Below are 55140 nucleotides of genomic sequence, written 5' to 3'. Positions count from 1 at the left end.
GCCGTGGCGTCGCGTACCGTCTCGGGGTCCTGGCCGTCGACGACGGCCGCCGGGATGCCGAAGGCGGCGGCGCGGCCGGGGATGCTGCCGGCGACCGCGCCCGCGACGGGCATGGTGGTCGCGTAGCCGTTGTTCTCGCAGACGAACAACACCGGCACCCGCCACAGCGCGGCCAGGTTGAACGCCTCCAGCAGCATCCCCTCGTTGACCGCGCCGTCGCCGAAGAAGCTCACCCCGACGACGTCGTCGCCGCGTCGCCGCCGCGCCCACACCGCCCCGGTGACGATCGCCCCGGACGCGCCGACGATGGCGTTGGCGCCGAGCACGCCGACGCCGAAGTCGGCGGCGTGCATGGAGCCGCCCCGGCCGGCGTTGAGGCCGGTGACCCGGCCGCACAGCTCGGCGAGCATCCGGGCCGGGTCGGCGCCCTTGGCGAGCACGTGCCCGTGCCCCCGGTGGGTGCCGGCGACCAGGTCGGCGGCCCGCAGCGCGGCGCAGACCCCGGCGGCGATCCCCTCCTGCCCGAGGTAAGGGTGGATGCCGCCGACGACGTGCCCGGAGCGGACCAGCTCGATCGCCCGCTCCTCGAAGCGGCGGATCAGCCGGACCGTCCGGTAGAGCCGGACCGGGTCGGCGTCGGTCACCGCTCGCGCCCCGCCTTGACGGCGGCGAGGATGTCGTCCCAGAGCTGGGCCCGGGCGGCGAGCGCGGTGTTGACGGTGTCCGCGCACTCCTGCCACTTGACGTCGTCGTCGCCGCAGAGGTCGGCGAGCATCTGCATCGCCATCGGGGTGTGCTGCTCGCCGTCGACCTCGATGTGCCGCTCCAGGTAGTCGACGAACGTGTGCAGCCGCCGGCTGCGCTCGTTGACGGCCACGACCTGGGTGAACATGTCGGGGATCAGGTCCTCGCGGCCGAACGCGAAGGCGGCAGCCTGGCAGTGCACCGGGGTCGTCTCGATGATCCGCCAGGTGGTGCCGGCGAACGCGGCGGACGGCGCGGGCACGCCCGCCGCCACCAGCGACTCGGCCACCGGCCGGCCCGCCCGCAGCAGGTCGACCAGCTTCTCCACGGCCGTGGTGTCGGCGCCGGCCTCCCGCATGCCCCGCACGTACAGCTCGAAGTGGCTGATGTGGCCCTCGCCCAGCTCGTCACTCTCCTCCACCATCACGATGTCGTTGATCAGGCGCCGGCTGCCCGTCGGCCCGGTCGGGATCCACGGCACGGTGACGCAGGTGAGCTGCCGCTGCAACGACGTCAGCAGCGACATGAAGTCCCAGACGGCGAAGACGTGGTGCTCCATGAAGGTGACCAGCGCCTCGTGGGTGTCGAGGGCCGCGTAGAGCGGGTGCCGGACGACCGCCTCGCGGCGCTCGCTCACCGCCTTCTCCAGCCGTTCGATGCCCGGGTGCGTCCTACCCCAGTCGTACCGTGACATGTCAGCCTCCCTGTGCGGCGCGGTGGCGCCAGATGACCGGGCAGTATTCGGGGTCCGCGTAGTCCGGCCGCCCGTCGTGGGTGCGGCGGACCAGCACGTCGTGGTTGTACGCGGCGAGGGTGCCGTCGGAGAGCGGGTACTCCCGCCAGGCGTTGTCGCCGTCCTGCAGGTGCAGCGAGATCGCCCGGCGCGGGCGTCCGCTGACGTTGGCGCCGCTGCCGTGGTAGGTGCGGCAGTGGTGGAAGCTCATGTGTCCCCTCGGGATCACCATGGGCACCTTGCGGATGGTGGCCCCGTTGTGGGCCGCGTTCTCGGCGAGCATCTCCTCGAGCTGGTCGCGGTCGCGGTCGGCGAAGTGGCGCACCACGGTGTCGTCGGCGCCGGTCTCCTGCCAGCGGTGCGAGCCGTCGACCATGGTGATGGTGCCCATCTCCTCGCCGCAGTCGTGGAACGGGATGAAGGCGGTGAGCATGTCCTCGGACGACGAGGACGCCCAGTAGTGCTTGTCGAAGTGCCAGGGGACGATGTTGGACGGTTCGCCGGAGACCGGCGGCTTGTAGATCAGCGTGGACTGGAAGACACGGATCTCCGTGGCCCGCGCGAGCCGGGCGGCGACCGCGCCGATCAGCGGCTTGCGCAGGAGCGCCCCGAGCCCGTCGTGTTCGTGGTGGACGTAGTCGTTGTGCCGCTGCACCGGGCCCTTCGACGGCTCCCAGTAGGCGAGCCGGGGCGGGCGTACCGGCAGGTGGCGGTCGCGTTCGCCGGCGTAGTAGCGGTCGGCGGCCGCCGCCAGGGCGTCCACCTCGTCGTCGGTGAGCAGCTTCTTCGACAGGTACCAGCCGTGCTCGGCGTAGAACGCCACGTCCTCGTCGGACGGCAGCAGCGCCTCCTGCTCGGCGGTCAGGGTCGGCTCGAACTCGGTCGCGGTCACGCCCGCACCTCCTGCGGTGTCGGGGCCGCGACGGTGCTCCCCGCGGCGGCCAGTTCCCGTTCCTTGGCCTCGTAGAGCGCCTTGATGTTGCCGCTGCCGAAGGTCCGCGCCCCGCGCCGCTCGATCAGTTCCAGGAAGAGCGTGCGGCGCACGTGCATGGACTCGGTGAAGATCTGCAGCAGCTGCCCGCCGTGGTCGCGGTCGACGAGCACGCCGAGGTCGCGCAGCCGCTCCAGCGGCGCGTCCACCGGGCCGACCCGCGCCTGGAGGGCGTCGTAGTAGCTGGCGGGAGTGCCGGCGAAGCGCACGCCCCGCTCGACGAGGGTGGCGACGGCGGTGACGATGTCGTCGGTGCGCAGTCCGAGGTGCTGCACGCCCGCGCCGGCGTGCTGGTCGAGGAAGGCGTCGAGCTGCCCGGGCCGGCGGGCGCGGTCGGGTTCCAGCAGCACCAGGGTGACCCGCCCCGAGGGGCTCTGCACCACCGTGGAGTTCATCGCCTGCCCGGCCACCTCCACGTGCTCGGCGAAGATCTCCGCGAACCCGAACACCTCCCGGTAGTGCCGGACGGTCTCGTCGAGCTGCCCGGGCGGCACGCAGACCGCCAGGTGGTCGATCTCGGCGAGCAGTCTGCCGCCGTCGTCGTCGGGGGGCGTCATCTCGACGGCCCCGGGCAGGAACTCGCCCGGGGCGCCGCGCCGGGAGACGAGGCGGTGCAGCACGTCGCCGAAGCCGCCCACCTCGGCGGTCACCACCTCGGCGTCCGCGCCGGTGTAGACGGTCGGTGGCGTCACCCCGGTCGCGCCCCGGCGCACCAGCTCGGCGTACGCGCCGGCGGCGTCGTCGACCTCCAACGCCACCACGGCCACGCCGTCGCCGTGCCGCTGCACGTACCGGGCGGCCGGATGCCCGGCGGTGAGCCCGGTGGTGAGCACCATCCGGACGTCGCCGTGGCACAGCAGCAGCGACCGCTGGCCTGCCAGCCCGGTCTCGGGGCCGCCCTGGCCGCGTAGCTGGAAGCCGACCGCCCGGTCGAAGTAGAAGGCCGCCTGCCGGGCGTCGCCCACGAAGAGTTCGATGTGGTCTATCCCACGGATGTCCATGTCCTCAGCCCTTTCACGGTTCCCCGTGGTTGCCGTCCGGGCGCGGTACGCCCGGGATGGAGCGTGCTCAGTCCCTCGGCCGGGCGGCCCGGGCGAGCAGCAGACTCACGTTCTGGCCGCCGAAGCCGAAGGAGTTGGTCAGCGCGTACCCGGCGTCCGTCTTGCGCGGCTCGGCGCGGATGTGGTCGGCCGGGCAGGCCGGGTCCGGGTCGTCGAGGTTGTGCGTCGGTGGGAGCAGGCCCCGGCCGAGCGCCAGTGCGGTGGCCGCCGTCTCCAGCACGCCGGAGGCGCCGAGCAGGTGGCCGGTGAGCGCCTTGGTGGAGCTGACCGGCACGCCGCCCACGCCGAACACGTCGGCGAGCGCCGTGGTCTCGGCGATGTCGCCGAGCTTCGTGCCGGTGCCGTGCGCGTTGACGTAGCCGACCCGCGCCGGGGGCACGCCCCCGCTGGTCAGCGCGCGCCGCATGCACTCGGCCGCGCCGGCCCCGTCGGGTCGCGGGGCGGTCGGGTGGTACGCGTCGGTGGTCGCCCCGTACCCGGCGACCTCGGCGTAGCCGGTGACGCCCCGGGCAGCGGCGTGCTCGGCGCGTTCCAGCACCAGCAGAGCCGCGCCCTCGGCGAGGACGAAACCGTTGCGGCGCGCGTCGAACGGACGGCTCGCCGCCGTCGGGTCGGCCCAGCCCCGGGCCAGCGCCCGGGCGTTGCCGAAGGTGTCGGCGAACGTCGGGAACAGCGGCGCCTCGCTGGCCCCGCAGAGCACCACGTCGGCCTCCCCGGCCCGGATCAGCCGCAGCGCGTCGGCCACCGACTGGGCGCCGGAGGCGCAGGCGGTGCCGACCGACGAGGTGTAGCCGCGGATGCCGTACCGGATGGCGATCCGGGCCGACGGCATGTTCGGCAGGATGCCGGTGAGCAGGTACGGGCTGACCGCCGCCCGGCCGCGCTCGGCGCGGGCGAGCACCTGCGCCTCCAGCGTGGCCATCCCGCCGACGCCGCCGACGATCACCCCGACCCGGCCCGGGTCCACGTCCCGGCCCACCTCGATGCCGGCGTCGGCGAGCGCGTCGGCGGCGGCGAGCAGGGCGAGCACCACGACCCGGTCCAGCACCCGGCTCTCCGGCCCGGTGGCGACCGTACGCGGGTCGACGTCCGGGAGCAGGCCGGCGACCTCCAGCGAGCCGGCCGCCGGGTGCCCGGCCGGCGGTCGGGTCAGCCCGGACCGGCCGGAGCAGAGCGCGTCGAAGGTGGCCCCGACGCCCCGCCCGGCGGGGGTGAACAGTCCCATCCCGGTGATGACGGCGGTCACGACGGCGCCTCGGTGAGGTACCGCTCCCGCAGGGCCACCTTGCGCACCTTGCCGGTGACGGTGACCGGGATGTCGGCGGGGCGTACCGGCACGACCCGGCGCAGCGTCGCGCCGACGTCCGGGCCGAGCGCGGCCCGGACCCGTTCGGTGCGGTCCTCGGCGGGGTCGGCGCCGGCGACGAGCTCCAGCAGCACGTCCGTGACCACCCCACCGGGCCCCGAGGTGATCACCACCGTGCAGTCGGTGACGTCCGGGCAGGCGGCGAGGACGCGTTCCTCCGACAGCGCGGTGTAGAACCGCCGGCCGTCGCCCGCGTCGACGGAGTCGACGGCCCGGTCCAGGTGGTAGTAGCGGCCCTCGGCGTCGGCGTACACCAGGTCGCCGGTCAGGTACCAGCCACGCTGCCGGAACCGGTACGTGGTGACCGAGTCGTTCCAGTAGCCCCGGAACAGTGACGGCGAGTCGATGCCGAGCCAACCCACCTCGCCGGCGGGCACCGGCTCACCGTCGGCGTCGAGCACGGCGACGCGGGCGAACTGGTAGGGGCGGCCGACGCAGCGGCCGTAGCGGTCGGTGTCGACGCGGTGGGTGATGTGGAACATCGAGTGCCCCATCTCGCTGGAGCCGAGCCCGTCGATGAAGACCGAGCCGGGCACGCGGGTCACCCCCTCGCGGGTCACCACGTCGCGGGAGCCGACGGCGACCAGCCGGCGTACGTGCGGCTCGTGCGAGCAGTCGCCGGTGTTGAACCACAGCGACACCGAGTCCAGGTCGTACGCGGCCAGGTCGAAGCGGGCCAGCTCCGCCCAGGTCACGGAGAAGCCGAACACCCCGTCGGGACGCCAGCTCTGGATCGCCTCCAGCACCCGCTGGCCGCCCTGGTCGGAGAGCAGGAGCATCTCGGCGCGGTTGCCGAGCGCCTGGTTGACCATGAGCACGGTGGCGGTGTGCGGGGCCGGCAGCGCATTGAGGATGCGGCGGGTGCCCTGCGCCTGCGGCATGGCGAGCAGGTGCCGGGTGGCGGCGAACAGGCTGGCGTGCGAGTGCAGCACCGCCTTGGGCACCCCGGTGGTGCCCGACGTGTGGGTGATGACCACCGGGTCGTCGGCGTGGTGCCGGTAGTGCTCAGGGGCGGCGGCCGGGTCGCCGCCGCCCGCCTCGGCGGGCGTGCCCAGCACCGGCACGCCGAGGTCGTGGCCGGCCAGCAGGGCGAGGTGCGCGTCGTCGGCGAGCACCCCGGCGCCGCGCAGCCGGCGCACGTACTCGGCGGCGATCTCGGGACGCAGCCGGCCGTTCATCAGCGCGGGGATGGCGCCGAGGCGGGCCAGCGCGAGGAAGCTGAGCACCATGTCGGCGGCGGCGGTGGCCCACACGGCGACCGGGTCGCGGGGCTTGACGCCCCGCTCGTGCAGCCAGGCGGCGCGGGCGGCGACCCGCTCGTCGAGCTGGCCCAGCGTCAGCGCCCGCCCGGCCGGGTGGCCGTCCACGGTGGTGTCGAAGGTGAGGCCCGGACCGTCCGGGTCGGCGCCGTGCGCCAGCACCCGGGCCAGCACGTTGCCGGCGCCGATCCGCTCGTCGGCGGCCAGCACCCCGCGCAGTCCCCTGTTCCTCATGGTGCGTCTCCCTCCCCCAGCAGCACCGCGACGGCTCGGGCTCCGGGCTGTCCGCCCGGACCCCGCGCACCGCCGTCGTCGGGTGCCTGTTCGATCAGGACCAGCAACGCCCGGTGGGCGTCGCCGTCGTGCACCAGCAGTTCGGCCTCCGCGATCCCCTCGGCGCGCGGGTCGCCGGTCGGCGCCAGGCAGAGCACCGGCCCGCCCAGCCCCCAGCGGGCGGCCACGTGCCCGGCCACGCTGTTGGGCACCGACTGGAAGAAGAACAGCGGCCCGGGCCGGCCGCCGCTGGCGACGGTGGCGCGCACGTGCGCCGCGCTGGCACGGTCCCCGGCCGCGCTGACCAGCACGATCGCGGTCCGCTCACCGTCCGGGGCAGGCCCCTTGCCGTACGCCCGGGTCAGGCAGCGCTCGGCGACGGCCGCGACGAGGGGCGGGAAGCTGGAGTGCACGTACCCGGGCACCGGCGGCGGCGCCCCGTCGCCCGGCTCGGGCCAGGCCGCCTCGGCCAGCACGGTGAGGCCGCCGGTGACGTGCGCGGCGTTCCCGCTCATGCCGCACCGACCAGCAGCGCGGTGTTGGCGCCGCCGAACGCGGCGTTGAGGCTCAGCGCGTACCGGGTGGCGGCGGGCCGGGGCGCGTCGCGCACGACGTCCAGTGGACAGGCCGGGTCGGGGCCGAGCCAGCCGGCGTTGACGGGCAGCTTCCCGTGCCGCACGGCGAGCACGGTCACCACCAGTTCCAGCAGGCCGGAGGCCTCCAGCGCGTGCCCGTGCAGCGCCTTGGTGGAGCTGACCGGGACCTGTGTCGCCGCCGCGCCGAGCGCCGTGCGCAGCGCCGCCGCCTCGGCGGCGTCGCTGTGCCCGGTGCCCGTGGCGTTGGCGTTGACGTACCCCAGCGCCTCCGCGGCCAGCCCGGCCCGGCGCAGCGTCGCCGTGATCGCGCGGGCCAGGCCGCGCCCGCCCGGCTCGGGCTGGCAGGGGTGGAACGCGTCGCCGGCCCGGCCCCAGCCGAGCAGGTCGGCGAGCGCCTCCCGGGCGACGGCCCGCGACTCCAGTACCACCGCGGCGACGCCGTCGCCGAGCAGCAGTCCGGTGCGGCCGGCGCTGAACGGGCGCACCGCGCCGTCGGTGGCCAGGGCGCGGCCGGCGTCGAAGAGCGCGTACTGGTCGGGCTCGACCAGGTAGCCGGCGGCCACCACCGCCCGGGCGACGTCGCCCCGGCGGATCAGGGCCGCGGCGTCGGCGACCGCGCTGCTGGCCGAGACGCACGCGGTGGTGTACGCCCGGGCCGGGCCGGTGAGCCCCGTCCGGGCGGCCAGCGCGGTGGTGAGCGCCGGCACGTGCGCGCCGCCGTGCACGGCCAGCAGCAGGGCGGTGCCGGCCCGCCGGGCAACGTCCAGCCCGGCGTCGCGGCAGGCGGCGTCGACGGTGTCGGCGAGTTCGTCGGCCAGGTCGCCGACGTCGGGCAGGGTGGCGGCGGCGTCGACCCGGCGGGGCGTCGTGTCGAAGCGGTCCACGGGCCGGAATGCCGGCTCACCGGCGAGCACACCGGCGAGCTGCGCGTCGTTCCCCCTGCCGAACGCGCTGCTCGCGTGGACGCCGGTGAGCCGGACGGCCACCGGCTCAACCATCGGCGACGGCGGTCAGGGCGGTACGGAAGACCGCCAGGGCGTCGTCGACGCTGCGGATCCCGGCGAGCTGTTCGTCGGTGAGGTCGAGCCGCCGGTCGTGGCGCTGCTCGACGAGGTGCACCAGCCAGGCCAGTTCCATGGACCCGATCCGGTCGCCGACGTCGCCGGGCGGTTTCCCGGCCAGTTCGGCGAGCATGGTCACCAGGTCGGCCCGTCGCAGGTCGGGCTGACCGGCCATCAGGAGTTGTCGCTCGTCGCCCCGGCGACCCGGTCGGCGACCATCGTGGTGAACTCGCCGACCGTCATCAGGGCGAGCTTCTCGGACTCGTCGTCGGCGAACTTCAGGCCGTAGCGGTCCTCGACGCGTACGGAGAGGTCGGCGAGGGCCAGCGACTCCAGGTCCACCCCGGACGGGCCGAGCGTGGTGTCGTCGTCGATGCCCTCGACGTCGTAGTTCATGTCCTCGAGCTGCTCGACGACGAAGGCGCGGATCTCGGGTCGCATGGTTAACCTCTTTCCGTGAGCCAGTCACCGGTGCCCGGTCGGGACACCGCGTACGTGTGGATCGGTCGGGGTGCCGGCGGTCGGCCGGACCCGGCCGGGCGGCTGTTGCGGCGGGCGGGTGCCGCGCTGCTCGGCCGCGCGGAGGCGGAGATCGTGGTGGAGCACGGCCGCGACGGGCGCGCGCTGGTCGCGGCGTGCGTCCCGGGTGGATCGGTGCGGCTGCCGGTCAGCGTCAGCCGCTCGGGCCCGGTGGTGGCGGTCGCCGCCCGGGCCGCTGGCCCGGTGGGCGTCGACGTGGAGCGGTGTCGGGCGTTGCCCGCGGTGGCGCTGGCCCGCCGCTGGTACGCCCCCGACGAGGCGGACTGGCTGGCCGGGCGCCCCGGCGACGGGCAGGTGGCGGACTTCCTGCGGTTGTGGACGGCGAAGGAGGCCGTGGGCAAGGCGCTCGGGGTGGGGCTGCGCGGCGGTGGCCTGCGCCGGCGGATGCCGGTGCCCGCCGGGCCCGGCGGGTCGTTGCGGCCGGTGCCCGGTGCCGCGCGGCTGCGCGTGGGGCATCCGGGCGTGGCCGGGGGCCTGGTCCTGGCGGTCGCCGTCGCCGCCGCCGACACGGTGCCGGTCGAGGTGGTCGTGGTCGAGGCGGACGGGCACGGCGGGGCGGCGCGGCGCAGTGGTCACGTCGCCGCCGTCCGCAGCACGTCGGCCGATCGGACCAGCTTGCCGGTGGTGGTGCGCGGCAACTGATCCACCAGGCGCAGGGTGCGGGGGCGCTTGTAGCCGGCCAGCCGTTCGGCGAGCAGCTTGTCGAGCGTCTCCTCCGACAGCGGCCCGTCCGGCTGCACGTAGGCGGTGATCGCGCCGTCGAAGACGACCACGGCGGCGGCGACGCCGGGCAGCGCGGCGACGGTCGCCTCCACCTCGGTCAGGTCCACCTTCAGGCCGCCGACGGAGACCTGCGAGTCGAGCCGGCCGCGGACGGTGACGAGGCCGGTGTCGGGGTCGATGGTGCCGGCGTCGCGGGTGTGCAGCCAGCCGTCGGCCCAGCGGGTGGGATCGCTCAGCCCGACGTACGGCGACGCGGGGCAGCTCACCCGCAGTTCGCCGTCGACCTCGCGGACCTCGACGCCGGGCGCCGGGGCGATGGCCGGGCGGTGCCGGCCGTGCAGGTCGGTGCCGATGACGCCGACCTCGGTCATCCCGTACATGTTGCCCAGCGGCACGCCGTGGCGGTCGGTGAAGGCGCGAGCGACGGCGGCCGGCACCAGCTCCCCGCCGGTGGTCATGCGCTTGAACTGCGGCAGCGGCCCGTGAGGGCGGGTGGAGGCGAGCAGTCCGATGTGGAACGGCACGCCGAGCACGGTGGCCGGCGAGTCGGCGGCGGCGATCGCGGCCAGCACGGCGTCGCCGGCGAGGCGCTCCGGCGGCACCAGTTCGACGCCGGCGTGCAGGCCGTAGAGGAGGCCGCCGACCAGGCCGAGCACGTGCACCATCGAGGGCAGCAGGATGATCCGCTCGCCGGGCAGCGCCACGCCGTCGATGCGGGTGTAGCGGTGCACCTCGGCGACCAGGTCCCCGGCGGTACGTCCGATCACCTTGGACGGTCCGGTCGAGCCGGAGCTGAGCTGGATCACCGCGTGCCCGCTGACCGCCGGGCGGTCGGCGTACGCGGTGACGCCCTCGGTGACGTCGACGAAGATCCGCAGCCCGCCGCCGCCGGTGCGGACGGGGGCCACCACCACCTGCGGGGTGAGCCGCTCCAGCGCCCGGTCGACCTCGTGGTCGGTGAGCCGGTGGTCGAGCAGGATCGCCTGCGCGCCGCTGCGCCAGGTGGCCAGCAGGTTCACCACGTACGCCAGGGAGGGGGGCAGCCGCAGCGCGGCGGCTCCGCCGGGACGCAGTCCGGCGGCGGCGAGGCGGGCCTGCGCGTCGGTCACCATCCGGCGCAGGGTGCCCCGGTCGACCGGGTCGGGCAGTCGGAGACAAATGTCGGCCGGACGGCCTCGGAGCAGGATTTCGTCAACCCAAAGTGGGTCTGTCGCCGCAGGATTTCCCGTCGTCACTACCGTTCACCGCCCAGCCTTAAACAGGGCGGAATCGCCCATAAGGTGTGCTTGTCGGGGTGCTGCGGGGAACCTTACGACGCCGTCCGGACGCATAGCTAGATGCGAATGGCTAGATCAGAAAGGGCGGCTGGCCGGATTGCTCACGACCGGTTCGGCGGGCAGGATCGGGCGCGTACGTCGACTGAGGGTATCCGCCGGATGACCCATCGTGCGTACGGCGTGAAACGTCCACCGGACGGCTGATGGTCAGCCCGACCGGCGCGCGGGCCGGAGGGGCCCGGACCCCGGACCCACGGACGGTTTGCGAACGGCCGATAACATCGATGTCCTCTGATTAGCCGCCGGCCTGCGGCGCCGGTGCCCGCCACGATGGAGAGGACGCCGATGCGCGATTCTGACGAGGTCGTGACCACGACGGGGCCCGGCGACGCGGCCCTGTCCCGACGACGCGTGCTGCACGCCGGGGCAGCGGCGGCGGCCGGTGGTTCGTTGCTGGTCGGCGCCGCCGGGGCGGCTCAGGCGGCGCCCGGCGGCAGGCGGGCGCCGGTCCGCGCCCGGGCCCTGGTCCCCGGCGACCGGGTTCGGGTGGTCTCGCCGGGCAGCACCCCCGACCCCGCACTGATGGACCGGGGCATCGGGATCCTGCGGAGCTGGGGCCTTCAGGTGGAGCTGGGCCAGCACGTCTTCGCCCGGTACGGCTACCTGGCCGGCACCGACGCGCAGCGGCTGGCCGACGTGAACGCCGCGTTCGCCGACCCGGGGGTACGGGCCGTCTTCGCCGCCCGCGGCGGCTACGGCACCCAGCGGATCGTGGACCGGATCGACGTGTCCGCCCTGCGCCGTGACCCCAAGGTGGTGGTCGGATTCAGCGACATCACCAGCATCCACGGTCGACTGTGGCGCGAGACCGGCCTGGTGAGCTTCTACGGCCCGATGGTCAACTGGACGGACAGCCGGACCGGTCCGGAGTCGGCCGAGGCGCTGCGCCGGGCGGTCATGACGACCGCGCCGATCACCGTCACCCGGGATCCGACCGAGACCGCCGCCCCGGTCCTGGTCCCGGGCCGGGCGACCGGCCGGCTGCTCGGCGGGTGCCTGACCCTGATCTCCACCTCGCTGGGCGCCGCGGACGCCCCGGATTTCGACGGCGCCATCCTGTTCTTCGAGGACGTCGACGAGGCCCCGTACAACTACGACCAGATGTTGACCGAGCTGCGCCGGGTGGGCGTGCTGGGCCGGGTCGCCGGGGTGGCGATCGGCCAGATCACCAACAGCGTCGGTCAGCCCGGCGAGTGGGACGCCGTGGCCGCGCTCAAGGACCGCCTCTACGACCTCGGCGTCCCGGTGCTCGGCGGGCTCCGCCTCGGGCACGGCAACGGCCAGCTCACCGTCCCGCTCGGGGCGCAGGCCACGATCGACGCCGAGGCCGGGACGCTGACCGTGGAGGCCGGCGTGCGGTAGCCGGACCGGTCTCAGACCGGTGTCGCGGCGGGGGTCTGGGCGTGGATGAGGAAGCGCAGCGACCGGGCGTCGGTGAAGCACTCCCGCATCGGCCGCACCAGGTCCCGGTGCTCCGGGCTGCGTTCCCACGCCTCGAAGTCGGCCAGGCTCGCCCACTCGCTGGTGATCAGCCACTGCTCCGGGTCGGCCGACGAGCGGCAGACCTGGTCGACGAGGTGCCCCGGGACGCCCCCGGCCACCAGGTGCCGGACCGCCTCGTACGCGGCCAGGAACGCCTCCGTGCGCTCGGCCGGCACCCGCACGAGGAACACCACCCGCGCCCGCCTCCCGCCCGCGTCGGCTCCCCGCTGCGCCCCGACGGGCTTCGTACCGGTGACCTGCTCGCTCACGGCGTCGCTCCCCTCTGCGGCGCGGCCCCACGCAGGACCAGCGCACTGTTGAAACCGTCGAAGCCGCGGGCGCAGACCAGCGCCAGCCGGCTGCGTGGTCGCCGGTGCTCCCGCAGGAACCCCAGCTCGCAGCCCTCGGCCACCTCGTCCGGCCCGGCGGAGGCCGGCAGCGTGTCGTGGCCGAACGCGAGCAGGGCGGTGGCCACGTCCAGCGCCGAACCGCCCTGGTGCGCGCGGCCGGTCAACGGCTTCTGGGTGGTCACCGGGGGCGGCCGGTCGCCGAAGACGGCGCGCAGCGCCGTGGCCTCGCTGCGGTCGTAGCGGGGCACGCCGAGCGCGTCGGGCAGCACCACGTCGACCGCCTCCGGCCCCACGCCGGCCCGGTCCAGGGCCAGCCGCATGGCGCGGGCGTACTGCACGGGGTCGCCGGCCGTGTCCGCGCCGGTGTGCACCGCGTCGTGGGTGGCGCCCCAGCCGGTCACCTCGCCGTAGACGCGGGCCCCCCGCGTCAGCGCGTGGCCCAGCTCCTCCACCACGAACACCGCGCCGCCCTCGGCCGGCAGGTAACCGCTGGCGGCGGCGTCGAACGGCCGGTAGGCCCGCTCCGGGTCGGACACGTCGCTGAGCAGACCGGACCGCAGCTGGCACGCCAGGGCGTACGGGCTCAGCGGGCACTCGGTCGCCCCGGCGATCACCACCGGCGTGCCCCGGCGCACCGCCCGCGCGGCGTGCGCCAGGCTGTCCAGTCCACCGGCGGCCTCGGCGACCAGCACCCCGCACGGCCCCTTGAACTGGTGGTGGATGGAGAGCTGGCCGACGCTGGCCGCGTAGAACCAGGCGATCGACTGGTACGCCCCGACCGTGCGCGACGGCCCGCCCCAGAGCCGTTGCAGCTCCCGCTGGCCGAACAGGTTGCCGCCCGACGAACTGGCCAGCGTCACGGCGTACCCGTACGGGTCGGGGGCCTGCTCGGGCAGGCCGGCGTCGGCCAGCGCCAGCCGGGTGGCGGCGAAGCCGAGGTGCGTCCACCGGTCGGTCTGCACCAGCCGGCGGTTGTCGGCGTACGCGGCGGCGTCGAAGCCGGGCACCTCCCCGCCGTACCGGGTGGGATAGCCGGCGGGGTCGAACAGGGTGATCGGCCCGGTGCGGCGGGTGCCGGCCAGCACCGTACGCCAGTGCGCGTCCGCGCCGATCCCGCTGGGCGCGACGACGCCGATGCCCGTCACCACGGCCCGCGCGGTCACGGCAGCGCCCCGGCGGGCTGCCGGCGGAACACCATCGCCGACTGGAAACCGCCGAACCCGCTGCCCACCGACAGCGCCACGTCGACCGGCAGCTCCCGCGCCTCGTTCGGGACGTAGTCCAGGTCGCACTCCGGGTCGCGGGTGCTCCAGTTGGCCGTCGGCGGCACCACCCCGAACTCGACGGCCAGCGCACACGCCGCCATCTCGATCGAGCCGATCGCGCCGAGCGAGTGCCCGACCATCGACTTGATCGAACTGATCGGCACCCCGTACGCGGCCTGGCCCAGCGCCCGCTTGAACGCGGCGGTCTCGTGCCGGTCGTTCTGCCGGGTGCCCGAGCCGTGGGCGCTGATGTAGGAGACCTGCCCGGGCGCGATGCGGCCCTGCTTCAGCGCGGCCGTGATGGCCAACCCCATCTCCAGCCCGTCGGGCCGCAACCCCGTCATGTGGTAGCCGTTGCTGCGGCTCGCGTAGCCGGCCACCTCGCAGTAGACGTGTGCCCCGCGCCGGCGGGCGTGCCCGGCCTCCTCCAGCACCAGCACGGCCGCCCCCTCGGCGAGCACGAAGCCGTGCCGGTCGGCGTCGAACGGGCGGGAGGCGTGCGCCGGGTCGTCGTTGTCCGGGCTGGTCGCCTTGATCGCGTCGAAGGAGGCGACGGTGACCGGGGAGATCGGCGAGTCGGCGGCCCCCGCCAGCACGATGTCGGCCTCGCCGTCGGCGATGAGCTGGTGGGCGTACCCGATGGCGTCGATGCCGGAGGTGCAGCCGGTGGAGACCACCTGCGCGGGGCCGTGCAGCCCGTACCGGCACGCCACGTCGGCGGCGAGGCTGCTGGGCACGAGCGCCTGGTAGAGGTAAGGGCCACCGCGTGCGGCGTCGACCAGCCACCGACGGCCGGTGTCGCTGACCGTCACGTACTCCTGCTCCAGTGCCGTGGTGCCGCCGACGGCGGTACCCAGCACCACGCCGGCGCGCTCCCGCTCGGCGTCGGTGAGCTCCAGTCCCGCGTCGGCGACGGCCTCGGCGGCGCAGGCGAGGGCGAACTGCACGTACCGGTCGGAGCGGCGCGCCTCGGCGACGGTGAGGCCCGCGGCGACGGGGTCGAAGTCGCACTCGGCGGCGATCTGGGACCGGTACGGCGACGGGTCGAAGAAGCTGATCCGCCGCGTCGCCGTCCTCCCCTCGGTGATCGTCTTCCAGAACCGGTCCCGGCTGGCGCCGCCGGGGGCGACCACCCCGACGCCGGTCACCACCGTGCGGCGCCCACTCACGACGTCACCTCGGTTCGCGACTGCGGGGCTCGCAACCCCGGCTCACTCCGCACGCTCACGAGCCGCCTCGCTGTTCGACCAGCTCGGTGTCGACGTGCCCGAGCTCGGGCCGGGGCGCCAGCGGTCCGAGGTGGAAGACCACCTCGGCCGGCTCCTCGCCGGTGTTGCGCAGCCGGTGCCGGACGTTGCGCGGCACGAACAGCGCCTCGCCGGCGCCCAGCGGCACCGGCTCGTCGTCCAGGTCGACGGTGATCGTGCCCCGGGCCACGTAGAGGAACTCCTCGCTGTACGGGTGGTAGTGCTCGGCGATCCGCTCCCCCTGCCGCAGGGTCGCCACCCCCATGAAGCCCGAGGTGCTGCCGACGGTCTTCGGGCCGAGCAGCACCCGCAGTTCGCCGCCGCGGCGGCTGTCCGGCATCACGTCGGCGGCGGCGACCAGCCGCAGTGCCTGCTCACTCATCGTCGGCCCCCGCCCGGCCGGCGCCCGCCAGCCGCTCGATCTTGTCCCTGATGACGGCGAGCTGCACCGCGCTGTTGGCGTTGATCCGGTCGGTCATGGCCGCGGTGTCCACCGGCGCGGTCGGCTTCATCGCGAAGTCCTGCACCCAGGTCATCCGGGTGCCGCCGGGCTCCTGCGTGTAACGCCAGTGGATGCGCATGTACTCGAACGGACCGGTCTCCACCCGGCGGGCGTGGACCTGCCGGGTGGCCGGGTCGGCGGTGCGTTCGCTGACCCAGCTCCACACCGTGCCGTTCTCGTCGGGGTGCATGGTGAGCCGGAACCGCACGGTGTCGCCGTCGCGGTGCAGGATCTCCGCGCGGGCGTACTCGGTGAACAGGTCCGGCCAGTTGGCGACGTCGTTGGTGACGTCCCAGACCAGCGGCAGCGGCGCGGCGATGAGGACGCTGTTCTCGGTGTGCCCCGGTTGATCGGCGCTGCGGGCGACGACCTCGGCGACACCCGCGATGCTCAGCTGCCCGGCCTGCTCGGGAATCTGTACCTGCCACCGGTCGGCGACCACGGCGGAGAGCTCCAGCAGCGCCAGCGAGTCCATGCCGAGTTCCTCGAGGGACGCGGCCGGGGCGCGGGCGGCGGCGTCGGCGTCCAGCCCGCAGTTCGCCACCAGGATCTCGGTGATCTCGGCGGTGAGTGGACGGCCATGGGTGACGGTCATCGGTGCCTCCTGTGGTGTGCCTCGGGCGGGCCGGCGAGCAACTGCTCGACCAGGCCGGTGGAGTAGCGGCCCTTGCGGAACCCGGCGTCGTCGAGCACCCGCCGGACGAACGGGATGGTGGTGCGGACCCCGGGGCCGGCGACGTCGAACTCGTCGAGGGCGCGTTCCAGCCGGTTGAGCGCGAGTTCCCGGTCCGGCGCCCAGACCGCCACCTTCGCCAGCAGGGAGTCGTAGTGCGGGCCGAACAGGTAACCGGCGTGGCCGTGCGTGTCGACCCGGGTGAACGGGCCGCCGGGTGGGACGAAGCGCTCCAGCCGGCCGGGCGTCGGCGCGAAGCCCCGGTCCGGGTCCTCCACGTTGACCCGGCACTCGATGGCGACCCCGTGCGGACGGATGTCCTCCTGCCGCCAGCGCAGCGGCACCCCGGCGGCGATGTGCAGCTGCTCGTGCACCAGGTCGATCCCGGTGATCATCTCGGTGACGGGGTGCTCGACCTGGATCCGGCAGTTGATCTCCAGGAAGTGGAAGCGCTCGTCGGGGTCGACGAGGAACTCCACCGTGCCGGCGCCGGTGAAGCCGGCGTGCAGGGCGCCGCGCAGGGCGCACTCCGCGATGGCCTCCAGGCTGCCGGCCGACAGCGCCGGGGCGGGGGCCTCCTCCACCAGCTTCTGGTGGCGGCGCTGCACGGAACAGTCCCGGGTGCCCAGGTGCACGCCGTTGCCGTGGGAGTCGCACAGCAACTGCACCTCGACGTGCCGGGCACCGGTCAGGTAGCGCTCCACGTAGACCCGGTCGTCGCCGAAGGCGGCCTGCGCGGCGGCGCGGGTGCGCGCGTACGCCCGGGGCAGCTCCGCCGGGGTGGCGACCACCGTCATGCCCCGGCCCCCACCGCCCGCGGCGGCCTTCACGATCACCGGGTAGCCCACCTCGGCGGCCACCTCCGCCGCCTCGGCGGCGGTGGGCACGGGCGCGACGCTGCCCGGTGGCAGGGGCAGCCCGGCCCGGCGCATCAGCGCCCGCGCGGAGGACTTGTCGGCCAGCACCGACATCACCTCCGGCGGCGGGCCGACGAAGACCAGGCCGTTGTCGGCGCAGATCTCGGCGAAGTCGGCGTCCTCGGAGAGGAACCCGTAGCCGGGATGCACCGCCTGCGCGCCCACCTGCCGGGCGGCCTCCACGATCGCGGCGGCGTTGAGGTAGCTGCGTCGGCTGGCCGGCGGCCCGATCCGCACGGCCTGGTCGGCCAGCCGCACGGCGGCGGAGTCGGCGTCCGCGGTGGAGTAGACCACGGCGGTACGCACGCCCAGCTCGCGGCAGGCGCGCAGCACCCGCAGGGCGATCTCCCCCCGGTTGGCGATCAGGACCTTCTCGAACATGGCAGCCCGCCCCTCACGCCGGGTCCAGCGCGACCAGCGGCTGGTCGTACTCGACCGGCTGGCCGTCGGCGGCGAGGACCTCGGCGACCCGGCCGCCCCGCCCGGCGGTCACCTCGTTCATCAGCTTCATCGCCTCGACGATGCCGACGACCTGCCCGGGACTGACCAGGTCGCCGACGGCGACGAAGGGCGCGGCACCCGGCTCCGGCGCGCGGTAGAACGTGCCGACGACGGGCGACCGCACGGCGTACCGCTCCGGCGGCGGCACGGCGGCCGGCGGGAGCGTCGGGCGCACCTCGTCGGCGGCGGGCACCGGCCCGGCGGGCGCGGCGTGCCACTCCACCTCCAGCACCGTCTCCCCGCCGCGCAGCCGCACCCGACGCAGCGGCCCGGGAAGCTCGGCGACGAGGTGTCGGGCGTGCCGCCGCAGCCCGGCCAGCACGGCGTCGGTCCCGTGCCCCGCCTCCACGCCGGAAGCCCCCTCCGCGCCGGGCACCCGCTCCACGCCGGAGGCCGCCTCTCCGCCGGAGGCCGCCGCTGCGCCGGACGCCCGCTGCACGCCGAACGCCCGCGCCGCGCCGAACGCGGGAGGTGCGTCGGGCACCGCAGTCGTGTCGGGCGCCGACGGCGGAGCGTCGACCGGGATCCCGCCGGCGCTCACCGGGCACCCGCCCGGGCGCCGAGGCGGGCGGCGCCGAAGCGCCGGAACCGCTGCCGCCGGCGACGGACCAGCGTGGTGGACGGCACGTCGAGCAGCGGCAGCAGATGCGCCAGCACCGCCGCGCGCAGCGCCCGGGCGGCGTCCGCCGGATCGTGGTGGGCGGCCGGGGTCGGCTCGGGCACGACGTCGTCAACGATCCCGAGCCGGCACAGGTCGGGGGCGGTCAGCCGCAACGCGCGGGCCGCCTGCGGGGCCGCGCCCCGGTCCGGCCAGAGGATGGCCGCGCAACCCTCCGGGCTGATCACCGAGTAGACGGCGTGCTGGAGCATGAGCACCCGGTCGGCCACCGCGAGCGCCAACGCCCCGCCGCTGCCGCCCTCGCCGGTGATCACGGCGACCACGGGCGTGGGCAGCACGGTCAGGGCGAGGATGTTCTCCGCGATGGCCGCCGCCTGGCCCTGTTCCTCGGCCCGCACACCGGGATCCGCCCCGGGGGTGTCGACGAGGGTGACCACCGGCAGGCCGAGACGGGCGGCCAGCCGCATCAGCCGCAGCGCCTTGCGGTGTCCCGCCGGGCTGGCCATACCGAAGTTGCGCCCCACCAGCTCGGCGGTGGTGTGTCCCTTCTGGTGCCCGATCACCATGACGGCCCGGCCGTCGAGCCGCGCCAGCCCGCCCACCACCGCCGGGCAGTCCGCGCCGAGCCGGTCGCCGTGCAGCTCGACGAAGCCGTCGAACGCCGTCTCCAGGTAGTCCAGTGTGGTCGGACGGCCGGGATGCCGGGCCAGCCGTACCGTCTCCCAGGCGTCACCCGGCGCGCCCTGCGCCGTCGTGACGGCGGGCCGCGCCGACGGCGGCACCTGCCGGGGTACGGCGGGACGCGACGCGGGCCGCCGCCCGGCCCGGGCGGCGGCGAGCAGCGCCGCCAGCCGGCCCCGCAGGGCGTGCCGGGGCACCACCATGTCGACCTGGCCGTGCCGCAGCAGGAAGTCGGCGGTCTGGAAACCCTCCGGCAGATCCCGGCCGGTGATCTGCCGGATCACCCGGGGCCCGGCGAAGCCCATCCGCGCGCCACTCTCGGCGAGCACCACGTCGGTGTTGGTGGCGAACGAGGCCGCCACGCCGCCGTACGTCGGATCGGTGAGCACACTCACGGTGAGCAGGCCGGCCTCCCGCAGCGCGGCGATCGCCTGGCTGACCGTGGCCATCTGCATCAGCGACAGGGCGCCCTCCTGCATCCGCGCCCCGCCGGAGGCGGTGACCAGGACCAGCGGCACCCCGTCGGCCAGGGCCCGCTCGGCGGCCAGGGTGATCAGCTCCCCCACCACGCAGCCCAGGCTGCCGCCGAGGAACCGGAAGTCCATCACGGCCAGTACGCACGGATGCCGCCCCACGGTGGCGGTGCCGCAGACAACCGCCTCGGCCAACCCGGTGCCGGCCCGCGCCGCGGTGAGCCGGTGCGGGTACGGCAGCAGGTCGACGAAGCCGATCGGGTCGACCTCGGACGGCCGGTCCGGCAGGGCGGTGAACGAACCCGGGTCGACGAGTTGGAACAGCCGGTCGGGCGCGTCGACCCGGGCGTGCGCCCCACACTCGGGGCAGACGTCGAGGTTGCGCCGCAGCCGCTTGCGGTACAGCAGGGTGGCGCAGTCGCCGCAGCGGGACCAGAGCTGCCCCTCGCGAGGCGCGGTGGCGGTCACGACGATCGCCCGGCGGTCGCGGCGTCGAAGCGGTAGAAGCAGCGGGCCATCGCGTCGCGCGGCTCCCGCCAGGTCGGCAGGTACGGCGACACGTACGGCCGCAGCCGGGCGCTCACCCGGGCGAACTCGGGGTGCCCCCGGGCCGCCTCGACCGCTCCCTCGCCCGGCGCCTCCGTCTCCAGCAGGTGCACGTACAGGTCACCCAGCCGGTAGAGCGACCGGTGCCGGACGCCGACCAGGCGCGGCAGCTCGGTCGCGTCGGACTCGGCGAAGATCTCGGCGACGTTCGCCTCGGCGTTCGGCACCACCTTCGCGACGATCAGCGAACGGTCCATGCGTGGGCCTCCCTCCACGGCATCCGGCATCGGTGACGACGGCACCGGCCGAGCCGGACGACTGGCGACACGATGCGGGCACGGACGTCACGGCGGCGTCACCGTCGACCGCCGGACAACGACGAACAGCCGTGACGCTGCGTTGACGCTTACTGTGCGTCCGCTGTGACTCCGATGAACGCGCAGAGTGGACTATCAGCAGTTCGGAAGGGTTTTCGTGGAAGCGACAGGCAAGCGCGCTCCCGCACAAGACATTGACCCAGAGTGACCATGATTGATAATCTCGTGACGGTCAGCCCGGCGGCCGCGGCGTGCCACGCCGTGCCGCGGCGCGAGCGATCCGACAGTGGGGTCATGGGCAGCCGCGCCGGGGACAGCAGACGAGTCGGGACGAGCGTTCCGCAGGGGGTGCCGCCGTGGCCGCTGATCCGTCGACGCCGACCACCGGGTGTCGTCCCGACGTCGACGTCTCACTTCACCTGCTCGGCGGGTTCCGGCTGCTGCACGGCGACGCGCCGGTCGTGGTGCCGCGCGGCCTGCAACGGGTCATCGCGCTGATCGGGCTGCGCCCCGGCGCCACCCGCAGCCACCTGGCCGGGCTGCTCTGGCCCGACGCGACCGAGGAGCGGGCGCTGTCGTCCCTGCGAACCGCGCTGTGGCGACTGCGCCAGGACCCCTGCTGCCCGGTCACCACCTCCGGCGACACGGTCTCCCTCGACCCGGTCGTGCGGGTCGACGTCGACGCGCTCGTCGGCACGGCGGCGAGGGTGCGCGACGGCGACGACCCCTGCGCCGCCGCCGCGCTCGCCGCCGGCCGGCACGACCTGCTCCCCGGCTGGTACGACGACTGGGTACTGGCCGACCGCGAGCGGCTGCGCCAGCTGCGCCTGCACATGCTGGAGGAACTGGCCGGTCAGCACCTGTCGGCGGGCCGGCACGGCCCGGCCCTGGAGGCCGCACTGGAGGCGATGGCCGCCGAGCCGCTGCGGGAGACGCCGCACCGACTGGTGGTCCGCATCCACCTCGCCGAGGGCAACGCCTTCGAGGCCGTCCACGCCTTCTACGTCTACCGCGACCTGCTGCTGCGGGAACTGCGGCTGGAGCCCTCGGCGGCGATGACCGCCCTGCTCGACGACACCCTCGCGCCGATCCGGGAGGCCACCCGCGACGCCCCGCCCGGGCCGCGTCGGGCGCCGTCCACCCGGCTCGCGCCCCGGGCGCGCTGACCCGCGTCACCGTCCCGGGGGCGCGCGTGACGGACAGGTGACAGTCACCGGGGCACGGTGGGCCGCACAACAGTCCGTGGCCTGCGAGATGGTCGCGAAGCACCACCGGCGAGAGGGGTCCCATGAGCCGTCTACTGATCGTCAGCAGGATCATCCCGGGCGCGGAGGGTCGGGTGGCGCAGATCTTCGCCGAGTCCGACGCGACCGAGCTACCCGCCCTCACCGGCGTCCGCCACCGCTCCCTGTACTGCCTGCACGACCTGTACGTACACCTGATGGAGACCGCCGACGTCGACCCGGACGCGTTGGCCGAGGCCCGCAACCACCCGCTCTACCGCCAGGTCAACGAGCGGCTCTCCGCGCACACCACGCCGTACCTGCCGACCTGGTGCTCGCCGCGCGACGCCATCGCGGGCTGCTTCTACCGCTGGGACGCCGCCGACGCGACGTCCTCGCAGCCGGCCGGCTGAGCGGGGCGGTCGCCATGTCGTCCAGACCACCCCACGTCCTGATCATCGGGGCCGGCACCGGTGGGCTCTGCCTGGCACACGGCCTGCGCCGGGCCGGGATCAGCGTCGCCGTCTACGAGCGGTACCGCACCCGCGGCGAGGGGCTGCTCGGCTACCGGGTCGGCATCGGGCCGACCGGAAGCCGCGCGCTCCGCGAGTGCCTGCCGCCCGCCCTCTTCGACGTCTACCTCGCCACCTGTGCCCGCTCCCCCCGCTACTTCAACGTCATCACCCAGGGGATGCGACGCACGGCCTCGTTCACGCTCCGGCCGGACACCGACCCGGTGAACACCGAGCGGTCCGTGGCCCGGATGACCCTGCGCCAGGTCCTGCTCACCGGCATGGAGGACGTCGTCCACTTCGACAAGACCTTCACCCGGTACGAACAGCGCGACGACGGCACCGTGACCGCGCACTTCGACGACGGCAGCACCGCCACCGGCGACCTGCTCGTCGCCGCGGACGGCACACACTCGGCGGTACGCCGCCAGTACCTGCCGCACGCGGTCACCCGCGACGCCGGCACCATCAACATCGCCACCCGGATCCCCCTGACCCCGCACACCCGGGGGCTGCTGCCGGAGCGGATAGAGAAGGGCATCTCGCTGATCTTCGGCACCGGCGGGATGATGGGCGTGCTGCACGTGATGGAGTTCAAGTGGGACCGCGACGGGGCGCTCAAGCCCGGCGTCGACCCCGCGGACGCCGAACTGCTGCGCGGCTGGCCGGGCCTGCGCCACGACAACACCCGCGACAACATCAACCTGGTCATCTGGAGCACGGCCCGTCGTTTCCCGCCCGACGTCATGCAGCGCCGCGGCGAGGACCTGGTCCTGCTCGCCCTGCGACTCACCCGCAACTGGCACCCGAACCTGCGCGAACTGCTCGCCCGCAGCGACCCGGGCAGCGCCCTGCCCATCAAGGTGGCCACCAGCGAACCGGTGCCGCCGTGGAAGAGCAGCACCGTCACCCTGCTCGGCGACGCCATCCACACGATGACGCCGGGACGCGGGGTGGGCGCCAACACGGCCCTGCGCGACGCCGCCCTGCTCTGCCGGCAACTGCGGCTGGCCGCGACCGGCGACAAGACGCTGCTGCAGGCGGTGGCCGACTACGAGGCCGCGATGGTGCCGTACGGGTTCGCCCGGGTCGCCGACTCGCTCAACCGCAGCGGCACCAGCGGGGACGACCGGATGTACAAGCCGGTCGTCGGCCGGCTCGCGCTGCTCGGCGCGCGCGGCTACTTCGGCGTCACCAGCCGGGTGCCCCGGTTGGCGCGCCGGTTCGTCGACGACTTCTACAGCTACCGGGGCGAGGAGGACTGACTGTCCGACCGGGACCCCGGCGCCGCCCGTGGGCGCCGGGGTCCCCCCTGTCCGCCCCGCCGGCGCTCAGACCCATCCACCGTCGGGCCCACCGACGGTGGCTACACCCTGCGTCGCCTGCCGGACACCACCGGTGGCGATCCGTCCCACCGGCCGCTCCGGCGTACGGTCCTGCCTGTCGGCCCCATCGGGCGTGTGCGAAGCTGCGGCGAGTTTTTCTCGCGGGTTTCCGGACGTGAACGATAGGGAGGTTTGCCGTGACGTGGTCTTTCGGGCACTGGCTGATACTGATCGTGGCTCTGGCGGTGGGTGTGGCCGGCGGCTGGTTCTGGCGCGGCCGGCAGAATGCCGCGACTGCCGCTGCCGGCTCGACGGTGGAGGGTGACCCGGTCGCCGGCATGACCGCCGTGGTGGTCGACCCGCCTCCCGCCGCCACTCTGGACGAGGCACGCCCCGAGGTGACCGTCGACCCCGCTCCGGAGGCGGTCGCCGACCGCGTCCCCGCCGCGCCCGGGGCCGACACCCCGAACGACGCCGACCAGGGCGCCGGCACCCCGCCGGCCACGGTCGTCACTGCCGACGCAGCCCGGGTCGACGACGTCGACCCCGCCGACATGGCGCTGACCGGCGACGCGGTACCGGCACCCGGCAACGACCCCGAGCCCGTACCCGCTCCGGTCGACGCCACCGCCGCGCCGAACACGGAGGTCGTGCTGCCGGTGGCCGCCGAGGTGACCGGCCCGGTCGAGCACCGGCCGACGCAGGAACCCGCCACGCCCGCCGAGCCGGTGGCCGGCCCGGAGCCGGCCGCGACGGCGCCCGTCACGACCGAGCCGGAACCCGTCGCGGCGGAGCCGGTGGCGGCGTCGACCGAGCCGGGGCCTGTCGCCGCACCCGCCGCGCCGGACCCCGTCGCCGCGTCGAACGCGCCGGAGCCCGTCGCGGTCGAGCCCGTCGCGGTCGAGCCTGTCGCCGCCGAGCCGGTGCCCGCCGAGCCGGAGCCCGTCGCCGCCGAGCCAGTCGCCGTGCCCGCCGAGCCGGAGCCCGTCGCCGCCGAGCCGGTCGCCGTGCCCGCCGAGCCGGAGCCCGTCGCGGCCCAGGCGGTGGCCGTGCCCGCCCCGCGGGACGAGGTGGCTGCTCCGGCCGCGCCGGCCGCCAGCCAGGACGCCGACGACTTCCGGCGCATCCAGGGCGTGGGCCCGAAGATGGCTGCGGCGCTGCAGGCCGCCGGCATCCGGACCTTCGGACAGTTGGCGGAGCTGGACGAGGCCGCCCTGCGGGAGACCATCCGGGCCGCCGGGCTGCGCGCCGCCCCGAGCCTGGCCACCTGGCCGCAGCAGGCGAAGGTGCTCGCCGCTGCCCCGCCGGAGGCGGCAGCCGCGCTGCCTGCGGGTGGCACGGACGCCTGACCGACCCCGCCGTCGCCCGGCTGCCGCGCCTGACGGCGGCGCCGGGCGACGGCACCGGCACCACCCGGCGGTACCGGCGCCGCCCAGCGAGCGGTACCGACGCCGCCCAGCGGTACCGGCACCACGGCGGCGCGAGGCCCCCGCCGGACAGCCGGAGTTCGCCGCTCGATCGGCGACACCGTTAGCCGTTCATCGCGACTGGGTACAACGCCCAGCACCTCGATCCACCACACTCATGCGGAGGCAGCGATGCGCGGCACGTCGATATTCGGAGTCCTGGTCGTCATCTGGCTGATCATCGGCGCGGTCGCCGCCGGGCAGCGCGGCTACTACAGCGGCGACGACACGAACTGTGCCGAGGCCGGCACGATCCTGGTGACCATCGTGGCCGGGCCGCTGAACTACATCGGGGCCAACCCGAAGGTCGACTGCGAGCTGCCCCAGCCGTCCAAGTAGGGCCTCATCCTCCGGCCCGCGCCCCACAGGGCGCGGGCCGAAACGTGTCCGGAACCCACGTGCCGGTGACGTTGCGTAGTCTCCCGCATATGCCGGCGGCATTCCCGATACGGAAGGGAGGAACGGTGGCCACGCCAAGGGCGAAGGACCAGCGCCACGTTCCCACCCCCGACAGGTGGGTGCCGCGTCGGCGGACCGGAGAGGGGGCGACCAGTGTCTCGTACGGACAAGGACGGTCCACATCACCCGCGAACCGGCCTGCGGTGGCTGGTCGGCGGTAGCGGCCCGCCGCGCTGGTTCATCAACGCCACGTGGACCAGCGGGGAACGTCAGGCTGCCCGAGCCGCGTGCCGTAACGCCGCGAAGGAACATCGCGGAAACGGGGCCATCGACACCATCCCGCCCACCCAGCAGCACCGACACGGCGCCCAGTGGCTCTGGTGGTGAACTGTGACGCTTGCGGTGCTCAGCGCACCAGATCGGATCGCCGCCGACAGCTACCCCGGGTTGCGCCGATCCGAGCCGGCGTCCGGACCTACGGCGATCCGCGCGTCACGTGACGTCAGCGTGGACGGCACCCCGAGCTGTCGAGATTCGTGTGCGGCTGGTCGTCAGTCCTCGTCATCGTCTTGCGAGTCGGTGGGAAACAGCAGCATGTCCGTGATGAAGCAGGTGATGGCATGGGAGGTGTCGTAGCCGATCCACGTGGGGTAGGCGCCGTCGCCCCAGCCGCTGGACCAGGCGACCATGTCCCCCGAATCGGTGGTGCGGTAGCGCGGCTCGACCAGGCCGTCGAGCGTACGCCAGAGGTCTGTCACCCGGTCGGCGGAGTCTGCGTCGACGTAGCAGGCCATGCCGGTGTCGACGCCGAAGCCGAAGAACTCCTGGTAGTCCAGGTCGAGTGGGTCCTGCCCGTTGCGTAGCGCCAGTTCCCATCGCACTGCGGGACGGTCACTGATGTCGAGGCGCGCGGCGGTGACCCGGGTATGCCCCGGATCGTCGACGAAGGTCGCGAGTCCGACGGAGACCGGGTACGTGCCGGGCGGCACGGTGACGTCGAAGGGCTCGGCGTCGAGATTCAGGGAGGAAGGGTCAGCGGCGATCAGGCGCCCGGACGGCAGGTGCAGTCGCCCGGCGTGGTGGGCGGACAGGCGAAGCTGCCTGCCGTGGTACTCGACCTGCGTACCGGGAGTGAACAGGAGTTCGATGCCGTGCGGTCGCAGCGCCCGGGGCGGACGCCATGGTGGCCGGGTCGCGGTTCGCGCCGGAAGCGGATGGCGCACCGCGTCAACGATCTCCACGGGCGCGTCCCCGGCGAGACTCAGCAGTTCCCGCCATCGGCGGAAGCCCGGGACCGGCAGCCGGGGCGGCGGCTGGATGGAGCGGGACTCGTGCCGGGCACCCAGATCGCCGCACGGTTCGACGACATCGGTACGTGTGCCGGAGAGCCGATAGGTGGTGCGGGTCCGCGCCGCGACATGCGGATACTCGTACTCGCCCACGTCCGGTGGGCCGTCCCAGGTGGCGGCCCGCCGCAGGAACAGGTCGCCGTCCCCGGTGCCGCGCAGCTCGTGGCAGGACACCTGCCGACCGGCCGCGTCGAAGCGCGACACCCGGCAGTACTCGTCGGCCCACGAGACGTCCAGCACCGCGTGCCGTCGGTCGTCGATCAGCAGCACGGCCGTGTACGGCTCACCGGCCGCGTCACGGGCCTGCGCCGCCTTCGCGGTCAGCGGATTGACGACCCCGTCATCCCATCCGTCGCAGTACACGACCTCAAGCCTCGCGATCACGCCGTGACGATACTGATCAGCGCCCCCGAAGACAGCCGGTGGGCGCATGCCTTGCGGCACCGTCACCTACGGATGTCCCCATGCCCGAGCCGGCCGGGAGGTCGGCTCCGGTTCACGGCCGGGCAACCGGAGTGGGACTGGGGCGCCGAACGCCTGTACGCGGTGGCCGATGTGGCGGGAGACGTTGAGTGTGCTGCCCGAAGGCGCGATATCGGCGCTACCGGCGTTTCCACCAACGCCGCGGACTGGACGCTTCGGTGGTGGTTGGCGTCATCAGGGACTGGGCTGTCTGCTTGCTGACGACCAAGCTGATCTCGCAGACGGCGCTGTTGACGAGCACGCCCGCACACTCGGGGTCGGCTGCGGCCATCTGGACGAGAACCTCACCGGACACGCCCGCGTTGAACCGGGGGCCAAAGTTTCGTAGTGCCGCTTCGGGATCGGCGTATGCCAGCAGACGGGACAATCCGTCGCCGTGAGTGGTCCTGCCCGCGCCAAGGTCGCCGCCAGCGAGATGCCCGTGCGCGTCGTGGGCGGGCACTCCGGTGGCCACGATGCCGACCGTGGAGGCCCGGAACAGCCGGAGAAAGCGCTCGTAGCTCTCTGGTGTCCTGGTTTCCGCGTGCTCCGACATGACATCGGACAGCGGCGTTTCACTCATGCCGCGGACGATAGCCTGCGCGCCACGCGTGCACCACGGCTGGTTGTTGAGGGCACGTCGTGGCCGGGAGCGCTCGTCCGGACGCGCCGCCGGCCGACGGAGGCGGGAGCGGTCAACACAGCGGTGATCGGTACAGCACTTCGACATACCTGATCTCGTCGTGGACCACGTCGAGGACGAGGTAGCCCGGCCATGGCGCGTCGAGGCAGACATTGCGGTGGCCATCGCCGTAGGCCTCAACCGGCTTCGGCGCGGTGTGGAAGCTCTGGCAGAAGTCGTCCCCGCAACCGCACGTCTGCACGACTCGCAGCTGTCTGACCTGCTCCGCCAGCCGTTTCTCACCTTCCGCCGCGAGCGCTGCGGCAAGTTCGGCGGTAAAGACCGGCCACCTGGCAGAGAGCAACGGTGCGTGCGCCAGGTGGTTCTCCACGAGGAGGCAAGCTACCCGCACGATGCCCCGAGTACAGCCTTATTTCCCGCAGCCCAAGCGGTCAAGGTGCTGCGCGGCTGGGTCGCCGGGCGTTGCCGGCTCGTTGCGACGTCGGGTGGCACTGTGGATTGTGCTGATCATTGTTCTGTAGGGCATGGTCGTGGACGAGGCTCGCCGCAAACGGCACGTGCACGAGGAGCCCAGCATGTCGGCCCGACGTCGGGACCTTCCTGAACATCGAGGTCCTGCCCTCCCCCGGTCCGGCGAGCGACCGGCGCGCCGGCAACCCGGCGAGTCGGGGCGGTCGAACGGGCAGAGGCTGCGGTCAGGGCGCAGCGATAGCCTGCTGTCATGGTGAGCGCCGAACTGAGTGAGTTGATCGTCGAGGACGCCGACGCGCTGCGTGCGTGGTTGTCGGCCAATCACGCCACGTCGCCCGGTGTCTGGCTCGCCCTGACCAGGAAGGGCGGCACGGTCACGACGCTGACCTGGCAGCAGGCGGTTGACGAGGCGCTGTGTTTCGGCTGGATCGACGGGCAGGCCCGTAAACGGGATCACGAGACCTCCTGGATCCGGTACACCCCTCGCCGGCCCCGCAGTTCCTGGTCCCAACGCAATGTCGCCCACGTGGCCCGGCTGGAGGCGCAGGGGCGGATGATGCCACCCGGCCGCGTCGCGGTGGAAGCCGCGAAGGCGGACGGGCGGTGGGCGGCCGCCTACGCCCCGCCGTCGGAAGCCGAGGTGCCAGCCGACCTCCTCGCCGCTATCGCTGCCGACCCCGCCGCCCAGGCCATGTTCGACGTACTCACCAAGACCAACCGGTTCGCTCTCATCCACCGCGTCAACGCGGTCAAACGGGCACAGACCCGCGAGCGGAAGATCGGCGAGTTCGTTGCCATGCTGGCCCGCCACGAGACGATCTACCCGCAGAAAGCGAAGCCTGCCCACTCGTCGTAGTCGGCATCTTCATGATCGTGTTGTCCGTTCGGTCCATTGCGTGCTCGTTGACGATCTTCCGTTGCACACATTCGCTCCTGCCGCCGACGGAGCGCGACGACCCGGGGGTCAGCTCTGCTGGTAATTGACCGCCGCGTACCCGCACGGCAGGTGCAGGTGCAGGTAGTAGGCGCCCTCGCCGTACTCGTCCAGGTCCGCTCCGCCGATCAGACCCACGTAATCCATTGGTTGTCCGCAACCGGGGCAGTCGGCGTGCTCGGCGTCCTGAATCCAGTCGGGTCGGCCGCCCAGGGTCGAGCCGCCTCGATCCCAGGCGCTGGCCTGGTAGGGGCTCGGCCGGGCTGAGCCCAGGACCGGCAACAGCGCCGGGGGATCCTCCGGTTCGGCGGCATCCGGCAGGTAGCTCGGCCGGGTGTTGCCGGCCCACCAGATGGCGGTGCCGGCCGGCGTCACCTGGCTGTAGAGCGTCGTGTAGCAGGCGCAGAAGTGGCAGGTCTCGATCACCAAGCGGCCGGACCAGCCCGTGTGGGCCAGCGCGGTGGCGACGGCGGGTTCTGTGGTGTCCAGGTCCGCGGCGGTCCAGAGCGGCGACGCACACCATGGACAGGTGGGGCCGTCGGTGCGTCGCGGCGTCTCGCGCATGACCCACCGGTACGCGGTGTCCCCGCACAGATTCCGTCGGCTGCCGCCTGGGCCGACCGTCCAACCGCCGTCGTGTGCGTAGCTCAGCACCCCGACGTGCAGCTCGCCCGCGCCGGCTGGTGGCTGTGTCGACCAGCGACGCATGGCGCTTTCGGCGAGCGGGTGGGCACTGTGCGCCAGGACGAGGAGCAGGTGGTTGAGACGGTCCGGTGTCCGCCCGGCGTCGATCTGCTCGATGACCCGCCGGACCAGGTCGGCGTCCGCCGCCCGGTACATCTTCGCCGGCCACAGCACCTCGAGGTCGAACAGGAGGCCCAGGTACGGGGTCAGCCGCCGCGGGTCGGTGTCCGCGATCGTGCACAACTCCTCGATCGCGCTGTCGTCCTCGGCAGCCGCCCTTCTGATCAACTCCTCGATCATTCGGGGATGGTAACCACGTCGATCGGTCGGCCGTGCAATGGACCGACGCCCTCGGTCTCAGCTGCGGTCGTGGCCCACATCGCGTACGGCATCCTAGGAGGCTGGGTTCTTGATGGCCGGCAGTCAGGCCTGCGTCGCCACGTGTCCGGCTCCGCCGACGCGGAAGGCGCGTCCGGCTCCGCGCGGCACGATCGCGATGATCGGCCGGCAGGGCCGGACGCGCCCGGTCGGGTGGGCCCTCCCCCAGCGGGTACGGCCCACGGTCGGGTCAACGGAAGCAGTTCGCCACCGGCACCCGGCTGCCCTCGCAGTTGCTGGGCTCGTTGCCGATGATCTCGGTCTCGTCGTCGACCCTGACCCGCGCCTTGTCCACGAATAGGCCACTCGCCTTCACGGTGGCGACGTTGCCGGCCACCCGGCTGGAGTAGAGGGAGACCTGGCCCAGCGTCGCGAAGACGCCGCCGCCGGCGGACTTCGCGCCGACGGCGTGGTTGCGGTTGACCTCGCTGCGGCGCACCAGCAGGTTCGACTTCTGGGCGTAGATTCCGCCGCCGGAGCCCCGCGCCGTGTTGCCCGCCACGACGCTGTCGTCGAGCGGCAACAGGCCCTGGGAGGTGGAGATGCCGCCGCCGTTGCCCGTGGCGGTGTTGTCGCGTACCTCCAGGCCGCGCAGGAAGATCAGCGCGTCGGAGTTGGCGATGCCGCCGCCGGTCTGGGCGGTGTTGTCCACCACCTTCGTGTCGGCGACCCGGGTACGGGCCGAGAAGCTGGCGACGCCGCCGCCCTGCGCCGCGTTGTTGCGCGCGAACGTGCTCGAGTGCACCTCGGCCGCGCCCCGGAAGTTCGCCAGGCCGCCGCCGTACGCGACGGCGCTGTTGCCCCGGAACTGCGAGTTCTCCAGGCTCAGTACGCCACCGTTGAGCAGGCCCCCGCCCTTGCCCGCGGTGCCGGCGGCGTGGTTGTCGACGAAGGTGCTCCCCTTGACCACCAGGTTGCCGTCGTTGAAGATCCCGCCGCCGCCCCCCTCCGCCGAGAGGGAGGTGCTGTCGACGATCGTGGTGCGCTCGACCACGGCGGAGGCGCCGTGCACGATGTGGACGCTGCCGCCCTCGGCGGCGGAGAGCCCGTTGCGGAGCACCACGTCGGACAACGTCAGTTCCCCGCCGTCGCGGACCGTGAAGAACCGGAACGCCTCGGCACGCGCGTCCCGCACGATGGTGGTCTCCTCACCCCGGATGGAGATCGGGTGGTAGATGACGGGCAGCCCGGCCCGGTCGTGCCGCGGATCGCGCGGCGGTGCCTCGGCGTCGCCGGGGTTCTCCGCGCTGTCGGCGGTCTCCCGGGCGTCGCGGATGCCGCCGTCGTACTCGTCGGGTTGCTGGAAGGCGTGGGTGAGCTCGTACGTGCACTTCGACGCCAGCCGCAGGTCCGCACCGCCCTCGGCGTTCGCGCGGACCAGCGCCGAGATCAGCTTCGCGGAGTCGCAGGGCACCGCCACCTCCACGCGCTGCCCACGACCGGGGCGGCTCGGGCGGGCGTCCGGCCGCCAGCCGCGCCGCTCCTCGCGGGCGTGGTCGCGGTCCTCGCCGTCGTCGCCGCCGTGGCGCTCGCCGTAGTGGTCGTCGGTACGCGGCGCCACCGACGGCGCACCCGCGCCGGACGGATCCCGGTCGGCGGCGACGGCGACACCGCCCAGCCCGGCCACCCCCGCCACCAGGGTGCCCGCCACGAGGCCACCCGCCAAGAACCACCGCGACCGCCGCCTGCGTGGTGCCGCCCGCCGGCCTCCTTGATACTTCGTCATCAGGCTTTCCTGCCTCTCACGCGTGCGTGACCGCGTCGAACGGGACGCGGGGCGGCTGACGTCGCGGCAGCCGCCGAAGGTCACGATACGGACGAGAAACGGGCAAGTACCCCGAACATGAATAAACGTACTTTTCACCTTGACGAGTAGTGAATGGGGCACCGGCCGGAGACCGGCACGGGCACCCGATCAGCCGCCGACGTGGATCCCGGGCCGGCGGGCCGGGTCCGGTTCGGACTTGCGGATGATCTCCCGCACCACCGGCGGGGTGTCGCCACGACCGAGGATGAGGTAGCGCAGCAGGTGCCCGAGGGGGTTGCCCTCCGACCACTCGAAGTGGGCGTGCGGACGCACACCGGTGGCGTCCCGCAGCGCCAGCAGGATCGCCGCGATGGCATTGGGCACCGCCGGGCTGGCGGCCCGCAGGACCCGGAAGCCACCCACCTGCACGCCGTGCACCCGCAGCACCTGACTGAACTCCGACGGGTCGACCACGTCGATCTCCAGGAAGAGGATGTCACCCCTGCCGGGGACGGGATTCATCCCCCGCTGCGCCCGCTCCTTGACCGTGTACTCCTTGACCGCGTCGGCCGCCGGCTTGTGGGCGAGCAGGTGCAGGCGGCCGTCGTGCGCCAGCGACTCGGCGATGAACCGGCGGGCCGGCTCGTCGAACTCGATCCGCTCCGTGCGCAACTCGGTGGTGCGGCTCACCCGGGAGACCAGCGAGACGACGACGATGCCGAAGACGAACAGCGCGGAGATGGCGATGCCGTCCGGCTTCGCGATGACGTTCTCGACCAGGGCGTACAGCAGGACCAGGGTGAGCACGGCGAAGCCGGCGGCCACGACGCGCTGCCGGCGGCCGACCGCGGAGATCGTGACCGCCACGGCGGCGGAGACCATCATGGCCAGGATGCCGGTGGCGTACGCCCCGGCCTGGTCGTTCACGTCGGCCCGGAAGATCAGGGTGATCGCGACGCTGAGCACGGTGTAGACGATCACGACCGGCCGCACGGCCCGGGCCCACTCGGGCGCCATGCCGTAGGTGGGCAGGTAACGGGGCACGATGTTGATCAGCCCGGCCATGGCGGAGGCCCCGGCGAACCAGAGGATCAGCGCGCTGCTGACGTCGTAGACGGTGCCGAAGGCCTCGCCGAGGCGCTCGTGGGCCAGGTACGCCAGCGCCCGGCCGTTCGCGGCCCCGCCCGGTTCGAACTCGCGGGCGGGGATGAGCACCGCGGTGACGAGGGTGGTCGAGACCAGGTACACCGACATGACGAGCGCGGCGGTGGTGAGCAAGCGGCGGGTGTTGCGGATCCGCGCCGCCAGCCGCGTCTCGCGGTCGTCCCCCGCCCCGGCCACCAGCGGCATCATGCTCACCCCGGTCTCGAAGCCGGAGAGCCCCAGCACCAGCAGCGGGAACGCCAGCACGGCGGTCAGCGCCACCTCGCCGGGGCCACCACCGGCGGTCAGCGCGGCGGTCCAGTCCGTCAGCGTCCGCGGGTCCGCCGCGATCCCGGCCAGCCCGTCGGCGACGATCAGCGCGTTCAGGACGAGGAAGACGGCGACCAGCGGGACGGCGACCGCGACCGCCTCCCGGAACCCGAGCAGGAAGACTCCGCCCAGGAGGAGCAGCAGTACGACCGTGACGCCGACGGCGGCACCCGTGCCACCGACGCCCTCGGGCACGCGCGGGTTCTCCAGCAGGTGCACGGTGGCGTCGGCCGCGGAGAGGGTGATCGTGATGATCCAGGAGGTGGCCACGAAACCGAGCAGGACCAGCACGAAGATCTTGCCCCGCCAGAACGGCAGCAACCGTTCCAGCATCGCCACCGAGCCCTGCCCGTGTGGGCTCTCCCGGGCCACCCTGCGGTACATCGGCAGCACGCCGAACAGCGTCAGCGCGACGATGAGCAGGGTGGCGAGCGGCGAGAACGCCCCGGCGGCCACCGCCGCGATCCCGGGCAGGTACGACAGGGTGGAGAAGTAGTCCACCCCGGTCAGGCACATGACCTGCCACCACGGGTGCGAGCGGGCCTGCTCCTCGGTCGCCTCGGGGCCGACCGGCTGCACCCGGTGCGCGAACAGCCACCGGCGCAGCGGGCTCAGCGGCGCGGCGGGCCGGGCGGGACTGGCCTGTACCTCGGGGACGGCGACCGGGCGTCCGGGGCGGTCGCCAGGGCGGGTCGGGTCGCGGGCGGCGCGCAGCTCCCGTGGCGGGCCGGCGGGCGGCCGGCGACCACGCGTACGCCGCGACCTCGGCCCGTGCTCGTCGCGCATGCCCCCGTCCCCACCCTCGGCGGTCCTGCCCCGACCGTAGGCGGTCACCGGCCGGCCGCCCGCCGGAACCCGTGAAGCCGGACGGCTCAGTCGCCGCCGGACCCGCTCGCCGCCGGACCCGGGCATCGGGCCCGCTCGACATCCAGGCCCGGGCTCTGCCACGGTGACCGTCACCCGGGGTGGGGCGGCCGGCCGGGATCGGGCGGGCCGGGACGAGGCCGGACGGCGGGCCGACGGGCCGGGGCACGCCTGGCGCGCGTACCCCCCGTGCGGGCCGGCCGACACCCCTCGGGCCGGCCGACCCGCGAACCCTGCGCCCCGACCCGGCGTACCCCCGGCCGGTCGGACCGCTCCTGACCTCGGGCCCGACGCCCCCCTCCGGCGGCGAGCCCCGTTCAGGCGGGGGACGTGTCCCCGCGCTCCGCCGGGTGCCGGATGCGGAGCGCGGGGACCCCCCGTCCCGACTACTGCAGGAACGCCCCGAGGGGCGAGAGCAGCAGCCGCCCGAGCGCCGCGGCGGTGCCGTCCAACCGCGCGCGCTCGCACTCGTGGGCGGCCGGGTCGTGCCGGCAGCGCCAGATCTTCTGCGCGTTGCGCCAGGCGACGTCGCGGGTGTACTCGACCAGTTCCCCCTGGTACCAGTCGTCGATGTCGCCGTTGACCATGTCGATGAGCAGCTGCCAGCGCTCCAGGTAGCCGCGCCGCAGCCCGGGGATCTTGTCCGCGAAGATGTCGTTGATCTTCAAGTAGTCGCGGTGCTGGTCGGTGCCGTCCACCGGCTCCGACTCCAGGCTGTCGAACGTCGTCACCAGCGCGAACGGCAGGTCGAAGTTGATGTGCGCGTTCACCCCGGCTGCCGCCGACGGCAACGGACGGGCGTCCGGGCCCCGCATCCGCTCGAACAGGCAGGCCCAGGCCTTCGGCGTGCCCGGGCTGGAGTCGGTCCACAGCCGCATCGCGTCGAAGTAGCGGGCGGCGAACTCCACGTCCAGGCGGGACAGGAACACCGGGTCGGCGAACCCGTCGTCGTAGAGGCCGTTCAACACGCTCTCGGTGATCGTCAGGTAGAGCTTGTTGAAGTCGGCCAGTGGGCAGCTCGCCTCCAGCGGAGGAAGCCGAACCAGCAGATCCTGGAGCTTGGTGAGGTGGTCCACCACCGCCGGCACGTCGGCGGGATGGTCGGCGAGCAGATCGACGATGTCCCGATGCACGGGCCCCCACACCGGTTCGGTCATCTTTCCTCCACAGTGGTTCCGGCACCCCCCGTGCCGTTGGCGACGCAGCACAGCCTGCCAGCCGGCGACGGCCGGCCGGATCAGTAGAACGACGTATCCCGCCGCGCGTCAGCCGGCCTTGTTGCGTAGGAAGATCGCGCTGGCCTGCACCCGGGTGCGGACGTGGAGCTTGTCGAAGATGTGCGAGACGTGCACGCCGATGGTGCGTTCGCTGATGAACAGCCGCTGGCCGATCTCCCGGTTGGTCAGCCCCTCGGCGACCGCGGCGAGCACCTCCCGCTCCCGGGCGGTCAGCGCCGCCAGCTCGTCGCCGTCCGCTCCGGCCGCCGGCCCGCCCTCGGCCGGGCGGTCCTCCAACGGCACCCGCGCCCGCCCGGCGAGGGTACGGATCTCCGAGGTCAGCGGCACCGCACCGAGCCCCTGTGCCACCTCGTACGCCTGCCGCAGCAGCTTGGCCGCGGTGGCGCTGCGCTTGCGGCGGGCCAGCAGCGCCTCGGCCTGCCGCAGCCGCGAGTAGGCCGCCGGGTAGGGGTGATGCCGGCGGTCCCACTGCGCCACCGAACGGGCCCACAGCTCCGGGTCACTGCTGTCGAGGCGGCTCACCTCGGCCGCGCACAGCGCCAGGAACCCGTCGACCACGTCGCGCACCGGGCGGGCGGCGTGCTCGCTCTTGCGGGCCACCCGGTCGGCGACCTCCCGCAGCCGGCGCACCGCGGTCTCGTCCACGGCGATCGTGCGGCTGGCGTGCGCCTCGGCCTCGGCCCGCAGGCCGTGCCACACCAGCGCGGCGAGGATGCCCACGTCGTCGGAGCGGCTCTCGGTCAGGCCGCGCTGCACCGCCTGCCGGGCCAGATCGTGCCGGCCCTGCCACATGGCCAGTCCCGCCCGCAGGGTCAGCAGCGGGATCATGTGCCGCGCGCCGCCGCCGGCCAGCACCGTGGCCACGGCGTCCAGGTCGCGGTCGGCGGCCTCGATGTCGCCGTAGCCCACCGACAGCCGGCAGCGGGCCAGCAGCAGCTCGACGGCATCCGCACCGGAGGGGCGGTGCCGCAACGCCGCCGCGACGACCTTCTCCGCCTCGGCCCACTGCCCGACCCGGAACAGCCCGTTGGTGGCGATGGCCAGCAGCCGCGTCTCGTACGTGCGGCCAAGGCCGAGTTCGGCCAGCCGCTCGGCGCCCCGCCGGGCCACGACGACGCCCTCCTCGAGGACGTTCAGCGGGCCGGTCAGCAACTCCGCCAGGTGTAGGTACGCGCAGGCCACGTCCTCCGGGCGGCCGGAGCGCTCGGCGGTCTCCAGCGCGCGCCGCATGACCGCCAGCCCGGCGTCCGGGTCCTCCAGGTACGCCTCGGAGAAGCCGAGCGCCGCGCTGGCCAGCACCACCTCGGACGTGGAGCCCGGCACCTCGGCGGCCAGCTCCAGCGCCTCCTTGGCCCGGCGACCGGCGTCGGCGTACCGGCCGAGGTGCAGCAGCAGCTCGGCCAGGTGCGCCGCGGCGGTGGCCCGCTCCTGGGGCGTGCAGTCGGCGTCGGCCAGCGCCTCGCGGTACTCCGCCTCCGCCGGGGCCGACCGTCCGGCGGCGGCCAGGTAACGGGCCCGGCGGATACGCAGCGCGCAGGCCGACGGGCCGCCGCCGTCGGCGGCCAACTCCTCCAGCAGCGCCAGCGCCCGGGCGTGCTCGCCGCAGTGGTGGGCGGCCTCGGCGGCGTGCTTGAGCAGGGTGACCCGGTCCACGTCCGGCGGTGCGACGCCCGGCTCGGTGCGCAGTTGCAGCGCGGCCGACCAGTGCCGGTGCGCCTCGGCGTAGCCGTGCAGCCGCTCGGCCTCCCGGGCCGCGGCCATCGCCGCCGGCAACGCCCGCGCCGGCTCGCCGGCCAGCCGCCAGTGGTGCGCCAGCCGCGCCTGGTGCAGCTCGGCGGGGGCGGCGGTGAGCGCCTCGGCGTAGCGGCGGTGCAGAACGGCGCGCTCCGCCGGCAACAGCTCGTGCTCCAGCACCTCGGCGACCAGCCGGTGCCGCAGCCGGTAGCCGTCGTCCGCGCTCACCAGCAGCCGGTGCGCGACCGCCGACCGGACCGCCTCGATCGCCTCCTCCTCGGGCAGCCGCGCCACCCGGGCCAGCAGCCAGTGCTCCACCGGCTCGACACCGGCCGCCGCCGCGTGCACCACCGCGTGTGCGTGCTGCGGCAGCGCGTCCACCCTGGCCAGGAAGATCTCGCGCAGCGTCTCGGAGAGCCCGTCCCGGCCGTCGCGCAGGTCGCGGGCCAGCTCCTCCACCACGAACGGGTTGCCGCCGCTGCGCCGCCACACCGACTCCGCCGCCTCCGGGGTGAGCGGTTCCCCGACGACCGCGGCAGCGAGCCGCTCGGTCTCGGCCCGGTCCAGCGGGACGAGGTCGAGCACCCGCACCGTACGCAGCCGGCGCAGCTCGGTGAGCACCCGGCGCAGCGGGTGCGCGCCCTGCAACGACTCGGCCCGCACCGCCGCCAGCACGGACAACTGGAGGTCGCCCAGCCCGGCCAGGAGGTAGAGCAGCAGCTGCCGGGTGCTGCGGTCGACCCACTGGAGGTCGTCGAGGACCAGCACCAGCGGGCGGCCCTCGGCGATCAGGTGCAGCCCCTGGGAGACCCGCTCCAGCAGCGCCCCGGCGCCGTCCGGGCCGGCGGTCTCCTCGGCGAACATCCGCAGCAGGCCGCGCACCGAAGAGGAGGTCCGGGCGTGGGGACCGGTCAGCTCGGCGTCGAGGCGACGCAGCGCCTGCAACAGCGGGTGCAGGGGCGAGGCGTCGCCGATGTCCAGACAGGAGCCGGTGAGCACCAGGGCTCCGGCGTCGCGCAACCGGACGCCCACCTCGCGCAGCAGCCGGGTCTTGCCGACGCCGCTCTCGCCGGTGAGGAAGACGGCAGCGGTGTGCCCCTGCGTGACGTCGTCGAGCAGCACGGATCGTACGGTCGCCACCAGGTCGGCCCGGCCGACGAGTGGTGCCGTGTCCACTTCGCTGGCCATGGCACGCAGCCTAGTCACAGGTCCCGCACCGTTCTACGGGTCTTTCGTCCCTGTGGTACTCCTCGCGCCGACATCGCGACCGAAGACTGCGCGCGGCCGACATACGTCGTTCGGCAGATCCCCCGCCGGCTGATCGGTGACAGTGTCCGAGGCGTCGTCAGCCCTCGTGGGGAAAGGCGGTGCGATGCCCATGCTCACCATCGTCGCTGGACCGCAGCGGATCACCTCGGCAGGCTGGCCGGTTCCGGAGGAGAGACGCCTGGTCACCGTGCTCTTCGTCGACATCGTCGGGTCGACCGCGCTCGTCGACCGGCTCGACCCGGAGGACGTGCGCAGACTGCAACGGGCGTACTTCGACACCGTCGGCGGGGTGCTGCGCCGGTGGCACGGCGTGGTCGAGAAGTACGTCGGCGACGCGGTGATGGCCCTCTTCGGGGCCCGCCGGTCCGACGGGTTCGACGCGTACCGGGCGGTGCGGGCGGCGCTGGAGATCCAGGGTGCCCTCGACCGGCGACCGCCGCCGGGCGCGCCGCGCCTGCGGGTCCGGGCCGGGGTGGCCACCGGCGAGGCGCTGGTGGACCTCGCGGCGGCGCGCGACGGCGGGCACGGCGTGGCCAGCGGCGCGGTGATCACCACCGCCGCCCGGTTGCAGGCGTACGCGCCGCCGGGCGGGGTGGCGCTCTGCGCGGCCACCCACCGCGCCACCCTGGGGCTGGTCGCGCAGCGCCGGGTGCCACCGGTGACGCTGGCCGGCAAGGCGCTGCCGGTCGACGTGTGGCACGCCACCGGCACCAGCCGGCCGGCGCCCGCCGCGCACGAGGGGCCGCTGATCGGGCGGCGCCGGGAACTGGCCGCCGCCCGGGACCTGATCGTCCGGGCCGTGCGGGAACGCAGCCCGCGCTGGCTGTCGCTGGTCGGTCCGGCCGGCAGCGGGCGCAGCCGGCTGCTGCACGAGCTGACCCGCGCGGTGCGGACCGTGGACGGGGCGCCGGTGCGCTGGTGCGTCACGCACTGCCCGCCGTACCAGGAGCCCCTGGCCCCCGTCGCGGACCTGGTGCGTGGGCTCGCCGGCCTCCGCGACGACGACGCGCCCCCGACCGTACGGCGACGGCTCACCGCCGCCCTCACGGACCAGGTGCCGCCCACCGGCCTGACCGGGGCGGTGTACGCGCTGGAGGCGCTGCTGGCCACGCCGGACGCCTCCGGCGACGCGGCCCGGGGCGCCGAGGTGGTGCGGGAGGCGCTCCTCGGGCTCGCCGCCCGGCAGCCGGTGCTGGTGGCGGTGGACGACGTCGACCGGGCCACGGCGGCGCTGAGTCACTTCCTGCACCGGCTCTTCGCGGCGGCCACCGCCCGGTCGCTGCCCCTGGTGGTGGTGGCGCTGCACCGTCCCGAGTGGGCGGACACGCTGCCCGGTCCACGGAACCGGCGGCACCGGCTGGTGGTGCCTCCGCTGCGCCCGGTGGAGACCGGACGCCTGCTGCGTCACCTGCTCGGCCGGGCCGACCGGCCGACGGCGACGGTCGCCCGGTTGCTGCCGCTGGTCGCGGGCAGTCCGGGGCGGGCCGCCGCGTACGTGGCGTCGCTGGGCGCGCAGTCCGTGCCGGAGGCGGTACGCCGGGAGGTCGACGCCCGGCTGGACCGCCTCGACGGGGCCCGACGGGCCGTGCTGATGGCCGCCGCCACCGTCCGCGCGGGGGCCACCGCCGCGACGGTGGCGCGCCTGCTCGACTGGGCACCCGGGCGGGTCGCCCCGGTGCTGGGCGCCCTGGCCTCGGCGGGTCTGCTGGTCCCCCGCGCCGACGGCCGGTACGTCGTCGCCGACCCGGTGGTCCGGGAGGTCGCGTACGCCCGGCTGCCGAGGGCGGTGCGGGCCGCGTTCGCCCGCCGGACCGGACGGCCGGCGGAGGCCGCCGCGTCGTCGGTGCCCCCGGTCGGCGCCGACCCCACCGGCCAGGTGTCCGGGCCGGCGGGGTGTCCCGCGCCCGGCCCGGTGGTGGCCGCCGCGCAGTCTGTCGGGGCCGCTCGGGTGGTGCCGCTGCGCCGCTGGGCCCCGACTCCGGGTCGTGTCCTCCCGACGGCCCCCGGCGGCGTCACCGGTCTCGGCCGGGCGGCCACGGCGGACGGTGCGGAGGCCGGGGCCGTCGCGTCCGTGGCCTGGCCAAGCGGCTCGGCGCGGCGGGGTCGCGGACGACGGCAGAGCTGGATCCTGCCGCGCGGTACGCCGCTCGCGGCGTGAACGGGGCCCGCCGAATCGTGGATCTCCCCCGCGATCCACGCTAACAGGCGCCGGAACCGGTCGGTATCGGGCAGCTGACCGAGTGCGCGGGTCGGGGGCGGCTGGCTAGGTTCGCTCGATGCCCGTCGAAGAGATCACCGCCTCCGCCTCCGGCACCTGGATGCTCGGCGACCGCACCGTGCACCGGATGGGGTTCGGCTCCATGCGCCTCACCGTCGACCCCGACCGGGCGCGCGCCGTGCGCGTCCTGCGCCGGGCCGTGGACCTGGGCGTCAACCACATCGACACCGCCGCCTTCTACGTCTCGCCGGGCGGGCCACTGCGCGTCGGCGCCGGCTCGCCCCGGTACGCCACCGAACTGATCCGCGAGGCCCTCGCGCCGTACCCGGACGACCTGGTCATCGCCACCAAGGTCGGACCGTCCTTCGACGAGGCGAACCGGCACCGGGAACTGGGCCCGGCGGAACTGCGCCGCGAGGTGGAGGAGAACCTGCGCCGGCTGGGCCGGGACCACCTGGACGTGGTGAACCTGCGGATCGTCCGGAAGGCCGGGCACGACTCGGTGGCGGAGCGGTTCGCCGCCCTCGCCGAGCTGCGCGACGCCGGGCTGATCCGGCACCTCGGCCTGTCCAACGTACGGGTGGACCACCTGGACGAGGTGCGGGACATCGCGCCCGTGGTGTGCGTGCAGAACGCGTACGCCCTCGACGCGGGCCGGTGGGCCGACGAGCTGCTGCGGGTCTGCGGCGAACGGGGGATCGCCTTCGTGCCGTTCTTCGCGATCGCCGGCGCCGGGCGGGAGGCGGGCACGGGCGGCGACCATCACGAGGCCGTACGGGCCGTGGCGCACGCGCACGGCGCGACGCCGCACCAGATCCGGCTGGCCTGGACCCTGCAGAAGGGGCCGCACGTGCTGGGCATCCCCGGCACCGGCGACCCGACGCACCTGGTGCAGAACGTGGCGGCCGGCGCGATCCGGCTCACCGCCGGGGACCTCGCCCGGCTCGGCTGACTGGGGCCGCGTGCCCGTACGACGTGGCCTGGCTGGCGCGACGCTGCGCCGGGTCGGCGGGCACCGGCAGGTGGCGCCCGGCCCACCCGGCGACGCGGCGGGGCGTCAGCCGGCGGTCGGGGGCAGGGTGCGGCTGCGGCCCCGGAACTCGGCCACCACCTCGCCGTCGTCGCGGGTGACGGTGACGTCGTAGATGCCGCTGCGGCCGTACCGGGTGCGCTCGGTGGCGTGCGCGGTCAGCAGGTCCCCCGCGCGGGCGGGACGGACGAAGGTGATCTCGCCGCCGGCGGCGACGGTGGCCGGGCCGTGGCTGTTGCAGGCCAGCGCGAAGGCGGTGTCGGCGAGCAGGAACACGAACCCGCCGTGGGCGATGGCGTGGCCGTTGACCATCGCGGCGCTCACCCGCATCCGGGCCACCGCCGCGCCGTCGGCGGCGTCGACCAGCTCGATGCCGAGCCCTCGGGAGGCGACGTCGGCGGCGAACATGTCGTGCGCGGCGTTGCGCCCGGCCACCTCAGGCGTCCCGCCGCTCGCCGACCCGCCGTGTCCCGCCATCGACCGTCACACCCCCGTCCGCAGGCGGTCCCGTCGACCGCCGAGTCCGTACCGTACGCCAGCCCTCGCCGCAACGCGGTGGGCCGGTCGCGGCTGCCACGGGCTCCACGGCAGCGCCGGCCGGCCGCGCCCGCGCCAGTTCGCGAGTTGTTGCAAATAATTGGCAACAAGGTCTGGACGCGTTACCGCTACGTAACTAGCCTCTTCGACATGAGTCCTTACATCCGGGAAGTGGCGGCCTGGCAGGAGAGCTGGGACCGCCAGCAGGAGGCGTACCTGCCGGACCGGGAGCACCGGTTCACGGCGATGCTCGACGCGGTCGACGCGATCCGCGACGACGGGCGGCTGCGACTGCTGGACCTGGCCGGCGGCACCGGCACCATCTCCGACCGCACCCTGCGCCGCTTCCCCGACGCCGAGGTGACCCTGGTGGACCTCGACCCGGCGCTGCTCGCCCTCGCCCGCGCCTCGCTCGGGGACCGGGTCACCATCGTCACGGCCGACCTGGGCCGGCCCGACTGGCACACCGCGCTCCCCCACCGCGACTACCACGCCGTCCTCACCGCCACCGCCCTGCACTGGCTGCCGGCCGAACGGCTCGAACGGCTCTACGCCGAGCTGCGCGACCTGCTGCGGCCGGGCGGAATCCTGGTCAACGCCGACCACATGCCCGACGACGCGCTGCCCCGGCTCAGCGAGCGCCTGCTCGACCGGGCCCGGGACCGGCGGGCGGCCCGCTACGCCGCCGGCGCCGCGCTGTCCTGGACGCAGTGGTGGGAGCGGGCGGAGGCCGACCCGGCACTGCGACCGCTCGTCGCGCAGCGGCACGCCATCTACCCGACCGGGCACAGCCCGGAGTGGAACCCGCCGGTCTCCTGGCACCTGTCCGCGCTGACCGCCGCCGGCTTCGCCGAGGTGGGCACGGTGTGGCGGGGCGGCACCGACGCCGCCGTGGCCGGGGTGCGTTGACGCCCCCGGGACGCCCCGACGGCCGCCGCGCCGGGCGCTAGGCTGACGGGCGCGCACCGAGGTTCCCGCCGTGGCACCGGTGGGGAGGGTGAGGTGACCGGACCGGACCCGCGGGTCGACCCCGACGTCGACCTGCGCGTACCCGCCGACCGGGGCGAGCTGCCGGCCCGCCCCGGGGCGGTGCTCGGTGCCGTGGCGGCCGGCGGCGCGCTGGGCGCCCTGGCCCGCGCCGGGCTCCAGCACACCTTCCCGCACGGCCCGACCGGCTTCGCGTGGGCCACGTTCACGGTCAACCTGACCGGCTGCTTCCTGATCGGCGTCCTGATGGCGGCACTCGACCGGGCCGGTGGCCGCCGGCCGCTGCTGCGCCCGTTCCTCGGCGTGGGGGTCCTCGGCGGCTACACCACCTTCGCCACGTACGCGGTGGACATCCGGCTGGCGCTCGACGCCGGCGTACCGAGGGTGGCCCTGACCTACCTGGCCGCGACCATGCTCGGCGCGCTGGTCGCGGTCTGGCTCGGCGACGCCGTGACCGGTCGGCTGCTCGACGCCCGCACCGACCGCGGGACCGGCCGGTGACCGTCCTGCTGATCGCGCTCGGCGCGGCCGTCGGCGCGCCCCTGCGCTACCTCACCGACCGGGCGGTGCAGGCCCGGCTCGGCGGCACCCTGCCCTGGGGCACCCTGACCGTCAACGTGGCCGGGTCGTTCCTGCTCGGCCTCCTGGTCGGGCTCCCTGTCGGCCCGGCCGCCGCCGCGCTGCTGGGCACCGGCTTCTGCGGCGCGCTGACCACGTACTCCACCTTCGGCTACGAGACGCTGCGGTTGGCGCGCCGGGGCCGGCGGTTCCTCGTGCTGGTCACCGTGCTGTCCAGCGTGGCCGCCGGCCTCGCCGCCGCCACCGCCGGCTTCGCCCTGGCCCAGGCCCTCACCGGCTGAACGCGGCGCCGGCCGGACGTGCTGCGCACGCCCGTGGCGCTCAGCGGGCCGGCGGTCGGCGCGCCTACCGCCCCGGTTGCCGGCCGCCCGGGTGGCCGGCCGTCGGCTCGCGGTCGACGGGGCCGCCGGTCGGCGGGAGGGTCGGGCTGCCGGTTGACGGGACGGCCGGGTGGCGCGGCGGCCGGGTCGCCGGCACCAGGGCGAGGGTGGGCAGCAGCAGCAGCGGCACCACGAGCAGGGCGTGCAGCGTACCGACCCGGTCGCCGAGCAGGCCGAGCAGCGGCGGGCCGGCGAGGAAGGCGGTGTAGCCGATCACGGCGACCACGCTGACCCGGGCCGGCGCCCGCTGCTCGTCGTCGGCCGCCGCGCTCATCCCGACCGGGAAGCCCAGCGACGCGCCGATCCCCCAGAGCGCCACGCCGGCAATCGCCACGGGCCCTGAGCCGGCGAGCACCGCCACGCCCGCGCCGAGCGTGGCGAGCAGGATGGTGCCGGACAGGACGCGCACCCGACCCCACCGGTCCAGCGCGACCGTGCCCACGGTGCGGCCCAGGGTCATACCGACGACGAAGACGCCGAAGACGGCGGCCCCGGCAGCCTCGCTGAGGTCGTACCCGTCGATGAAGGCGACGGCCAGCCAGTCGTTGGCGCTGCCCTCGGCGAACGCCGCCACCAGCACCAGCAGCCCGATGAGCAGGGTGCGCGGCTCCCGCCAGGCGGCGAGCAGGTCACGGCGGCGCTCGGCGGGGGCGGCCGACGCCGAGGTGCCGCCATCAGCCGCCGGCAGGAAGGACCGTACGGCCAGCAGGGTGCCGAGCAGCACCACCACGGCCAGCGCGGCGAGGTGCGCGGCGACCGGCACACCGAGGCGGGCGGCGCCGGCACCGAGCCCGGCGCCGGCGACGGAACCGAGGCTCCACGCCGCGTGGAACCGCGGCATGATCGTGCGTCCCAGCCGCCGCTCGACCACGGCGCCCTCGACGTTCATCGCCACGTCGCAGATGCCGGAGCCGTAGCCGAAGGCGCACAGGCCGACCGCGACCCCGGGCAGGAGACCGGCCGCGGTGGCGACCCCGGCCACGGCCAGCCCGGTCGCGACGAACGCGCTGCCGAGGGCCACGGTGCGGGCCGTACCGAGCCGCTGGGCCACCAGGCCGGCGGTGGGCATCGCGAGCAGCGCGCCGACCGACATGGCGAGCAGGAGCAGCCCGAGGCGGCCCGCGCTGAGCCCGAGCGCGTCGCGGACGGCGGGCACCCGGGAGAACCAGGTGGCCACGGCGAGGCCGTTGAGGGTGAAGACCACGGCCACGGCCGTACGGGCGGCCAGCACCGCCGGGGACACCGCCGAGGCGGGCGCGGCGGATGGGGCGGTGCGGCTCACGGTGACGATCCTTTCACCTCGGACGGTTGCCGCACGATCGCACACCTGGAAGCGTTACCACGGCAACCCGGTTCCGCCCCGCACCGGCGGCGGCCGGAGGAGAACGATGACGCCGGTCGACCGGAGACGGCGCAGGGCCGGCACGGGGAGGGCCGCGATGACGACGCACCGACCGGCGACCCTGCGGGACGTCGCCCTGGCGGCGGGGGTCTCCCAGGCCACCGCCTCGCGCGTGCTCGCCGGCACCGGCTACGCCGCGCCCGCCACCCGGGAGCGTGTGCACGCCGCCGCCGAGCGGCTCGGCTACGTGCCGAACCTGGCCGCCCGCGCGCTCGTCCGGGGCACCGGGGTACGGCTGGTGGTCGCGGTCTCCGGCACCGCCCCGACGGTCCTCGACGACCCGTACGTCGACCGGGTGGTCGGCGCGGCCGCCCGGGTCTGCGCGCCGTACGGGCTCGGGGTGTCGCTGCACTGGCTGCCCACCCGGGCGCCGGGTGAGGTGCGCCGGCTGGCCGAGGACCGTGGCGTGGGTGGGCTCCTCCTGATCAACACCACCGAGGCGGTGCTCGACGCGGTGCCGGCGAGGCTGCGCGGCCGGGTGGCCTCGATCGGCATCGGCTCGGCCCTCGTCCCGGCGTACGACGTCGACAACGGCGGCGGTACGGAGGCGGTGGTGCGGCACCTGTACGACACCGGGCGCCGCCACATCGCCATGGTGACCGGGCCCCGCTGGCTGTCGTGCGCCGGGCGTTCCGTCAGCGCGTACCGGCGGGTGATGCGCGACGCGGCCCTGCCCGTACGGCTGGTGCCGGGCGACTTCAGCGCGGGCCGGGGCCGGGCGGCGGCCCGCGAGGTGCTGGAACGCTGGCCGGACACGGACGCGATCGTGGGCAGCAGCGACGCGACGGCGTTCGGGGTGCTCGACCGGCTGCGCGCCGACGGCGTCCAGGTGCCCGGAGACGTCGCGGTCACCGGCTTCGACGACGTCCCACTGGCCGCGATGACCGCTCCGGCGCTGACCACGGCGACCCATCCGGTGGCGCAGATCGCCACGGCAGCGGCGACGGCCGTGCTGGCCGGGCGACCGGTGCCGCCGTCGACGCTGTTCCCGTCGAGGCTGGTCCGCCGGGTCAGCGCCTGACGACGGCCTGGTCGACCACCTCGGGAATGTGCCGGGCCGGCCGGCGCACCGGGCGCCCGCCGCCCCTGCTCACCCCTGTCGGGGGCTGACGCCCGCCACGGTCAGGGCGAGCAGTCGGCCCGCCTCGGCGGCGGGGTCCGGGTGGTGTTCGGTGGCCAGGGCGATGCCGGTGACCAGCGTGAGCAGGTCGGTGACGGTCACGTCCGGCGCCACCGCGCCGTCCCGCACGGCACGGCGCACCAGCGGGTCGCCGGCCTCGGTGAGCTGCGCCGAGGCGCAGTGCTCGTGCTCCACGTCGGCGGTGCTGTCGCGGCTCAGCGCGACGGCCAGCCCCCGGATGGTCGAGGCCGACGCGGTGACGGCGCCCAGCCACTCCAGCAGCGCGGTCCTGGCGTCGGCCCCGGCCGCCAGGTCGCGGGCGTGGACGCACAGGGCCTCGACCCGTTCGTGGAAGACCGCCGCCAGCAGCGCGTGCCGACTGGGGAAGTGTCGGCGCACGGTGCCCGATCCGACTCCCGCCCTGCGGGCGATCTGTTCGAGGGACGCGTCGGCGCCGTACGCGGCGATCTCCTGCTCGGCCACGGCCAGCAGGAGCGCGCGGTTACGCCGGGCATCCGCTCGCTGGGCGGCCATGACGTCACCTCACGTTGCCTAAGTGGCGGGGTCCGCCGTATCTTATCAAGCAGAAACGGCGGGCCCCGCCGTTTAATGCCGCCGCGCCGCAGGAGGATCCTCATGCCCACCGATTCCGCACCCGTCCTGGTCGTCGGCGCCACCGGCCAGCAGGGCGGTGCCACCGCCCGGGCCCTGCTCGGGGCGGGCGTCGCCGTCCGGGCGCTGGTCCGCGACCCGGCAAGCGACCGGGCGAAGGCGATGGAGGCGCTCGGCGCCGACCTGGTCGTCGGCGACCTGCGCGACCGCGAGTCGGTGGTCCGGGCCGCGCGGGGCGCCCGGGGCGTCTTCTCGGTGCAGATGCCCGGGATGACGGAACGGGGCCCCGACTTCGACGGCGAGCTGGCCCAGGCCGTCAACCTGATCGAGGGCGCGCGGGCCGCGGGCGTAACGCAGTTCGTCCACTCGTCCGTCTCCGGCGCGGGGCAGCACACCGGGTTTCCCGGCTGGGCCGAGGGCCGCTGGGCGCCGCTGGAGCCCTACTACGCCGCCAAGGCCGGCATTCAGGACCGCGTACGCCGGGCGGGCTTCACCCACTGGACGCTCATCAAGCCGGGCTTCTTCATGGAGAACCTCCTGCCCTCCGCCGCGTACCTGTTCCCCCGCGGAGTCGAGGGCGGCCTGGCGACCGTCCTGAAGCCTTCCACCCGGCTCTCCCTCGTCGCGGTCACCGACATCGGCAGGGCGGCCGCCGCGGCCTTCGCCGCGCCGCAGCGCTTCGACCGGGTCGAGCTGGAACTGGCGAGCGACCACCTCAGCATGACGGACATCGCCGCGGCCCTCTCCCGCGCGCTCGACACCGAGGTTGCCGCGCCCGACATGACCGAGGACGAGGCGGTCGCCGCGGGCATGCCGCAGTGGGCGGGCCTCTCGCACGAACTGCTGAACGTCGCGGAGCAGCCTGCCCGCCCGGAGTACGCCCGGGCCCTCGGCATCCCGCTCACGACCTTCGCGGAGTGGACCCGCGAGCACCTACCGGCCGGGGCCTGACGCCGCCTCGGAGCGGGCGCGCCAGAGCGGGCTGTCGACGTAGTGGTTGTCGAACCGCTCGCCGCTCGCCGCGATCTCGGCCGGATCGGCCTCGCCCCGGTGGACCCGCTCCAACAGGCGGTAGTAGTCGAACCGGTCGATGCCGGGCGTGAACACGACCAGCACGTCGGCGGCCTCGTCACGAGCGGGCGCGAACGCGTGCGGGGTGCCCGCCGGCACGACCAGGAAGTCGCCCCGGCGCAGGGTGCGGATCTCGTCGCCGACCAGCGCCTCCAGGACGCCGTCGAGCACGAAGAACGACTCGGCGGCGCGGGTGTGCAGGTGGGGCGGCGCGCCCGGCGAGCCCCGGTGCAGGGTGGCCCGGTTCGCGGTCAGCGCGTCGCCGGTGGCGCCGGCGTCGGCCAGCAGCGTGATCAGGCTGGTCGGCCCGTCGGCGAGCACGGTGGCGTCGGCGGCCCGGACGTGCACGGGTGCGGTGGTCATGTGACTGTCCTCCCTGGACGGTAGTGCTCAGGTGAGCGGTGCGGTGAGCCGGTCGCGGGTGTTGCCGGGGGTGTCCGGGTAGCGCTGCTCCACGGCGGCGCGCAGGTCGGCCAGCGTCTGCCCCGCCAGCTCACGCCGCCAGGCGAGGTCCGCCCGGCGCATCGCCTGCGACACCAGGCAGACCTGCCGGTAGTCGACGTCGCCGCGCCCCCCTGGCCCCTGGCGCAGGATCTGCTCGCAGCGGAACGCCTCCTCCGCGCCGTCGATCGCGACGACCACGTCCAGCACGGTGATCGCCTCGGGCGCCCGGGCCAGCCGGAACCCGCCGCGCGGGCCGGAGGTGGACGACAGGATCCCCGCCCGCACCAACGCCTGCAACTGCTTGTTCAGGTACGCCGTCGGCAGCTGGTAGAAGGCGGCCAGGCGGGCGGCCGACACCGCCTGGCCCGGCTCCGACCAGGTCAGGTTGAGGCAGCTGTGCAGGGCCCACTCGACACCCTCGGCCATCCGCATGTTCTGGACATTAGATGTCCAGGATTAGTCGCGTCAAGAGCCCTCTCCCGAGAGGTCGGGTGACCGACGCCAGGGACTTCCGGCAGCGTGAAGATCGGCTATAAGTGGCGCATGGAGTTTCCCGCCTACCTGGCCACCATGCCGATGCACGCGATCACCGAGATCCACGGCGAGCCCGGCCTGCTGGCCCGGTTCCGGCTGGAGCTGCGCGCGTTCGACGAGGCCGCCCGGGAGCGGCTGACCGAGGCCCTCGACCTGGCGGCCGAACTGCACGGCGACGACCGCCGGGTCCGCGAGCCCTACCTGAACCACCTGCTCCGGGTGGCGATCCGGATGATGCACCACTACCAGGTCCGCGACGTCGACGTGATCGTGGCCGGCCTGCTGCACGACGCGGTGGAGGACCACCCCGAGGACCTGGCGGGCGAGCACGCCGGTGACGACCTCACCGCCGCCGCCCTGGCCACGCTCGCGGACCGCTTCGGCCCACGGGTCGCCCGCCTGGTCGCGGCGGTCACCAATCCGGCGTACGACCCGGAGCGCGACCGGCACGTCCAGTACCGGGAGCACGTGGCGGCCAGCCTGGACCGAGAGCCGTGGGCGCGGGTCATCAAGATCTCCGACTTCACGGACAACGGCGTGGGCGTCATCCACACCGTCGGGCCGAAGGTGACCTCGTCGGCGCGCAAGTACCGCCCGCTCGTGCCGGTCTACCGGGACCTCGTCACCCGGCCCGACACTCCCCTGTCGGCGCCCGTGAAGGAGCACATCCTCGGCCAGCTCGACCTCGCCGAGGAACGCTTCAGCGCCATCCTCGACGAGCCACCCCACCCGAACTGACCGCGTCGACCACTCGTCCCGGTCCGGATCAGGCGCCCACCGAGCACCGCCGCCTCGACGCACCCTCCCTGCACTGACGGCGACGGATGGCGCGCGATGCGGGCGACCGGGCGACGCCGCATGCCGGTACGACCTTGAGCGTCATTGCGCCAGGCGCGCGTTGATCCTGGCCGCCGCCTCGTCCCGCGCCGACGAGTCCGACGACAACACCGTCGCGCCGCGGCTCGGCGGGACTATGAAGACCATTCGATCACCAGCCCTGGTGGTGATCCGCAGCCGTGGCGGCCTGTCGGCGTGGGCGGCCACGCTCTCGATGTCCACCAACGCGATCCGGCGGACACCGCCCAACCCCGCCACCGGCGTGAACGTCACCTCGTCGGCGGTCAGCGCGAGTGTCCCGCCGAGCAGGGCGAGCCGTCCCGCGAACGAGGTGCCCGACGAGAAGGGCACGCTCGCCACCCACCGTTCGTCGCTTGTCATAAGTGGATCCTCACTGCGAAGCCTGCTGGGGGTCACCATTCTGCCCCCGGCGGCACCAGCTGCCCGCCGTCGCGCGGCCTGCCGGCCATCGGGTCAACGGGTCAACAGGCCCGGCGGCGGCGTCCGCCGCCAGGCCCAGGCCTCCAGCTCTCCCCGGTCGACCAGGACGATGCCGAGTTGTCGGGCGAGCCGGACTCCGTCGCCCGCAGTGAAGAGACCATTGGTGACGATCATGCACAGCTCGCCGCCGTGCACCTCCCGGCAGGTGCCGGCGAACCGCTGGATGGCGGCGCTGCCCACCCGGTTCGTCAGGCTCTGCCGCTTGCACTGCACGACGACGCGCCGGCCGTCCGGGGCGATCGCCGTGACGTCCGCGCCACGGTCGCCGGAGCCCCCTGCGACCAGGACCTGCCGGAAGCCTGACGCCGCCAGCAGCCTCGCGAACCACTGCTCGAACTCGGCGCCGGTCATCGCGTCGGTGACCGCGATGGCCCGATCGCGTTCGGCTTGCTCAGCCCGCAGGCGCGCCCGCCGCCGGGACCTGAGCACCAGCAGGGCGGTGGTGGTCGCGACAGCCACGAAGACCAGGAACATCGACCAGTACGGGTGCCGCTGGACGAAGTCGACGACCAGCACGACGAGGGCGAGGACGGCCAGCCCGCCGAGGCCGACACCCCAACCGTTGACCGACCCGCCGTGCGGACGACCACGGCGCACCGATCCGCCGCTCGTCCGGCGCCGTCTGCGGTAGTGCGCCCGGACTCTCGACCCGTTGCGGCGGACGTGAGACTTGACGTACGGCATGCGGCACCTCCGAGGGGCGGGCATCGAGTTTCCCGCCCCGGTGTGACAGACAGGCCGCAATGCCATCGACACTGTCAGCTACCCGTCACCACGAAGACAACGGACCCGATCGAGTGTCGAGCCGACTCGCTCGCTGCCTACGGCTCCCGCATCCAGAGCTTCGGGTCGTTCACGAAGACACCCTTCCCTTGGTGCCGCCAGATCACCCGGAGGGCTTCGAGACGCACGTAGACCTGCTTGACGGTGGAAGGGCTCACCTCGTGCGTCGCGGCGAGCTGCGTGATCGAGGGCAGCTTGTCGCCCGGCTTCAGCTCCTTCGCCCTGATGTCGGCGACGATCTTGTCGGCGATGCGGATGTAGTCGGCGGTGATCGGCATGACTCCCCCTGCGTGGCACGCCAATTCGATCACGCAACGACACCTCGCGACAACTCATCGTTTGACTCGGATGACTGGGACAGCTAAGTTGGAAGCCGCCTCTCCCCTTGCGTGGCAACAAGGAGCGGAGGCACCCCCTGGTCGGGGCGGCTTGCCCGTGCCTGTCCCGACGGCTGCTCTGCTGTCGTACCGCTGAATCGAGCTGCGACGGCCGAGCGGGCGGGTCGTCCGCGGCCCCCGCGCGGACGACCCGCCCTTCCAGACCCACCGCGAGGAGTCCGCGCTCCCGCGTGCCCGCAGAGAGGATCGTCGTGGCTCAGGTGTATCGAGGCGGTCAGCCCTACCCGGCCGGCTATCCCGGGCGGATGACCCCGCACGAGGTGCGAACCCGGGAGTTCGCCGCCCGCCGACGCGGCGTCGACCAGGTGGAGGTACGCGAGTTCCAGGCCCGGGTGGCCGACGAGCTGGCCATGCTCAACGAGACGGTACGGCTGCTCACCCAGGAGAACGACCGGGTCCGGCGGGCGCTGCGCGACTGGCAGAGCAGACATGCGCGGGAGTGCCGGCCGCCGCAGGAACACCACCACGACTCCGGCCACTGGTGACGGGGCCGCATGCGGGAGCCGATGCGGGCTGACGTCGCCGGTACGACGGGTGGTGCGGCGCCGCAGACCGGCTGCCCGTCGGCGACCTCCGCGTCGGCGCCGAGCGTTTTGCGACGGTCATCGCGGGTAGTCGCCGCAGCAGTCCGGGCTGGGCGATGACCTGCATGCCGCGAACCGAACAACGAAGGCACTCGAATGACCAGGAACGTCGACTCGACACACCCCTTCGGCTTGGCCGGTCGGGTCGCGGTCGTCACCGGGGCCGCCCGGGGGATCGGGCGCGCTGCCGCAGTCGCTCTCGCCGCCGCCGGCGCGGACGTCGTCGGGATCGACATCGTGGCCGAAGTGAGCCCACGGATGGACTACTCCCCGGCCGTCCCCGCCGACCTGGCCGAGACCGGGCGCGCCGTGCGTGAGCACGATTCCGGGTGGCTCGCGATCGAGGCCGACATCCGCGATATGAAGGCCATGCGTACGGCGGCGAAGACGGCTGCCGACCGGTGGGGCGGGGTCGATATCGTGTTCGCCAACGCCGGCATACAGGCGTTCAAGCCGCTGTTGGAGATGGACGACGACGACTGGCACGAACACATCGACACCAACCTCAACGGGACCGCCAACACACTGCGCGCGTTCGCCCCGTACCTGGTCGAGCGCGGCGGAGGCCGACTGATCGTCACGTCGTCCACCCAAGGGCAGCACGGCACCCTGTGGGGCGCCAGCTATGCGGCTTCCAAGTGGGGCATCCTCGGCCTGATGAAATCGGCGGCGCTGGAGTTGGGCCAGTACGGCATCACGGTCAACGCGATCGTCCCAGGCCTCATCGACACGGCGCTGACCCGGCACGAGGACCGCTATGCACAGGCCATCGCCGACGGGGGAAACACACCCACCGGCGACGAGGCGAAGGACGAGAAGACGGCTGCGGCGGCCCTCGCGGGCAAGCTCCCGCTCCGCGTGCCGTGGATCGAACCGGCGGATGTGGCACCGGCCGTCGTCTACCTCGCCTCCGACGCGGCCCGCATGGTGTCCGGAGCAACGCTGTCCGTCACGGGCGGTGACAGCGCGCGATTCACGCCCTGAGCCCGCGCCGCGTCGCTCACCTGCTCGGGGCTTCCACGGACCGGGTATCCCTGGTCGGCGCACGGGTCCGCTCAGCGGTCGCGCTCGTCCGACGCTCGTGCTCGTCGGCTCGTCAGGCGCTCGTGTCTCGTCAAGCGCTCGTGTTCGGCCGGTGACTCGTCAGGCGCTCGTGTTCGGCCGATGGCTCGTCAGGCGCTCGTGTCTCGTCAAGCGCTCGTGTTCGGCCGGCGGCTCGTCAGGATGGCCAGGGTCTCCCGGCGTACGTCGTCCGGCTCGTGGAACAGACGACGGTGGGCGAAGCGGACCACCAGGATCCCGATGGTCGCCAGCAGCGCGTCACGACGCAGGTCGATCTCCCGCTGGCGCGGGTCGGCATGTGTCGTGGCACCGTCGAGTTCGATGTTGACCTGCTCCCGCTCGGCGAACAGGTCGAGATACGTGGTCCGCAGCCCGACACGTATCCGTACCTGACGACGGAACGCCGGCATCTGCGGACCGGTGAAGACGCGTTCGTGCCCCCAGATCTCCAGCGGGCTGCGGCAGCCCTCGGCGAGCCTCGTCAGCAGCGTCCGCAGCGCTGCCCGGTCGTACAATCTCGGCGCGCTACTCAGGGCCACCGCCAACCGCTCAGGCGTGGTGAGTCGATCGTTGACCGCCCGGATCACCGGCGCGCGCCGCTCGGCGGACGGCAGGAGCGGCCACGAGTCGACCAGGGTCTGCTCGATGCGGGTCACCAGCAGCCCGCGCCGGAGCACCACCTGCGGCGGTTCGACCGCGAAGGCCTCGCGTCGATGCACGACCAGTCCGGGCCGGGTACGCAGGCTGGCGCCGGCCGGCGTGCTCACATGGAGCACATCGCCGGTCACCTGCCGACGCAACGCCCACACCTCGAGTGCGCTGAGGTGGCTGAGCGCGCCTCGACCGTCAGCCCACGCGAGAGCGGCACGATGGCCGAGAGCGGGAGCGAGCCGGCTGACGGCCGGAGCGATGCGACTCACGGCGGAAGCATCGGTGCCGTCGGCGGCAGCGAGGCGGCCATCGGCCGGAGTGGGGCGGCCATTGACGGGGGCGTGGTTGCCAGGTGCGTCTTGCAGCAGGTGTGCCGCCGCGAACACCCCGGGCAGTACCCGCACCAGATCACCGCGACCGCATGCCCGCTGCAACGTCCACTCGGGCACCACCTGCAATGCCGTCGTCCGGGTCACCAGCCCGCCGCCACGCTCCACCAACTCTCGAAGCACCACATCCACGTCACGACCGTTCCGCCCCTAGCCTTTCCCGCGCAACCGCCCGCTCGCTCCCCTGTGGACAGGCTCTCCGCTGTGGACAACACCCCACCGCCTCTCGCCACCTGCTATGGCGGATCCTGATCGTTGACAGTTGAGCTGCTCGATTCGCGGCGTGTCGACTCGTCCAGCTGCCAACGATCATGGGGAACCAGCGTTCGCGAATATGCTGCACGGCGTGACCAAGGTGACGGCGGAGCAACTCGCCAGCGCTCGGGGTTGTGTGCTCGGGTTGATGCTCGGGGACGCCGTCGGCGCGACGGGCGGCTCGGTGCCGGAGTCCGGGCCGCTGCGGGCTTCCAGCGCCGGGCAGCTCGCCTGCTTCACCATCGACGGCCTGATCCGCGCCCACGTGCGGCACCGGCACCGGGGCATCTGTCATCCGCCGAGCATGGTGTGGGAGTCGTACCGGAGCTGGGCCACGA

The 55140-nt window shown here is 74.3% G+C and carries 56 protein-coding genes (2 of these 56 running past the window's edge); 19 read left to right on the top strand and 37 right to left on the bottom strand.

What is annotated here, in order from left to right:
* The 10 genes from ACGFIG_RS25750 to ACGFIG_RS25705 all read right to left on the bottom strand — a co-directional run.
* Window positions 1–644: the 5' portion of a thiamine pyrophosphate-dependent dehydrogenase E1 component subunit alpha gene (locus ACGFIG_RS25750; protein ID WP_393007032.1), read on the bottom strand. The gene continues 328 nt to the left of window position 1, outside the view; only the first 644 of its 972 coding nucleotides appear in the window; the start codon lies at window positions 642–644; its stop codon lies off the left edge, out of view.
* Window positions 641–1438, bottom strand: a complete 798-nt coding sequence (locus tag ACGFIG_RS25745; RefSeq protein WP_393007030.1) for a DUF3050 domain-containing protein — start codon at window positions 1436–1438, stop codon at window positions 641–643. Before ACGFIG_RS25745 ends, ACGFIG_RS25750 begins: the two co-directional genes overlap by 4 nt.
* A 1-nt stretch (window position 1439) precedes the next feature.
* Window positions 1440–2369 (bottom strand): phytanoyl-CoA dioxygenase family protein, encoded by a 930-nt coding sequence (locus ACGFIG_RS25740; protein ID WP_393007028.1) that lies wholly within the window; start codon window positions 2367–2369, stop codon window positions 1440–1442.
* Window positions 2366–3469 carry a 4-hydroxyphenylpyruvate dioxygenase gene (gene hppD / locus ACGFIG_RS25735; RefSeq protein WP_393007026.1) on the bottom strand — a complete coding sequence of 368 codons (1104 nt, stop codon included), beginning with the start codon at window positions 3467–3469 and terminating at the stop codon, window positions 2366–2368. The genes ACGFIG_RS25740 and hppD overlap by 4 nt, the downstream gene beginning before the upstream one ends.
* A 67-nt stretch (window positions 3470–3536) precedes the next feature.
* Window positions 3537–4775, bottom strand: coding sequence for a beta-ketoacyl-[acyl-carrier-protein] synthase family protein (locus tag ACGFIG_RS25730; RefSeq protein WP_393007024.1), 1239 nt, complete (start codon window positions 4773–4775; stop codon window positions 3537–3539).
* Window positions 4772–6388, bottom strand: a complete 1617-nt coding sequence (locus tag ACGFIG_RS25725) for a class I adenylate-forming enzyme family protein (RefSeq protein ID WP_393007022.1) — start codon at window positions 6386–6388, stop codon at window positions 4772–4774. Before ACGFIG_RS25725 ends, ACGFIG_RS25730 begins: the two co-directional genes overlap by 4 nt.
* Window positions 6385–6942 (bottom strand): beta-ketoacyl synthase chain length factor, encoded by a 558-nt coding sequence (locus ACGFIG_RS25720; protein ID WP_393007020.1) that lies wholly within the window; start codon window positions 6940–6942, stop codon window positions 6385–6387. The genes ACGFIG_RS25725 and ACGFIG_RS25720 overlap by 4 nt, the downstream gene beginning before the upstream one ends.
* Window positions 6939–8021, bottom strand: coding sequence for a beta-ketoacyl-[acyl-carrier-protein] synthase family protein (locus ACGFIG_RS25715; protein WP_393007018.1), 1083 nt, complete (start codon window positions 8019–8021; stop codon window positions 6939–6941). The genes ACGFIG_RS25720 and ACGFIG_RS25715 overlap by 4 nt, the downstream gene beginning before the upstream one ends.
* A complete protein-coding gene (locus ACGFIG_RS25710; RefSeq protein WP_393007016.1) occupies window positions 8014–8259 on the bottom strand; it encodes an acyl carrier protein in 246 nt (81 codons plus the stop codon). Before ACGFIG_RS25710 ends, ACGFIG_RS25715 begins: the two co-directional genes overlap by 8 nt.
* Window positions 8259–8525, bottom strand: coding sequence for an acyl carrier protein (locus tag ACGFIG_RS25705; RefSeq protein WP_393007014.1), 267 nt, complete (start codon window positions 8523–8525; stop codon window positions 8259–8261). The genes ACGFIG_RS25710 and ACGFIG_RS25705 overlap by 1 nt, the downstream gene beginning before the upstream one ends.
* Before the next feature lie 15 nt (window positions 8526–8540).
* On the opposite strand from ACGFIG_RS25705, the gene ACGFIG_RS25700 reads away from it, so the two are divergent.
* A complete protein-coding gene (locus ACGFIG_RS25700; RefSeq protein WP_393007012.1) occupies window positions 8541–9266 on the top strand; it encodes a 4'-phosphopantetheinyl transferase family protein in 726 nt (241 codons plus the stop codon).
* Here the strand turns inward: ACGFIG_RS25700 and ACGFIG_RS25695 are convergent.
* Window positions 9197–10582 (bottom strand): class I adenylate-forming enzyme family protein, encoded by a 1386-nt coding sequence (locus ACGFIG_RS25695; protein WP_393007010.1) that lies wholly within the window; start codon window positions 10580–10582, stop codon window positions 9197–9199. The genes ACGFIG_RS25700 and ACGFIG_RS25695 overlap by 70 nt on opposite strands.
* A 387-nt stretch (window positions 10583–10969) precedes the next feature.
* Here ACGFIG_RS25695 and ACGFIG_RS25690 point away from each other — a divergent pair, with 387 nt between their 5' ends.
* Window positions 10970–12046: an LD-carboxypeptidase gene (locus ACGFIG_RS25690; protein WP_393007008.1), complete on the top strand. Its 1077-nt coding sequence runs from the start codon at window positions 10970–10972 to the stop codon at window positions 12044–12046.
* Between the two features lie 11 nt (window positions 12047–12057).
* Here ACGFIG_RS25690 and ACGFIG_RS25685 read toward each other — a convergent pair whose 3' ends face one another.
* The 9 genes from ACGFIG_RS25685 to ACGFIG_RS25645 form a co-directional block, all read right to left on the bottom strand.
* Window positions 12058–12435, bottom strand: a complete 378-nt coding sequence (locus ACGFIG_RS25685; protein WP_393007006.1) for an antibiotic biosynthesis monooxygenase family protein — start codon at window positions 12433–12435, stop codon at window positions 12058–12060.
* Window positions 12432–13679 carry a beta-ketoacyl synthase N-terminal-like domain-containing protein gene (locus ACGFIG_RS25680; protein ID WP_393007004.1) on the bottom strand — a complete coding sequence of 416 codons (1248 nt, stop codon included), beginning with the start codon at window positions 13677–13679 and terminating at the stop codon, window positions 12432–12434. Before ACGFIG_RS25680 ends, ACGFIG_RS25685 begins: the two co-directional genes overlap by 4 nt.
* Window positions 13676–14950, bottom strand: coding sequence for a beta-ketoacyl-[acyl-carrier-protein] synthase family protein (locus ACGFIG_RS25675; RefSeq protein WP_393007002.1), 1275 nt, complete (start codon window positions 14948–14950; stop codon window positions 13676–13678). Before ACGFIG_RS25675 ends, ACGFIG_RS25680 begins: the two co-directional genes overlap by 4 nt.
* A 55-nt stretch (window positions 14951–15005) precedes the next feature.
* Window positions 15006–15410 carry a cupin domain-containing protein gene (locus tag ACGFIG_RS25670; protein WP_393007000.1) on the bottom strand — a complete coding sequence of 135 codons (405 nt, stop codon included), beginning with the start codon at window positions 15408–15410 and terminating at the stop codon, window positions 15006–15008.
* On the bottom strand, window positions 15403–16125 hold the full coding sequence (locus ACGFIG_RS25665; RefSeq protein ID WP_393006998.1) for an SRPBCC family protein: 723 nt from the start codon (window positions 16123–16125) through the stop codon (window positions 15403–15405). Before ACGFIG_RS25665 ends, ACGFIG_RS25670 begins: the two co-directional genes overlap by 8 nt.
* Window positions 16122–17501: an acetyl/propionyl/methylcrotonyl-CoA carboxylase subunit alpha gene (locus ACGFIG_RS25660; protein WP_393006996.1), complete on the bottom strand. Its 1380-nt coding sequence runs from the start codon at window positions 17499–17501 to the stop codon at window positions 16122–16124. The genes ACGFIG_RS25665 and ACGFIG_RS25660 overlap by 4 nt, the downstream gene beginning before the upstream one ends.
* Window positions 17502–17514: 13 nt before the next feature.
* The gene (locus ACGFIG_RS25655; RefSeq protein WP_393007399.1) at window positions 17515–18060 is read right to left on the bottom strand and encodes an acetyl-CoA carboxylase biotin carboxyl carrier protein; all 546 of its coding nucleotides are present in this window, start codon (window positions 18058–18060) and stop codon (window positions 17515–17517) included.
* Window positions 18061–18158: 98 nt separating this feature from the next.
* Entirely contained in the window at window positions 18159–19862 is a 1704-nt protein-coding gene (locus ACGFIG_RS25650) for an acetyl-CoA carboxylase carboxyltransferase subunit alpha (RefSeq protein ID WP_393006994.1), read from the bottom strand.
* Window positions 19859–20197, bottom strand: coding sequence for a TcmI family type II polyketide cyclase (locus tag ACGFIG_RS25645; protein WP_393006992.1), 339 nt, complete (start codon window positions 20195–20197; stop codon window positions 19859–19861). The genes ACGFIG_RS25650 and ACGFIG_RS25645 overlap by 4 nt, the downstream gene beginning before the upstream one ends.
* 416 nt (window positions 20198–20613) lie before the next feature.
* On the opposite strand from ACGFIG_RS25645, the gene ACGFIG_RS25640 reads away from it, so the two are divergent.
* The 5 genes from ACGFIG_RS25640 to ACGFIG_RS25620 all read left to right on the top strand — a co-directional run bounded on the left by ACGFIG_RS25640 (window position 20614) and on the right by ACGFIG_RS25620 (window position 25122).
* The gene (locus tag ACGFIG_RS25640; RefSeq protein WP_393006990.1) at window positions 20614–21423 is read left to right on the top strand and encodes a BTAD domain-containing putative transcriptional regulator; all 810 of its coding nucleotides are present in this window, start codon (window positions 20614–20616) and stop codon (window positions 21421–21423) included.
* Window positions 21424–21545: 122 nt separating this feature from the next.
* Complete coding sequence (locus ACGFIG_RS25635; RefSeq protein WP_393006988.1) at window positions 21546–21893, top strand: TcmI family type II polyketide cyclase; 348 nt, start codon at window positions 21546–21548, stop codon at window positions 21891–21893.
* A gap of 14 nt (window positions 21894–21907) precedes the next feature.
* Window positions 21908–23257: an FAD-dependent oxidoreductase gene (locus ACGFIG_RS25630; protein ID WP_393006986.1), complete on the top strand. Its 1350-nt coding sequence runs from the start codon at window positions 21908–21910 to the stop codon at window positions 23255–23257.
* 257 nt (window positions 23258–23514) lie between these two features.
* Entirely contained in the window at window positions 23515–24666 is a 1152-nt protein-coding gene (locus tag ACGFIG_RS25625) for a hypothetical protein (RefSeq protein ID WP_393006985.1), read from the top strand.
* 249 nt (window positions 24667–24915) lie between these two features.
* Window positions 24916–25122 carry a hypothetical protein gene (locus ACGFIG_RS25620; protein ID WP_091630565.1) on the top strand — a complete coding sequence of 69 codons (207 nt, stop codon included), beginning with the start codon at window positions 24916–24918 and terminating at the stop codon, window positions 25120–25122.
* A 611-nt stretch (window positions 25123–25733) separates the two neighbouring features.
* Here the strand turns inward: ACGFIG_RS25620 and ACGFIG_RS25615 are convergent.
* The 3 genes from ACGFIG_RS25615 to ACGFIG_RS25605 all read right to left on the bottom strand — a co-directional run bounded on the left by ACGFIG_RS25615 (window position 25734) and on the right by ACGFIG_RS25605 (window position 28006).
* Window positions 25734–26915 carry a DUF4241 domain-containing protein gene (locus tag ACGFIG_RS25615; protein ID WP_393006983.1) on the bottom strand — a complete coding sequence of 394 codons (1182 nt, stop codon included), beginning with the start codon at window positions 26913–26915 and terminating at the stop codon, window positions 25734–25736.
* Window positions 26916–27132: 217 nt separating this feature from the next.
* Window positions 27133–27576, bottom strand: a complete 444-nt coding sequence (locus ACGFIG_RS25610) for a hypothetical protein (protein WP_393006981.1) — start codon at window positions 27574–27576, stop codon at window positions 27133–27135.
* Between the two features lie 112 nt (window positions 27577–27688).
* A complete protein-coding gene (locus ACGFIG_RS25605; protein ID WP_393006979.1) occupies window positions 27689–28006 on the bottom strand; it encodes a hypothetical protein in 318 nt (105 codons plus the stop codon).
* Window positions 28007–28357: 351 nt separating this feature from the next.
* Here ACGFIG_RS25605 and ACGFIG_RS25600 point away from each other — a divergent pair, with 351 nt between their 5' ends.
* Window positions 28358–28963, top strand: coding sequence for a YdeI family protein (locus tag ACGFIG_RS25600; protein ID WP_393006977.1), 606 nt, complete (start codon window positions 28358–28360; stop codon window positions 28961–28963).
* Between the two features lie 108 nt (window positions 28964–29071).
* Here the strand turns inward: ACGFIG_RS25600 and ACGFIG_RS25595 are convergent, their stop codons facing one another.
* From ACGFIG_RS25595 to ACGFIG_RS25575, 5 genes are all read right to left on the bottom strand, one after another.
* The gene (locus tag ACGFIG_RS25595) at window positions 29072–30025 is read right to left on the bottom strand and encodes a hypothetical protein (RefSeq protein WP_393006975.1); all 954 of its coding nucleotides are present in this window, start codon (window positions 30023–30025) and stop codon (window positions 29072–29074) included.
* 268 nt (window positions 30026–30293) lie between these two features.
* The gene (locus ACGFIG_RS25590; RefSeq protein ID WP_393006973.1) at window positions 30294–31829 is read right to left on the bottom strand and encodes a hypothetical protein; all 1536 of its coding nucleotides are present in this window, start codon (window positions 31827–31829) and stop codon (window positions 30294–30296) included.
* Between the two features lie 189 nt (window positions 31830–32018).
* Window positions 32019–34109, bottom strand: coding sequence for an amino acid transporter (locus tag ACGFIG_RS25585; RefSeq protein WP_393006971.1), 2091 nt, complete (start codon window positions 34107–34109; stop codon window positions 32019–32021).
* A gap of 464 nt (window positions 34110–34573) precedes the next feature.
* A complete protein-coding gene (locus ACGFIG_RS25580) occupies window positions 34574–35344 on the bottom strand; it encodes a DUF5995 family protein (RefSeq protein ID WP_393006969.1) in 771 nt (256 codons plus the stop codon).
* 108 nt (window positions 35345–35452) lie between these two features.
* Complete coding sequence (locus tag ACGFIG_RS25575; RefSeq protein ID WP_393006967.1) at window positions 35453–38347, bottom strand: helix-turn-helix transcriptional regulator; 2895 nt, start codon at window positions 38345–38347, stop codon at window positions 35453–35455.
* A 184-nt stretch (window positions 38348–38531) separates the two neighbouring features.
* Between ACGFIG_RS25575 and ACGFIG_RS25570 the strand changes: the two genes are divergently transcribed.
* Both ACGFIG_RS25570 and ACGFIG_RS25565 read left to right on the top strand, forming a co-directional pair.
* Window positions 38532–40586, top strand: coding sequence for an AAA family ATPase (locus ACGFIG_RS25570; RefSeq protein ID WP_393006965.1), 2055 nt, complete (start codon window positions 38532–38534; stop codon window positions 40584–40586).
* Between the two features lie 118 nt (window positions 40587–40704).
* The gene (locus tag ACGFIG_RS25565; protein ID WP_393006963.1) at window positions 40705–41598 is read left to right on the top strand and encodes an aldo/keto reductase; all 894 of its coding nucleotides are present in this window, start codon (window positions 40705–40707) and stop codon (window positions 41596–41598) included.
* Window positions 41599–41703: 105 nt separating this feature from the next.
* Here the strand turns inward: ACGFIG_RS25565 and paaI are convergent, their stop codons facing one another.
* The gene (gene paaI, locus ACGFIG_RS25560) at window positions 41704–42153 is read right to left on the bottom strand and encodes a hydroxyphenylacetyl-CoA thioesterase PaaI (protein ID WP_393006961.1); all 450 of its coding nucleotides are present in this window, start codon (window positions 42151–42153) and stop codon (window positions 41704–41706) included.
* A gap of 210 nt (window positions 42154–42363) precedes the next feature.
* On the opposite strand from paaI, the gene ACGFIG_RS25555 reads away from it, so the two are divergent.
* The 3 genes from ACGFIG_RS25555 to crcB all read left to right on the top strand — a co-directional run bounded on the left by ACGFIG_RS25555 (window position 42364) and on the right by crcB (window position 44060).
* On the top strand, window positions 42364–43122 hold the full coding sequence (locus ACGFIG_RS25555; RefSeq protein WP_393006959.1) for a class I SAM-dependent methyltransferase: 759 nt from the start codon (window positions 42364–42366) through the stop codon (window positions 43120–43122).
* A gap of 93 nt (window positions 43123–43215) precedes the next feature.
* Window positions 43216–43701 (top strand): fluoride efflux transporter FluC, encoded by a 486-nt coding sequence (locus ACGFIG_RS25550; RefSeq protein ID WP_393006958.1) that lies wholly within the window; start codon window positions 43216–43218, stop codon window positions 43699–43701.
* A complete protein-coding gene (gene crcB, locus ACGFIG_RS25545; RefSeq protein ID WP_393006957.1) occupies window positions 43698–44060 on the top strand; it encodes a fluoride efflux transporter CrcB in 363 nt (120 codons plus the stop codon). The genes ACGFIG_RS25550 and crcB overlap by 4 nt, the downstream gene beginning before the upstream one ends.
* 64 nt (window positions 44061–44124) lie before the next feature.
* Here crcB and ACGFIG_RS25540 read toward each other — a convergent pair whose 3' ends face one another.
* A complete protein-coding gene (locus ACGFIG_RS25540) occupies window positions 44125–45441 on the bottom strand; it encodes an MFS transporter (RefSeq protein ID WP_393006956.1) in 1317 nt (438 codons plus the stop codon).
* Window positions 45442–45598: 157 nt separating this feature from the next.
* Here ACGFIG_RS25540 and ACGFIG_RS25535 point away from each other — a divergent pair, with 157 nt between their 5' ends.
* On the top strand, window positions 45599–46582 hold the full coding sequence (locus ACGFIG_RS25535; protein WP_393006955.1) for a LacI family DNA-binding transcriptional regulator: 984 nt from the start codon (window positions 45599–45601) through the stop codon (window positions 46580–46582).
* A 69-nt stretch (window positions 46583–46651) separates the two neighbouring features.
* Here the strand turns inward: ACGFIG_RS25535 and ACGFIG_RS25530 are convergent, their stop codons facing one another.
* Entirely contained in the window at window positions 46652–47215 is a 564-nt protein-coding gene (locus tag ACGFIG_RS25530) for a TetR/AcrR family transcriptional regulator (protein WP_393006954.1), read from the bottom strand.
* 102 nt (window positions 47216–47317) lie between these two features.
* Here ACGFIG_RS25530 and ACGFIG_RS25525 point away from each other — a divergent pair, with 102 nt between their 5' ends.
* A complete protein-coding gene (locus tag ACGFIG_RS25525) occupies window positions 47318–48244 on the top strand; it encodes an NmrA family NAD(P)-binding protein (RefSeq protein WP_393006953.1) in 927 nt (308 codons plus the stop codon).
* On the opposite strand, the gene ACGFIG_RS25520 is transcribed toward ACGFIG_RS25525, so the two are convergent.
* Window positions 48227–48727: a cupin domain-containing protein gene (locus tag ACGFIG_RS25520; RefSeq protein WP_393006952.1), complete on the bottom strand. Its 501-nt coding sequence runs from the start codon at window positions 48725–48727 to the stop codon at window positions 48227–48229. The genes ACGFIG_RS25525 and ACGFIG_RS25520 overlap by 18 nt on opposite strands.
* 27 nt (window positions 48728–48754) lie before the next feature.
* Complete coding sequence (locus tag ACGFIG_RS25515; RefSeq protein WP_393006951.1) at window positions 48755–49240, bottom strand: RrF2 family transcriptional regulator; 486 nt, start codon at window positions 49238–49240, stop codon at window positions 48755–48757.
* Window positions 49241–49351: 111 nt separating this feature from the next.
* On the opposite strand from ACGFIG_RS25515, the gene ACGFIG_RS25510 reads away from it, so the two are divergent.
* The gene (locus ACGFIG_RS25510) at window positions 49352–50080 is read left to right on the top strand and encodes an HD domain-containing protein (RefSeq protein ID WP_393006949.1); all 729 of its coding nucleotides are present in this window, start codon (window positions 49352–49354) and stop codon (window positions 50078–50080) included.
* Window positions 50081–50221: 141 nt separating this feature from the next.
* Here the strand turns inward: ACGFIG_RS25510 and ACGFIG_RS25505 are convergent, their stop codons facing one another.
* The 3 genes from ACGFIG_RS25505 to ACGFIG_RS25495 all read right to left on the bottom strand — a co-directional run bounded on the left by ACGFIG_RS25505 (window position 50222) and on the right by ACGFIG_RS25495 (window position 51741).
* A complete protein-coding gene (locus tag ACGFIG_RS25505) occupies window positions 50222–50560 on the bottom strand; it encodes a hypothetical protein (RefSeq protein ID WP_393006947.1) in 339 nt (112 codons plus the stop codon).
* Window positions 50561–50653: 93 nt separating this feature from the next.
* Window positions 50654–51277: a restriction endonuclease gene (locus ACGFIG_RS25500; protein ID WP_393006945.1), complete on the bottom strand. Its 624-nt coding sequence runs from the start codon at window positions 51275–51277 to the stop codon at window positions 50654–50656.
* A 224-nt stretch (window positions 51278–51501) separates the two neighbouring features.
* Window positions 51502–51741 carry a winged helix-turn-helix domain-containing protein gene (locus ACGFIG_RS25495; RefSeq protein WP_393007397.1) on the bottom strand — a complete coding sequence of 80 codons (240 nt, stop codon included), beginning with the start codon at window positions 51739–51741 and terminating at the stop codon, window positions 51502–51504.
* 311 nt (window positions 51742–52052) lie between these two features.
* On the opposite strand from ACGFIG_RS25495, the gene ACGFIG_RS25490 reads away from it, so the two are divergent.
* Window positions 52053–52346: a DivIVA domain-containing protein gene (locus tag ACGFIG_RS25490; RefSeq protein ID WP_393006943.1), complete on the top strand. Its 294-nt coding sequence runs from the start codon at window positions 52053–52055 to the stop codon at window positions 52344–52346.
* Between the two features lie 195 nt (window positions 52347–52541).
* The gene (locus ACGFIG_RS25485) at window positions 52542–53429 is read left to right on the top strand and encodes an SDR family NAD(P)-dependent oxidoreductase (protein WP_393006941.1); all 888 of its coding nucleotides are present in this window, start codon (window positions 52542–52544) and stop codon (window positions 53427–53429) included.
* Between the two features lie 206 nt (window positions 53430–53635).
* On the opposite strand, the gene ACGFIG_RS25480 is transcribed toward ACGFIG_RS25485, so the two are convergent.
* Window positions 53636–54274 (bottom strand): DUF559 domain-containing protein, encoded by a 639-nt coding sequence (locus tag ACGFIG_RS25480; RefSeq protein ID WP_393006939.1) that lies wholly within the window; start codon window positions 54272–54274, stop codon window positions 53636–53638.
* A gap of 619 nt (window positions 54275–54893) precedes the next feature.
* On the opposite strand from ACGFIG_RS25480, the gene ACGFIG_RS25475 reads away from it, so the two are divergent.
* Window positions 54894–55140: the 5' portion of an ADP-ribosylglycohydrolase family protein gene (locus ACGFIG_RS25475; protein ID WP_393006937.1), read on the top strand. 767 nt of this gene lie beyond the right edge of the window; only the first 247 of its 1014 coding nucleotides appear in the window; the start codon lies at window positions 54894–54896; the stop codon falls past the right edge of the window.

The organism is Micromonospora sp. NPDC049048 (genome assembly GCF_043197615.1).
GTDB lineage: Bacteria > Actinomycetota > Actinomycetes > Mycobacteriales > Micromonosporaceae > Micromonospora.
Note: the sequence above shows the minus strand (reverse complement) of the source record. Positions and strands in the feature narration are given on the sequence as shown.

Excerpts from the sequence above, each read along its gene's own strand:
- ACGFIG_RS25745 (WP_393007030.1), bottom strand. The coding sequence starts at position 1,438 with ATGTCACGGTACGACTGGGGTAGGACGCACCCGGGCATCGAACGGCTG.
- hppD (WP_393007026.1), bottom strand. The coding sequence starts at position 3,469 with ATGGACATCCGTGGGATAGACCACATCGAACTCTTCGTGGGCGACGCC.
- ACGFIG_RS25725 (WP_393007022.1), bottom strand. The coding sequence starts at position 6,388 with ATGAGGAACAGGGGACTGCGCGGGGTGCTGGCCGCCGACGAGCGGATC.
- ACGFIG_RS25720 (WP_393007020.1), bottom strand. The coding sequence starts at position 6,942 with ATGAGCGGGAACGCCGCGCACGTCACCGGCGGCCTCACCGTGCTGGCC.
- ACGFIG_RS25715 (WP_393007018.1), bottom strand. The coding sequence starts at position 8,021 with ATGGTTGAGCCGGTGGCCGTCCGGCTCACCGGCGTCCACGCGAGCAGC.
- ACGFIG_RS25710 (WP_393007016.1), bottom strand. The coding sequence starts at position 8,259 with ATGGCCGGTCAGCCCGACCTGCGACGGGCCGACCTGGTGACCATGCTC.
- ACGFIG_RS25705 (WP_393007014.1), bottom strand. The coding sequence starts at position 8,525 with ATGCGACCCGAGATCCGCGCCTTCGTCGTCGAGCAGCTCGAGGACATG.
- ACGFIG_RS25690 (WP_393007008.1), top strand. The coding sequence starts at position 10,970 with ATGCGCGATTCTGACGAGGTCGTGACCACGACGGGGCCCGGCGACGCG.
- ACGFIG_RS25670 (WP_393007000.1), bottom strand. The coding sequence starts at position 15,410 with ATGAGTGAGCAGGCACTGCGGCTGGTCGCCGCCGCCGACGTGATGCCG.
- ACGFIG_RS25665 (WP_393006998.1), bottom strand. The coding sequence starts at position 16,125 with ATGACCGTCACCCATGGCCGTCCACTCACCGCCGAGATCACCGAGATC.
- ACGFIG_RS25660 (WP_393006996.1), bottom strand. The coding sequence starts at position 17,501 with ATGTTCGAGAAGGTCCTGATCGCCAACCGGGGGGAGATCGCCCTGCGG.
- ACGFIG_RS25645 (WP_393006992.1), bottom strand. The coding sequence starts at position 20,197 with ATGGACCGTTCGCTGATCGTCGCGAAGGTGGTGCCGAACGCCGAGGCG.
- ACGFIG_RS25635 (WP_393006988.1), top strand. The coding sequence starts at position 21,546 with ATGAGCCGTCTACTGATCGTCAGCAGGATCATCCCGGGCGCGGAGGGT.
- ACGFIG_RS25630 (WP_393006986.1), top strand. The coding sequence starts at position 21,908 with ATGTCGTCCAGACCACCCCACGTCCTGATCATCGGGGCCGGCACCGGT.
- ACGFIG_RS25620 (WP_091630565.1), top strand. The coding sequence starts at position 24,916 with ATGCGCGGCACGTCGATATTCGGAGTCCTGGTCGTCATCTGGCTGATC.
- ACGFIG_RS25610 (WP_393006981.1), bottom strand. The coding sequence starts at position 27,576 with ATGAGTGAAACGCCGCTGTCCGATGTCATGTCGGAGCACGCGGAAACC.
- ACGFIG_RS25600 (WP_393006977.1), top strand. The coding sequence starts at position 28,358 with ATGGTGAGCGCCGAACTGAGTGAGTTGATCGTCGAGGACGCCGACGCG.
- ACGFIG_RS25595 (WP_393006975.1), bottom strand. The coding sequence starts at position 30,025 with ATGATCGAGGAGTTGATCAGAAGGGCGGCTGCCGAGGACGACAGCGCG.
- ACGFIG_RS25590 (WP_393006973.1), bottom strand. The coding sequence starts at position 31,829 with ATGACGAAGTATCAAGGAGGCCGGCGGGCGGCACCACGCAGGCGGCGG.
- ACGFIG_RS25585 (WP_393006971.1), bottom strand. The coding sequence starts at position 34,109 with ATGCGCGACGAGCACGGGCCGAGGTCGCGGCGTACGCGTGGTCGCCGG.
- ACGFIG_RS25580 (WP_393006969.1), bottom strand. The coding sequence starts at position 35,344 with ATGACCGAACCGGTGTGGGGGCCCGTGCATCGGGACATCGTCGATCTG.
- ACGFIG_RS25575 (WP_393006967.1), bottom strand. The coding sequence starts at position 38,347 with ATGGCCAGCGAAGTGGACACGGCACCACTCGTCGGCCGGGCCGACCTG.
- ACGFIG_RS25570 (WP_393006965.1), top strand. The coding sequence starts at position 38,532 with ATGCCCATGCTCACCATCGTCGCTGGACCGCAGCGGATCACCTCGGCA.
- ACGFIG_RS25565 (WP_393006963.1), top strand. The coding sequence starts at position 40,705 with ATGCCCGTCGAAGAGATCACCGCCTCCGCCTCCGGCACCTGGATGCTC.
- paaI (WP_393006961.1), bottom strand. The coding sequence starts at position 42,153 with ATGGCGGGACACGGCGGGTCGGCGAGCGGCGGGACGCCTGAGGTGGCC.
- ACGFIG_RS25555 (WP_393006959.1), top strand. The coding sequence starts at position 42,364 with ATGAGTCCTTACATCCGGGAAGTGGCGGCCTGGCAGGAGAGCTGGGAC.
- ACGFIG_RS25535 (WP_393006955.1), top strand. The coding sequence starts at position 45,599 with ATGACGACGCACCGACCGGCGACCCTGCGGGACGTCGCCCTGGCGGCG.
- ACGFIG_RS25530 (WP_393006954.1), bottom strand. The coding sequence starts at position 47,215 with ATGGCCGCCCAGCGAGCGGATGCCCGGCGTAACCGCGCGCTCCTGCTG.
- ACGFIG_RS25525 (WP_393006953.1), top strand. The coding sequence starts at position 47,318 with ATGCCCACCGATTCCGCACCCGTCCTGGTCGTCGGCGCCACCGGCCAG.
- ACGFIG_RS25520 (WP_393006952.1), bottom strand. The coding sequence starts at position 48,727 with ATGACCACCGCACCCGTGCACGTCCGGGCCGCCGACGCCACCGTGCTC.
- ACGFIG_RS25515 (WP_393006951.1), bottom strand. The coding sequence starts at position 49,240 with ATGCGGATGGCCGAGGGTGTCGAGTGGGCCCTGCACAGCTGCCTCAAC.
- ACGFIG_RS25510 (WP_393006949.1), top strand. The coding sequence starts at position 49,352 with ATGGAGTTTCCCGCCTACCTGGCCACCATGCCGATGCACGCGATCACC.
- ACGFIG_RS25505 (WP_393006947.1), bottom strand. The coding sequence starts at position 50,560 with ATGACAAGCGACGAACGGTGGGTGGCGAGCGTGCCCTTCTCGTCGGGC.
- ACGFIG_RS25495 (WP_393007397.1), bottom strand. The coding sequence starts at position 51,741 with ATGCCGATCACCGCCGACTACATCCGCATCGCCGACAAGATCGTCGCC.
- ACGFIG_RS25485 (WP_393006941.1), top strand. The coding sequence starts at position 52,542 with ATGACCAGGAACGTCGACTCGACACACCCCTTCGGCTTGGCCGGTCGG.